At 42.5% G+C, this 56,629-nt stretch carries 60 protein-coding genes and 1 pseudogene (1 of these 61 cut by a window edge); 16 read left to right on the top strand and 45 right to left on the bottom strand.

All coding sequences use genetic code 11. The annotated features are described in order from the left end of the window. Window positions 1–166, top strand: partial view of an ABC transporter permease subunit gene (locus LQ216_RS18540; RefSeq protein ID WP_230130946.1) — the 3' portion only. It extends 326 nt beyond the left edge of the window; 166 of the gene's 492 nt are visible here — the last part of the coding sequence; its start codon lies beyond the left edge, outside the window; the stop codon is at window positions 164–166. A gap of 71 nt (window positions 167–237) precedes the next feature. Here the strand turns inward: LQ216_RS18540 and LQ216_RS18535 are convergent, their stop codons facing one another. Continuing rightward, window positions 238–1,983 (bottom strand): metallophosphoesterase, encoded by a 1,746-nt coding sequence (locus LQ216_RS18535; protein ID WP_230130944.1) that lies wholly within the window; start codon window positions 1,981–1,983, stop codon window positions 238–240. Window positions 1,984–2,272: 289 nt separating this feature from the next. On the opposite strand from LQ216_RS18535, the gene LQ216_RS18530 reads away from it, so the two are divergent. Beyond that, entirely contained in the window at window positions 2,273–2,908 is a 636-nt protein-coding gene (locus LQ216_RS18530; RefSeq protein WP_230130942.1) for a pyridoxamine 5'-phosphate oxidase family protein, read from the top strand. 52 nt (window positions 2,909–2,960) lie between these two features. Here LQ216_RS18530 and map read toward each other — a convergent pair whose 3' ends face one another. Beyond that, window positions 2,961–3,707 (bottom strand): type I methionyl aminopeptidase, encoded by a 747-nt coding sequence (gene map / locus LQ216_RS18525; protein ID WP_230130940.1) that lies wholly within the window; start codon window positions 3,705–3,707, stop codon window positions 2,961–2,963. 298 nt (window positions 3,708–4,005) lie between these two features. Between map and LQ216_RS18520 the strand changes: the two genes are divergently transcribed. After that, window positions 4,006–5,166, top strand: coding sequence for a S1C family serine protease (locus tag LQ216_RS18520; protein WP_230130938.1), 1,161 nt, complete (start codon window positions 4,006–4,008; stop codon window positions 5,164–5,166). Window positions 5,167–5,302: 136 nt separating this feature from the next. On the opposite strand, the gene LQ216_RS18515 is transcribed toward LQ216_RS18520, so the two are convergent. After that, window positions 5,303–6,133: a DNA-formamidopyrimidine glycosylase family protein gene (locus LQ216_RS18515; RefSeq protein ID WP_230130936.1), complete on the bottom strand. Its 831-nt coding sequence runs from the start codon at window positions 6,131–6,133 to the stop codon at window positions 5,303–5,305. 185 nt (window positions 6,134–6,318) lie between these two features. Between LQ216_RS18515 and LQ216_RS18510 the strand changes: the two genes are divergently transcribed. After that, on the top strand, window positions 6,319–6,879 hold the full coding sequence (locus LQ216_RS18510) for a hypothetical protein (RefSeq protein ID WP_230130935.1): 561 nt from the start codon (window positions 6,319–6,321) through the stop codon (window positions 6,877–6,879). Between the two features lie 29 nt (window positions 6,880–6,908). On the opposite strand, the gene LQ216_RS18505 is transcribed toward LQ216_RS18510, so the two are convergent. Continuing rightward, complete coding sequence (locus LQ216_RS18505; protein ID WP_230130933.1) at window positions 6,909–7,760, bottom strand: metallophosphoesterase; 852 nt, start codon at window positions 7,758–7,760, stop codon at window positions 6,909–6,911. Between the two features lie 131 nt (window positions 7,761–7,891). Between LQ216_RS18505 and LQ216_RS18500 the strand changes: the two genes are divergently transcribed. Then, the gene (locus LQ216_RS18500) at window positions 7,892–9,046 is read left to right on the top strand and encodes a glycosyltransferase (protein WP_230130932.1); all 1,155 of its coding nucleotides are present in this window, start codon (window positions 7,892–7,894) and stop codon (window positions 9,044–9,046) included. Window positions 9,047–9,075: 29 nt separating this feature from the next. On the opposite strand, the gene LQ216_RS18495 is transcribed toward LQ216_RS18500, so the two are convergent. The 3 genes from LQ216_RS18495 to glsA all read right to left on the bottom strand — a co-directional run bounded on the left by LQ216_RS18495 (window position 9,076) and on the right by glsA (window position 10,883). After that, window positions 9,076–9,558: a C40 family peptidase gene (locus tag LQ216_RS18495; protein WP_230130930.1), complete on the bottom strand. Its 483-nt coding sequence runs from the start codon at window positions 9,556–9,558 to the stop codon at window positions 9,076–9,078. Between the two features lie 168 nt (window positions 9,559–9,726). After that, window positions 9,727–9,885, bottom strand: coding sequence for a hypothetical protein (locus LQ216_RS18490; RefSeq protein ID WP_230130928.1), 159 nt, complete (start codon window positions 9,883–9,885; stop codon window positions 9,727–9,729). A gap of 62 nt (window positions 9,886–9,947) precedes the next feature. Beyond that, on the bottom strand, window positions 9,948–10,883 hold the full coding sequence (gene glsA, locus LQ216_RS18485) for a glutaminase A (protein ID WP_230130926.1): 936 nt from the start codon (window positions 10,881–10,883) through the stop codon (window positions 9,948–9,950). A 175-nt stretch (window positions 10,884–11,058) separates the two neighbouring features. Here glsA and LQ216_RS18480 point away from each other — a divergent pair, with 175 nt between their 5' ends. Further along, on the top strand, window positions 11,059–11,742 hold the full coding sequence (locus LQ216_RS18480) for a DUF421 domain-containing protein (RefSeq protein ID WP_230130924.1): 684 nt from the start codon (window positions 11,059–11,061) through the stop codon (window positions 11,740–11,742). Between the two features lie 204 nt (window positions 11,743–11,946). On the opposite strand, the gene LQ216_RS18475 is transcribed toward LQ216_RS18480, so the two are convergent. The 4 genes from LQ216_RS18475 to LQ216_RS18460 all read right to left on the bottom strand — a co-directional run bounded on the left by LQ216_RS18475 (window position 11,947) and on the right by LQ216_RS18460 (window position 14,521). Next, on the bottom strand, window positions 11,947–12,186 hold the full coding sequence (locus tag LQ216_RS18475; protein ID WP_230130921.1) for a hypothetical protein: 240 nt from the start codon (window positions 12,184–12,186) through the stop codon (window positions 11,947–11,949). A gap of 248 nt (window positions 12,187–12,434) precedes the next feature. Beyond that, window positions 12,435–12,650, bottom strand: a complete 216-nt coding sequence (locus tag LQ216_RS18470) for a hypothetical protein (protein WP_230130919.1) — start codon at window positions 12,648–12,650, stop codon at window positions 12,435–12,437. A gap of 175 nt (window positions 12,651–12,825) precedes the next feature. Continuing rightward, window positions 12,826–13,167, bottom strand: coding sequence for a hypothetical protein (locus tag LQ216_RS18465; protein WP_230130917.1), 342 nt, complete (start codon window positions 13,165–13,167; stop codon window positions 12,826–12,828). 172 nt (window positions 13,168–13,339) lie between these two features. Next, entirely contained in the window at window positions 13,340–14,521 is a 1,182-nt protein-coding gene (locus LQ216_RS18460; RefSeq protein ID WP_230130915.1) for an iron-containing alcohol dehydrogenase, read from the bottom strand. A 356-nt stretch (window positions 14,522–14,877) separates the two neighbouring features. Between LQ216_RS18460 and LQ216_RS18455 the strand changes: the two genes are divergently transcribed. Further along, complete coding sequence (locus LQ216_RS18455) at window positions 14,878–15,504, top strand: LysE family transporter (RefSeq protein WP_230130913.1); 627 nt, start codon at window positions 14,878–14,880, stop codon at window positions 15,502–15,504. Between the two features lie 5 nt (window positions 15,505–15,509). On the opposite strand, the gene LQ216_RS18450 is transcribed toward LQ216_RS18455, so the two are convergent. The 3 genes from LQ216_RS18450 to LQ216_RS18440 form a co-directional block, all read right to left on the bottom strand. Next, the gene (locus tag LQ216_RS18450; protein WP_230130911.1) at window positions 15,510–16,847 is read right to left on the bottom strand and encodes an amino acid permease; all 1,338 of its coding nucleotides are present in this window, start codon (window positions 16,845–16,847) and stop codon (window positions 15,510–15,512) included. Between the two features lie 174 nt (window positions 16,848–17,021). Continuing rightward, window positions 17,022–18,320, bottom strand: a complete 1,299-nt coding sequence (locus LQ216_RS18445) for a globin-coupled sensor protein (RefSeq protein ID WP_230130909.1) — start codon at window positions 18,318–18,320, stop codon at window positions 17,022–17,024. A 110-nt stretch (window positions 18,321–18,430) separates the two neighbouring features. Continuing rightward, on the bottom strand, window positions 18,431–18,928 hold the full coding sequence (locus tag LQ216_RS18440) for a metallophosphoesterase family protein (protein WP_230130907.1): 498 nt from the start codon (window positions 18,926–18,928) through the stop codon (window positions 18,431–18,433). A gap of 136 nt (window positions 18,929–19,064) precedes the next feature. Here LQ216_RS18440 and LQ216_RS18435 point away from each other — a divergent pair, with 136 nt between their 5' ends. Beyond that, entirely contained in the window at window positions 19,065–20,138 is a 1,074-nt protein-coding gene (locus LQ216_RS18435) for a DUF3900 domain-containing protein (protein WP_230130905.1), read from the top strand. Here the strand turns inward: LQ216_RS18435 and LQ216_RS18430 are convergent. The 6 genes from LQ216_RS18430 to LQ216_RS18405 all read right to left on the bottom strand — a co-directional run bounded on the left by LQ216_RS18430 (window position 20,135) and on the right by LQ216_RS18405 (window position 23,083). Continuing rightward, complete coding sequence (locus LQ216_RS18430) at window positions 20,135–20,275, bottom strand: hypothetical protein (RefSeq protein WP_230130903.1); 141 nt, start codon at window positions 20,273–20,275, stop codon at window positions 20,135–20,137. The two genes, LQ216_RS18435 and LQ216_RS18430, sit on opposite strands and share 4 nt — an antisense overlap. 185 nt (window positions 20,276–20,460) lie before the next feature. Continuing rightward, on the bottom strand, window positions 20,461–20,631 hold the full coding sequence (locus tag LQ216_RS18425) for a hypothetical protein (protein ID WP_230130902.1): 171 nt from the start codon (window positions 20,629–20,631) through the stop codon (window positions 20,461–20,463). Between the two features lie 50 nt (window positions 20,632–20,681). After that, window positions 20,682–21,476 carry a type II toxin-antitoxin system SpoIISA family toxin gene (locus LQ216_RS18420; RefSeq protein WP_230130900.1) on the bottom strand — a complete coding sequence of 265 codons (795 nt, stop codon included), beginning with the start codon at window positions 21,474–21,476 and terminating at the stop codon, window positions 20,682–20,684. Window positions 21,477–21,820: 344 nt separating this feature from the next. Continuing rightward, on the bottom strand, window positions 21,821–21,994 hold the full coding sequence (locus LQ216_RS18415) for a hypothetical protein (protein WP_230130898.1): 174 nt from the start codon (window positions 21,992–21,994) through the stop codon (window positions 21,821–21,823). Window positions 21,995–22,240: 246 nt separating this feature from the next. Further along, on the bottom strand, window positions 22,241–22,648 hold the full coding sequence (locus LQ216_RS18410) for an N-acetyltransferase (protein ID WP_230130896.1): 408 nt from the start codon (window positions 22,646–22,648) through the stop codon (window positions 22,241–22,243). Between the two features lie 147 nt (window positions 22,649–22,795). After that, window positions 22,796–23,083 (bottom strand): DUF3219 family protein, encoded by a 288-nt coding sequence (locus LQ216_RS18405; RefSeq protein WP_230130894.1) that lies wholly within the window; start codon window positions 23,081–23,083, stop codon window positions 22,796–22,798. 216 nt (window positions 23,084–23,299) lie between these two features. Between LQ216_RS18405 and LQ216_RS18400 the strand changes: the two genes are divergently transcribed. After that, a complete protein-coding gene (locus LQ216_RS18400) occupies window positions 23,300–24,496 on the top strand; it encodes a TolB domain-containing protein (RefSeq protein ID WP_230130893.1) in 1,197 nt (398 codons plus the stop codon). Window positions 24,497–24,502: 6 nt separating this feature from the next. Here the strand turns inward: LQ216_RS18400 and LQ216_RS18395 are convergent, their stop codons facing one another. Then, window positions 24,503–25,120, bottom strand: coding sequence for a VC0807 family protein (locus LQ216_RS18395; RefSeq protein ID WP_230130891.1), 618 nt, complete (start codon window positions 25,118–25,120; stop codon window positions 24,503–24,505). A 203-nt stretch (window positions 25,121–25,323) separates the two neighbouring features. Here LQ216_RS18395 and LQ216_RS18390 point away from each other — a divergent pair, with 203 nt between their 5' ends. Further along, entirely contained in the window at window positions 25,324–27,240 is a 1,917-nt protein-coding gene (locus LQ216_RS18390) for an AMP-binding protein (protein ID WP_230130968.1), read from the top strand. Window positions 27,241–27,669: 429 nt separating this feature from the next. On the opposite strand, the pseudogene LQ216_RS18385 reads toward LQ216_RS18390, so the two are convergent. Then, window positions 27,670–28,200 (bottom strand): annotated as a pseudogene (locus LQ216_RS18385) (hypothetical protein); the annotation flags it as partial. A gap of 12 nt (window positions 28,201–28,212) precedes the next feature. Continuing rightward, entirely contained in the window at window positions 28,213–28,344 is a 132-nt protein-coding gene (locus LQ216_RS20555) for a hypothetical protein (RefSeq protein WP_354959337.1), read from the bottom strand. Between the two features lie 77 nt (window positions 28,345–28,421). Between LQ216_RS20555 and LQ216_RS18380 the strand changes: the two genes are divergently transcribed. Further along, complete coding sequence (locus LQ216_RS18380; RefSeq protein WP_230130890.1) at window positions 28,422–28,883, top strand: DinB family protein; 462 nt, start codon at window positions 28,422–28,424, stop codon at window positions 28,881–28,883. 113 nt (window positions 28,884–28,996) lie between these two features. On the opposite strand, the gene nadE is transcribed toward LQ216_RS18380, so the two are convergent. The 13 genes from nadE to LQ216_RS18315 all read right to left on the bottom strand — a co-directional run bounded on the left by nadE (window position 28,997) and on the right by LQ216_RS18315 (window position 42,394). Continuing rightward, window positions 28,997–29,827 (bottom strand): ammonia-dependent NAD(+) synthetase, encoded by an 831-nt coding sequence (gene nadE / locus LQ216_RS18375; RefSeq protein WP_230130888.1) that lies wholly within the window; start codon window positions 29,825–29,827, stop codon window positions 28,997–28,999. A gap of 33 nt (window positions 29,828–29,860) precedes the next feature. Beyond that, a complete protein-coding gene (locus tag LQ216_RS18370) occupies window positions 29,861–31,333 on the bottom strand; it encodes a nicotinate phosphoribosyltransferase (RefSeq protein WP_230130887.1) in 1,473 nt (490 codons plus the stop codon). 17 nt (window positions 31,334–31,350) lie between these two features. After that, the gene (locus LQ216_RS18365; protein ID WP_230130885.1) at window positions 31,351–32,256 is read right to left on the bottom strand and encodes a hypothetical protein; all 906 of its coding nucleotides are present in this window, start codon (window positions 32,254–32,256) and stop codon (window positions 31,351–31,353) included. Between the two features lie 17 nt (window positions 32,257–32,273). Then, window positions 32,274–33,038, bottom strand: a complete 765-nt coding sequence (locus tag LQ216_RS18360) for an NUDIX domain-containing protein (protein WP_230130966.1) — start codon at window positions 33,036–33,038, stop codon at window positions 32,274–32,276. A gap of 282 nt (window positions 33,039–33,320) precedes the next feature. After that, the gene (locus LQ216_RS18355) at window positions 33,321–34,850 is read right to left on the bottom strand and encodes an acyl-CoA carboxylase subunit beta (protein WP_230130883.1); all 1,530 of its coding nucleotides are present in this window, start codon (window positions 34,848–34,850) and stop codon (window positions 33,321–33,323) included. A gap of 26 nt (window positions 34,851–34,876) precedes the next feature. Next, on the bottom strand, window positions 34,877–35,659 hold the full coding sequence (locus tag LQ216_RS18350; RefSeq protein WP_230130882.1) for an enoyl-CoA hydratase: 783 nt from the start codon (window positions 35,657–35,659) through the stop codon (window positions 34,877–34,879). A gap of 22 nt (window positions 35,660–35,681) precedes the next feature. Beyond that, complete coding sequence (locus LQ216_RS18345) at window positions 35,682–36,587, bottom strand: hydroxymethylglutaryl-CoA lyase (RefSeq protein WP_230130880.1); 906 nt, start codon at window positions 36,585–36,587, stop codon at window positions 35,682–35,684. 19 nt (window positions 36,588–36,606) lie between these two features. Beyond that, a complete protein-coding gene (locus LQ216_RS18340) occupies window positions 36,607–36,819 on the bottom strand; it encodes an acetyl-CoA carboxylase biotin carboxyl carrier protein subunit (RefSeq protein WP_230130878.1) in 213 nt (70 codons plus the stop codon). 17 nt (window positions 36,820–36,836) lie between these two features. Further along, complete coding sequence (locus LQ216_RS18335) at window positions 36,837–38,195, bottom strand: acetyl-CoA carboxylase biotin carboxylase subunit (protein ID WP_230130876.1); 1,359 nt, start codon at window positions 38,193–38,195, stop codon at window positions 36,837–36,839. After that, a complete protein-coding gene (locus LQ216_RS18330; protein WP_230130874.1) occupies window positions 38,188–39,855 on the bottom strand; it encodes an AMP-binding protein in 1,668 nt (555 codons plus the stop codon). Before LQ216_RS18330 ends, LQ216_RS18335 begins: the two co-directional genes overlap by 8 nt. 165 nt (window positions 39,856–40,020) lie before the next feature. Beyond that, complete coding sequence (locus tag LQ216_RS18325) at window positions 40,021–41,163, bottom strand: acyl-CoA dehydrogenase (RefSeq protein ID WP_230130872.1); 1,143 nt, start codon at window positions 41,161–41,163, stop codon at window positions 40,021–40,023. 73 nt (window positions 41,164–41,236) lie between these two features. Further along, a complete protein-coding gene (locus LQ216_RS18320) occupies window positions 41,237–41,854 on the bottom strand; it encodes a TetR/AcrR family transcriptional regulator (protein ID WP_230130964.1) in 618 nt (205 codons plus the stop codon). A 105-nt stretch (window positions 41,855–41,959) separates the two neighbouring features. After that, window positions 41,960–42,394: a PH domain-containing protein gene (locus LQ216_RS18315; RefSeq protein WP_230130871.1), complete on the bottom strand. Its 435-nt coding sequence runs from the start codon at window positions 42,392–42,394 to the stop codon at window positions 41,960–41,962. A 135-nt stretch (window positions 42,395–42,529) separates the two neighbouring features. On the opposite strand from LQ216_RS18315, the gene LQ216_RS18310 reads away from it, so the two are divergent. Next, window positions 42,530–42,886 carry a DUF4440 domain-containing protein gene (locus LQ216_RS18310; RefSeq protein WP_230130869.1) on the top strand — a complete coding sequence of 119 codons (357 nt, stop codon included), beginning with the start codon at window positions 42,530–42,532 and terminating at the stop codon, window positions 42,884–42,886. Between the two features lie 57 nt (window positions 42,887–42,943). Here LQ216_RS18310 and LQ216_RS18305 read toward each other — a convergent pair whose 3' ends face one another. The 6 genes from LQ216_RS18305 to LQ216_RS18280 all read right to left on the bottom strand — a co-directional run bounded on the left by LQ216_RS18305 (window position 42,944) and on the right by LQ216_RS18280 (window position 51,580). Next, on the bottom strand, window positions 42,944–43,714 hold the full coding sequence (locus LQ216_RS18305) for a hypothetical protein (protein ID WP_230130867.1): 771 nt from the start codon (window positions 43,712–43,714) through the stop codon (window positions 42,944–42,946). A 5-nt stretch (window positions 43,715–43,719) separates the two neighbouring features. Further along, window positions 43,720–44,775: a cytochrome d ubiquinol oxidase subunit II gene (locus LQ216_RS18300; RefSeq protein WP_230130865.1), complete on the bottom strand. Its 1,056-nt coding sequence runs from the start codon at window positions 44,773–44,775 to the stop codon at window positions 43,720–43,722. Window positions 44,776–44,790: 15 nt separating this feature from the next. Further along, the gene (locus tag LQ216_RS18295) at window positions 44,791–46,146 is read right to left on the bottom strand and encodes a cytochrome ubiquinol oxidase subunit I (RefSeq protein ID WP_230130863.1); all 1,356 of its coding nucleotides are present in this window, start codon (window positions 46,144–46,146) and stop codon (window positions 44,791–44,793) included. A 239-nt stretch (window positions 46,147–46,385) separates the two neighbouring features. Further along, window positions 46,386–48,833 (bottom strand): DNA topoisomerase IV subunit A, encoded by a 2,448-nt coding sequence (parC, locus tag LQ216_RS18290; protein WP_230130861.1) that lies wholly within the window; start codon window positions 48,831–48,833, stop codon window positions 46,386–46,388. Window positions 48,834–48,836: 3 nt separating this feature from the next. Next, on the bottom strand, window positions 48,837–50,849 hold the full coding sequence (gene parE / locus LQ216_RS18285) for a DNA topoisomerase IV subunit B (RefSeq protein WP_230130962.1): 2,013 nt from the start codon (window positions 50,847–50,849) through the stop codon (window positions 48,837–48,839). 317 nt (window positions 50,850–51,166) lie between these two features. Next, window positions 51,167–51,580 carry a CoA-binding protein gene (locus tag LQ216_RS18280; RefSeq protein ID WP_230130860.1) on the bottom strand — a complete coding sequence of 138 codons (414 nt, stop codon included), beginning with the start codon at window positions 51,578–51,580 and terminating at the stop codon, window positions 51,167–51,169. A gap of 363 nt (window positions 51,581–51,943) precedes the next feature. On the opposite strand from LQ216_RS18280, the gene plsY reads away from it, so the two are divergent. The 3 genes from plsY to LQ216_RS18265 all read left to right on the top strand — a co-directional run bounded on the left by plsY (window position 51,944) and on the right by LQ216_RS18265 (window position 54,264). Continuing rightward, complete coding sequence (plsY, locus tag LQ216_RS18275) at window positions 51,944–52,537, top strand: glycerol-3-phosphate 1-O-acyltransferase PlsY (RefSeq protein WP_230130859.1); 594 nt, start codon at window positions 51,944–51,946, stop codon at window positions 52,535–52,537. Between the two features lie 542 nt (window positions 52,538–53,079). Beyond that, window positions 53,080–54,093 carry a S66 peptidase family protein gene (locus LQ216_RS18270; protein WP_230130857.1) on the top strand — a complete coding sequence of 338 codons (1,014 nt, stop codon included), beginning with the start codon at window positions 53,080–53,082 and terminating at the stop codon, window positions 54,091–54,093. A gap of 21 nt (window positions 54,094–54,114) precedes the next feature. Beyond that, the gene (locus LQ216_RS18265; protein WP_230130856.1) at window positions 54,115–54,264 is read left to right on the top strand and encodes a YycC family protein; all 150 of its coding nucleotides are present in this window, start codon (window positions 54,115–54,117) and stop codon (window positions 54,262–54,264) included. Window positions 54,265–54,323: 59 nt separating this feature from the next. On the opposite strand, the gene LQ216_RS18260 is transcribed toward LQ216_RS18265, so the two are convergent. Next, window positions 54,324–54,656 (bottom strand): helix-turn-helix transcriptional regulator, encoded by a 333-nt coding sequence (locus tag LQ216_RS18260; protein WP_230130855.1) that lies wholly within the window; start codon window positions 54,654–54,656, stop codon window positions 54,324–54,326. A 204-nt stretch (window positions 54,657–54,860) separates the two neighbouring features. On the opposite strand from LQ216_RS18260, the gene LQ216_RS18255 reads away from it, so the two are divergent. Continuing rightward, window positions 54,861–55,151, top strand: a complete 291-nt coding sequence (locus LQ216_RS18255) for a HesB/YadR/YfhF family protein (RefSeq protein ID WP_230130854.1) — start codon at window positions 54,861–54,863, stop codon at window positions 55,149–55,151. Window positions 55,152–55,445: 294 nt separating this feature from the next. Here LQ216_RS18255 and LQ216_RS18250 read toward each other — a convergent pair whose 3' ends face one another. After that, window positions 55,446–55,595: a hypothetical protein gene (locus LQ216_RS18250; protein ID WP_230130853.1), complete on the bottom strand. Its 150-nt coding sequence runs from the start codon at window positions 55,593–55,595 to the stop codon at window positions 55,446–55,448. Between the two features lie 96 nt (window positions 55,596–55,691). Beyond that, window positions 55,692–56,465 (bottom strand): Cof-type HAD-IIB family hydrolase, encoded by a 774-nt coding sequence (locus tag LQ216_RS18245; RefSeq protein WP_230130852.1) that lies wholly within the window; start codon window positions 56,463–56,465, stop codon window positions 55,692–55,694. Window positions 56,466–56,629 lie beyond the last annotated feature (164 nt).

The raw sequence follows: 56,629 nt of genomic DNA, 5'->3' as shown, positions 1-56,629 counted from the left end.
CAACGAATGGTCGGGCTTGATAGGTTTTTCCTATCAATTTTTACGGGCGTACCCATGGATTCCGTTGACGCCTATCATTTTCTTCGCTTTGACAAGCATTGCTTTAGTGTTGATTTTGGAATCGATCAAGAAAGCCCAGGCGATACAAAGCCAGATGATCAAGTGATTCCCTTCCCTATTTGCAAAAACCCCCGCTTCCGTTTGGAGCGGGGATGTCTTCTTATTAAAGACCATGTTTCATTGTTGAAGCTTAATTTCCTTTTTAGTGTTTGCTGGTATTTTCACTTTCACTTCCAGCTGCTGTTTGCTTCCATACAGCTTGTTTTGTGTAATTTCACCAAATGATGCCTTGTAGTTTCCGGGTTTCATATAGAACTGGAGATATAAAGTAATGTCTTTGTTTAACCGGTTCGTTACAACAGCGGTTTGTGTGGCTTGAGTGCCATCATTCGGCTGAGTAAACTGGTTTTCAAACGAGACAATACCTTCTGAAGTCACGCCATTCTTATATACTGGAATGGACCGATCCGGCCCTTCATATACGTAAGAGTTAAAATTGTTGCCTCTTTTTTCCTTTTGGAACACTCGGTAGCCTACCCATGGTTTGGCCGATAATTCAATGGAGGCCGTCGTGGAATAAAGGATACCTTCCTGCTTTGTTATATTATCAACATGCGTGTGTCCATGCAGGGAAATATTCACGTTATTCCTTTCCATGATGTCGATTAATTCATGGGCACCTTCTCCATGCCATTGTTGATCATATTCTACGCTCAGTTTTTCACCCTTAAGCAAGGTTGTCAATTTTTGCGGATTATGCTGGGCATCATACTCTTTCCAATAGTTCTGAACTTCCGGATCAGAGGATGGCCATATGTCACGGTCGCGCCAGAGCGGGTTATGGTGTGAGAAAAGGCCTTTTACTTGTCCACCCTGGGCTGTTTGTTTATTTTTTACGAGATCATCTTTAATCCAGTCCAGTTGTTCGTCACGTAATTGGCCTCCCCAGGTCGGAACAGATACCGATCCATGTCCCTGGCGATCGAATTTGTGCCAGTCAAACGAGTTATACCCAATCATATGGGCATATGGACCATAATCAAACGAAAAATATTGCGGGCCAAAGTACTGTTCCCAATATTTTGCACCGTCCGCCAGTGTCGCATCTTGTGCATAAAAATCATGATTGCCCGGTACAAGATAGACTGGCACATCAAATTTCTTCAATACCCGATACGTTTCTTCGTACTCATACATATATTCCTGCGGGTTCATTTGACCAAACATTAAGTCACCTGTCATCACTACAAAATCAGGCTTTAACAGATTCACCTGTTTAATCGTTTTTTGGAGATACAGCCATCGTTTTGACTCGTCTGGATTCCACATTCCTGCTTCTATTATGTTTGCGGGATCCGAAATGTTTCGTGGTGAGCCCACATGTATATCAGTCAGATGCATGAACGTAAAATCCTTTTTAAATTCATTCACGATTTTAACGGAGTTCGGTTCATCATCTTTTACACGTGCTCCGTCAGCCGTATAACTGATCTCTAAATCGTATAAATTTTCTGCGGTACTATCAGGAATCGCAACGGTTAAATTGTAAATAGAACTGCTATTCTTCCAATATGAATCCCCTTTTTCGACCTTTGTAACAGGGAGCGAGTAAACGGCTTCCACGCCTGAATTCTGCGTTTCATTGAGTTTTACCTCCCACCCGGCAGGATCCTTTCCTTTTGTGTCCACTTGCAAGGTTAATTGTGTCCCTTTTTTCTTGATGGCCGGTGTCCCCATCAATGGATAGATAATATGGTTTATTTTCGGTTCCAACTCAATATTCGGATTATGATCAAGATAATGACTGGTGTTGCCGATTCCTCCATCCTGCTTATCTGCACTTGAAATTGCTTGAGTCTGCATGCCGGGAAAAGCGAATGATAATATAGTTGCTGCTAATAATAGCCTTGGTTTCCAGTTCATCTGTCAAACTCCTCTCAATTTGTCGAATCTATCATAACAATGTATTGTAAATCGCTTATTACAATCTCATTAAAAGATTGCTAACGTACGCCTACATTTCGTTTCTCCATCTGTTAATAGATTTTCACGGACAATAATATATTCTATCGAGGTTCTTTTCAAAATAATAACTATGCAGAAAAACCAGGTGGATAAACGTTATTTTTCAGCATAGTTATAAAGCACAAGCCAATTATTTCTAAAAAAAATTTTGTGTTTTTAATTTTTAAGGTATGATTTTCCTAAGGAGATGGTTTGTTTGAAGTTTATAAATGAAGTGAAATCCGAAGAAGAATTGCGTTCCTTATTAGGCAATCCCGGCGTACTAGCAAAGAATAAGGTGATAGATTATCTAGATGAGAATTGTATCGAGTTTCTCCGCAAATCTCCTTTTCTCATCGTGTCATCTGCTAATTCTTCCGGGCGTTGCGATAGTTCACCACGGGGAGATGCCCCCGGTTTTATCCATGTAATCGATCAAAAACATTTCGTCATCCCTGAAAGACCAGGGAATCGTCGTCTGGATTCCATCCTGAATGTATTGGAAAACCCTCAGGTCGGCGTGCTTTTTCTCATCCCCGGCTTGGATGAGACGTTAAGAATAAACGGAAGCGCAACAGTGATTCGTGATGAACACATCCTTGAGAATATGAAAGCAAACGGAAAAACTCCCTTACTTGGGATTGCAATTGAGGTCGAGGAATGCTTCATACATTGCGGCAAGGCGTTTGAACGCTCTGGATTATGGAACCAAGACACATGGATTGAGAAAGCTGCCCTCCCGTCTGCTGCAAAAATGCTGGCAGCTCATGCTAAATTGCCCGACATGACAGAAAAAGAAGTGGCAACATCTTTAGATGAGTCTTATCGTAAAAGACTTTATTAATTAACATATAGAATTAAAAATAGCACGCTTCGCAGCATGCTATTTTTTCTTATCATTGTTCGGTTATAATCAAAGGTCCGTCTTTTGTGATGACAACGGTATGCTCATATTGGGCAGACAGTTTGCCGTCCACGGTCCGTGCTGTCCAGCCGTTATCATCCATCTTGGAATGCCAGGTTCCGACATTCACCATCGGTTCGATCGTAATGACCATTCCTTCTTTAAGGCGCAGCCCTTTACCCTCCTTGCCATAATGCAGGACTGTCGGTTCTTCATGCATCGTTTTCCCGATGCCATGGCCAGTGAAATCACGTACAACCGAGTAATTCTCACCTTCTACATAGGATTGAATCGCATGGCCAATGTCCCCAAGTCGGTTTCCGGGCTGAGCCTGCTCAATCCCTTTGTAAAGGGAATTTTTCGTTACTTCCAGCAGGTGTTTCGCTTCTTCTGACACTTCCCCCACTGCATAACTCCATGCTGAGTCTGCAAGACCGCCATTCAGATTGACGACCATATCGATGGTAACGATATCTCCTTCCTTCAGAGGCTTGTCGGAAGGAAAACCATGGCAGATCTCATCATTGACCGAGGCGCATGTCGCATATTTATAGCCATGAAAGCCTTTCTGTTCAGGTGTAGCACCATGCTTAGTCAGGTATTCTTCCACAAAGTTATCTATTTCTTTTGACGTGATTCCCGGTTTAATCATTTTGGCAATTTCTCTATGGCAGGCAGCAAGTAGCTTTCCCGCTTCATGCATCAATTGAATTTCACGTTCGCTTTTTATCGATATCATAACTAATCCTCTTTCTTTATCTCATAATCGTTGAAAAAACAGATAATCCAATTCTAGACCTTTTGTTTCATATTATGCAAGAAAAAGGCCCGGTATATTAGCGGGTCAATAAATCGATTGCTTCATCCTGGTCCGTCACTGGATTGTGACAGACAATGTTTTCACAAATATAGAAGGAAAATTATCGTCTTATCACGTTTATTCAAAAAAGTTTGGGTTATTTAAAGACTAAACGTTCCATAATGAATAAGGTCTTCATTCGAAAACAGAAGGCTCAAAGAAAGGACTGAGTGAATGTATGAGTGAATATAATCGGGATGATCGCAACAAAAGAAAAAGCGGCAATAAAAAAATAATAACGGCCGCATTTATAGGTGCGGTCATTGGTGCCTTGATTATTTTCTTGGGTATGTCGCTTTTTGGTGAGGAAACGAATCAGCAGGCCACTGACAAGACGGCGGGGACGAACGCCAGTGCTGAAGCAGGAAATAACGGAACCCCTTCAGTCACAGGCGCCGTTGCACAAAGTATGGAAACGGTCGTGAGTGTCTTCAATTACAGAGGCGGCGATATTTGGGAAGGCTCCGAACGTACCCAGGCCGGGTCTGGTTCAGGGGTCATTTATAAAAAGGAAAACGATAAAGCTTATGTCGTTACAAACCACCATGTCATTGCCGGAGCCAGTCAGATTGAAATCAGTTTGAGCAATCAAGAAAAAATGCCCGCAAAGCTGATGGGGTCTGATCCTTTATTGGATCTTGCCGTGCTGGAAGTGGATGCCGAGAAAATTGATAGCGTCATTACAATGGGGAAATCAGATGACCTGAAACCTGGGGAGACGGTAATCGCGATCGGAAATCCGCTTGGTTTTTTACAGGGGACCGTGACGACCGGCGTGGTCAGTGCCGCTGAACGCACGATGCCAGTGGATGTTGATGAAAATGGAAGCGTCGATTGGGAATCCGAAGTGATCCAAACCGATGCGTCGATCAATCCGGGTAATAGCGGCGGAGCCCTTATTGATTTACAAGGAGAACTGATCGGCATTAATTCGTCCAAAATCGCCCTCGAAGCTGTCGAAGGAATCGGGTTTGCCATACCGGTTGATCTTGCAAAGCCAATCCTTCGGGACCTTGAAGAGCATGGCGAGGTACGTCGTCCCCAGATTGGTATTTTCCCGATTTCGCTTTCAGAAATTCCCTCCCAATATTATGAACAGACTTTGAAATTGCCTGGAAATGTTAAAAGCGGAGTCGTGATCAGAGAAGCAGAACCTTCTTCACCGGCCGGCCAGGCCGGTTTAAGGCAGTTTGATGTGATAACCCGGTTAGATGATCAAGATATTAACAATGCCAGTCAACTCCGAAAGTATCTTTATACCGAAAAGGAAATCGGTGATGAAGTGGAAGTCACCTACTACCGGGGCAGAGAAAAAAGAACGGCAACGCTTCAATTATAGGCAAACAATTATTATTCACCATAAATATGGAGGATCACAACAAGAGCTGGCCTCACTTTGCTAGCTCTTTAATTAATTTACAATATATCATATTCTTGAAACTCACTTATCAGCAACGACACTTGATGGGTTATCCTCAAACGACAAAAATCAATATCTTTACTCCTGGCAACCCGGGCAAATATGACCTTCTTGAGGAGATGAGTACCTCTTCGACAACGGTACCACATCTTTTACATGGCTGGTTTTCGCAGGCATAAACAAGAAAATGGTTATTGTATTGTCCCGTCTTTGTGTCGTCCGCATAAAGAGGATAATCCATATAGCTTCCTATTTCAATGGCCCTTGTTAATACTAGCCTAATCGCATCATAAAGCGCTTGTGTCTGCTCCCCGGTTAGTTCGTTCGCTTTTTTGGTTGGCCGCAGCTTTGCCTGATAACAAATTTCATCTGAATAACAGCTTCCGATGCCGGCTATGAATTTTGGATCAACCAGGATTGATTTGAGCGTTCCTCTTTTGAGACTGATCCGTTCCTGGAAGTCCTCATAGCAAAATGCCAGATCAAATGGTTCAGGCCCTAATCCTTCAAGCTTCCCGTTTAGTTCTTCAGCCATCAGTAAGTGGAGATAGCCAAGCCTTAGGCCTACAAAAAATAACTTCCTTTCTCCAAATGACAGAATTACTTGCTTGGCAGGTTTAGGGTAGACCTGGTCATCCCCTAAAAACAACCAGCCTCCTATCATCACATGCAGCAGCAAATATTTCCCTGAGCTCAATTCAATAATCAAATACTTTGCCCTTCTTCTTATTCCTGTAATTCGAATCCCGAGCAGTTCGGAGGTGAACCGGGGAACAGGCATATTAATCGACTTTTCACTGTTTATTTGGACCGAAGTAATTTGCTTACCATTTAATTGTTCGCTCAACACCATTCGGTAGCGTTCGATTTCCGGAAGTTCAGCCATGTGTGAAGCCCCTTTAGAATCCTTTTATCTTATTATTGGATCTCCACAATTTATTTATGTGTTCATGGTCCTTCGATGATTAATCTTTCAGGTAACAATTCACAGTCATAATTAGCTCGTAATAGGCTGAAATTATAATCGTTGCCTTTAACAACCTTGATCATTTTACAAAAGGACGTTGACATATGAAAGGGTATTTATTATCACTTTGGAATTTGTTGGATCCATTGTATTTTAGCTGCACTCGGCTTAGTTATCTTCCAGAGAGAGATTCTTTTCAAAATATTTTCAGGGTACGCCTTACCTACTATAAAGGAAAGGATGTCTCTCTTTCAGATGGCACCCATATAAAAAAGAATGATACCTTGGTCAAAATTCATTTACACAATGCTAGATTGCTGAATGAATTAAAGCATATAAACAGTGAATTAAAAAAAGCAAAAATCATTTATCAAAGTGTCCAAAGGTCGTTGCCCGAAATTGAATCGTTTATACGTAACCACGAGTCTTCGAGTCAAATTAAAGGGATCGTGGGAATCACCACTTTAAATAAAGTCTGTGATCGATTGGGGTTTGAAGTGGTTGATATTTCCCACCCTGTATACAAAAGGGTCAAATTGATTACTTTCTTACCGATCATGTGGCTGTCTCCTACTAAGCCAAGCATCAGGAATATGATAAAACAAAGCTCTCCCAGCTATTTGTTTATGTCTAAGGATACATTAACAAAATTATATAAAAGTTAAACAAAAAAGGACCGTTACGGATAACAGTCCTACATCGCATATTGTGATCTACTCTCAGCAGCCCGCAACGACAATTGATGCAGCGTTATTTCAGGTCTGCTTCCTACCCGGATATTTACTCCGGTTTGACCCAATCCTTCATTAATATAAAAAGGCTTTTCATCATGGATGTGCATGCCTTTAATCATATTCATTCGGACAAGCTTCCCCATTTTCACAAGGTGATATGCCTTTGGATAACATATTTGGCCGCCATGGAAGTGGCCCGCCATCAAGTAATCAAAATGATATTGCTTCATGTCCAGTACGAGGTTTGGATCATGGGTTAGGACCAGGTTCGTCCCTTGTCTTATCCCTTTATACGCAGCCGAAAGATCGCTTCGCCCAGTACTGAAATCATCTACGCCAATGATATTAACCGGTATGCCTTGGACGTCAATGATGCTGTTCTCGTTTTTCATTACATTAAAATTGTATTGTTCAAGCGTTTCTTGCAGTACTTGTAAATCGTCCTTCTTGAGCACGTAATCGTGATTGCCAAAAACCGCATATTTTCCGTATTTAACATCCAATTGGTTTAGTGTCTCTAGATAAGGCATAAGCCTTGGAATTGAACGTTTACGGTCGAGGAAATCTCCGGTAATTGCAATCAAGTCAATCTTTTCATCTTTTACTTTCTCATAAAGCTCAATAGGGGAAATTGAGATGTTTTCCAGATGCAGATCGGAAAGCTGAAGGATATTTAAAATGGGGGCATGTTCGTTTGTTTGATGGTGGTTTATTTGAATGCGGTTAATGATGATATCCTTTGTGTTTTTATAGGCTCTATTAATTAAATAATAAAGTGCTATCAATAAAACTGCGGATAAAAAAAGGATCATGTACAAAACACCTCCAGCTACAATTATACATAAAAAAAGCCCTTAATCCTTCCGGTAATTGATGGAACGAATGCCACTCCCAGAACAGGAAAAGATAACGGTATAAAGCAGTCATACTTGGAGCTGTCGCCATGAAAGAAAAGACCGTAAAGAAATCCATCTTATTTTTACCATTTTTGCAAATCCCTTCAGGGCACCATCAAGTTGCCAAAGCCTTAATGGAGGGGATTCAGCAAAATCGTCCGGATATTCAATGTGAAAAGCTGGACATTCTTTCATTCAGCTATGGAAAAATAGAGTCGATGGTATCAAATACGTACATCAAATGGATTCACGCCTTTCCGGCGCTGTATAGCCTGATTTACCGGAATTCGGTCTATAAAAACCTGGAAGAAAACAAGCGCTATAGACTATATGAATTTCTTTTTTTGCCTTTTATGAGGAGATTGTTGAAGGAGAAGCAGCCTGATCTCATCATTTGTACTCACGCGCTGCCATCTTATATGTTAAATCATTTAAAGGAAAAGGAAGGGCTAACGATTCCGGTTATCAATGCCTATACCGACTATTTCATTCATCGTTTCTGGGGTGTTCAGAATATCGACTACCATTTCGTTACCTCGCTTCAGATGAAAGAATATTTAAAACAGAAAGGAATCCATGATGATCGGATTTTTATAACAGGCATCCCAATTCATCATAAAATCAGCAAGCTTAATAAGCCTGGTAATTGGCTGGAGCGAGCAATTCCTTTAAACATTTTGATTACGGGAGGGAACCTCGGGGCTGGAACGATAGAAGAATTAGTGAATAAAATAAAGAAGGATAGTACGATTCATTTTTATGTACTCTGCGGCACCAATGAAAGATTGTATAGCAACCTGAAAAGCTTGGATAAAAACAACGTCACTCCCTTAAAATATATCGAATCCAAAGAAGAAATAAATGATCTCTATGATCAGATGGATGCCATTATTACAAAACCGGGCGGGGTGACGATAAGCGAATGCCTTTCTAAACGAAAACCCATCCTTATTTATCATGCTCTGCCCGGACAAGAGGAAATCAATTTGGAAACGCTAGAGCAATTAGGAGTCATTTTTCATTTAAAACAGTGGAAGGATGATGAGTTTTCATTAAATGACTGGCTAGCCAGCTTTTTTCAAGACAGCGTTCGCCTTGATGATTATCAAAGCCGTATCTCCACATATCATCAGCAACTTACCACAGAAGCACCTTCAAAAATCGTTTTGGATTTATTGGAAAGTAAAAAGGAGCGGACCTAAAGTCGGCTCCTTTACACTATACATTTACGTTATTTCAAAACCCGCTTAGCTCCGGCATACCTGTCCTTCCAATACTTTAATGACATCGAATTCACCTTAACGCCCGTTGAAGTAGCGCCAATAAATTGGCCATTGCCCACATAAATCCCTACAAAAGAAACCTGATTCCCGCCTGTTTTATAAAAAACTAAATCTCCTTGTTGCAGGGACTTTTGGCTAACGGCTACCCCTTTTTTAAATTGGTCCTTTGAAGTTCGTGGCAAAGTAACTTTTGCTGAATTTTTGAAAACATACTGGGTAAATCCTGAAGCATCGAAGCCTTTTGGAGTTGTTCCTCCCCATTTATACGGCTTGCCTTTTAAGCTGTTTGCGTAGGTAACAACTTTCTGACCGGATGATGAAGTTGCTGCTGAGGCTTTGTCTGTCAGTGGTGAGAATAATAATGCGAATGCCAAGGTAATGACTGCTGCAATGATGACAAACCATTTTGAAATCCTTAATGAAACACCCATGAATACTCCCCCTACAATTGTTTGAATTTTTTCTTACATAATTTAAACGTTTAATAACCGGGGAAAGTTACATGAATTTAATAAGTTTCCATCACCAAAAACAGCTAATTTTCGCAGTCTGAATATGCCTATAAACCAGAAAAAAAGAAGGCTTTTAGCCTCCTGGACTTATTCTTGAATCTGGGGATTTCTTAACAAATACTCTCTTCCTTGATCAGATAAAAAATCATAGGAAGATGACAAGACAGACCAGCAGTCAAGACAATATTGGTTTTCCGGTGACGCATACTCGATTTCCTTGGTTCGCTTGCAAATCGAACAGATCATGGGCATTCTCCTTCTTCTATTATATAGTAGTTTGCCCTTGGATCGCTTATTTAAACAACTATTCATGTGTTAAACATACTTAAAGAATACTTTTTCGCCATCATTTCCAATATTCTTACTCCGGCGACACTATTTCCCTTTTCGTCGAGTGCCGCACCGTAAATCCCGATGCCGCACTTGCCTGGTACAGCACCCATGATTCCTCCGGATACCCCGCTTTTTGCAGGGATTCCTACATTGATCGCAAACTCGCCTGAGGCGTTATACATTCCACAGGTAACCATGAACGTTTTACAAATGCGCGCAATATCCCCGGGGATAATTTGCTTATCCGTTAATACGGCTTTTCCATTCATGGCCAGAACACAGCCTATTCGCGCCAAGTCATTGCTGTCCATTTCAATCGCGCATTGCTTGGTATACAAATCGATCAGTTGTTCTACATTCTCATTAATGACGTTATGCTGTTTTAAAAAGTAACATAGGGAACGATTCAAGTCGGCTGTCTTGTATTCAGAACGGGCTACCTCTTCATTAAAATGGATGCCGGGATTCTGGGTTAAGTCCCGGATAAATTGTAAAATCCGCTCGAACCGCTCGTTCACGCTCCCTCCTTTAATCATATGCGTCACAGTTAAAGCACCGGCATTGATCATCGGGTTTAATGGCTTGGAAGGCTTATTTGTCTCCAGCTTGGCAATCGAATTAAACGGATCTCCGGTGGGTTCCTTTCCCACATAGGAAAATACATAATCTTCGCCCCTATCCATTAAAGCAAGGGCAAGGGTCAGCACCTTGGATATGCTTTGCAGGGTCAATTTATCACTCGTATCGCCTGCACAATAGCCGCTCCCGTCCGGATAATAAATCGCCACCGATAGGTCGTTTGCCTTCGCTTTTTTAAGAGCCGGTATATAATCGGCGACTTTTCCTTCTTTTGTGTAGGTTTTTGCTTCATCAACAAGCTGCTGCAATTCGTCATTGGACTTACATCCCATTTCACTCATCCTTTGTCTAATGATAGTCAGAAGACTGCCCTATTTTATTATGTACTTACCTTTTCCTTTAGAGAGGATTTGCAAACATCTTCAGTAACTCCCTCCCAATAGATGGTTAAATATCTACTTTTTGTTGAATAATAGCAAAAGAATATGCTGAATCGTGAGGAGTAATATGGAATCTATATTAACAACGTCATTACGGACTTTAATCGGCTTCTTCTTATTGCTTATCCTGACACGAATTCTCGGTAAGAAGCAGATAAGCCAGCTGACCTTTTTTACGTACATAACAGGAATTGCGCTGGGAAGTATCGCAGGAGATATGGTTGTCCACAGGGATATAAAAATAATTGATGGTGTTACCGGCCTTACCCTCTGGGCTGTTTTAACTCTCATTATGGAATATGTAAGCCTCAAATCAGCGAAAGCAAGAGTGCTTTTGGATGGTGAGCCTTCGATTATCATAAAAAAAGGTAAGATCGTCGAAAAAGCCATGTCAGCCAATAAATTAAATATGGACGATCTGACCATGCTTCTTCGGCTAAAGGATGTTTTTTCTGTAGCCGAAGTCGATTATGCTATTCTTGAGCCGAACGGGCAGCTAAGCGTGCTGAAAAAGGAAGAGCATGTGCCTACCATTCGAAAAGATTTTAATATACAAACGACTCCCCGCCTGTATCTCCCGACCGAGCTTGTCGTCGATGGCAAAGCTATTCCGAGGAACCTGGCAGAACTAAACAAAAGTGAGGCCTGGCTGATTGATCAGCTGCAAATAAAGGGCATTGATTCGATGGATGAAATTTTGTACGCAGAATTGCAATCAGACGGCACGATCCATATCGATAAAAAAGAATAGGCAAAAAGAAAAAGACATTCAAATTTTTTTGAATGTCTTTTTGCTTGGCAGATAAGAAAGTATGAACTCTCTTATCTGCATAAAGCAGAACACAGGCTAATTGTGCCGCGTCCTTATGTCTTCGCCTGTGTGACCCACATCCTGTGGGCCTAACTACGCCTCTGACTTCCCCTTCAGGCTCGTCAATCGGAAAGTTTTCTTTACTTATTCTTCTTCTGGATCAGTAAGAATTTTTATCGTTTTTAACCCGATATTCAATTTATAATTCAAGTCCCAGTTGCTTGCCAGGATCTCTATTTCGTTTTCCTGTGTAATAAACCTCATGACGACGTCACTGTCGATATCCATGACTGCGTACGAATTTGCTTTATTGCAATAAATATCATACGACTTATGACCAACTAATGTCCAGCCATGTATTAATTCATGACTCTTTGTTTCCATAAACAGCACCTCAATTCAATCCTTTACTCCATTTATCGGATTGAACTCTCATGTTTTTAAGCTTTATCATTCCATGTAACTGTATTCATTTTAGTAGTTAATCAAGATGAGAGTAAAGAAAAGCGTAACTATCATCAACAATAGTGTATATGAATGATCATTTAATAACTGTTTAAGGTTAAGCATTTCGGGAGCCTCCTACCTGTTTATAGTAATAGGTATGCAGGCCTCCCATAGATTATGTTTACTTAAAGTTTGTTTTCTATCGTTTCAATAATATCGTCTATCGTATCTGAAACATCATTTGTGCGTCTGGCAATTGAAATACTGAACTCAAGTAACTCTTTGTATGTGGCGATAGGGATAACAGTGTTTGTTTTTTCATATTCATTAAGCTGCAGGCCAATGTTCTGTAGAATCATCAATACTTCTTCCATAGAACCTTTTTCTATTTTATACATCATATTTCCCCCTAACACTGTATTACTATATTTATCGGGGTTTTCAGAAAATAATGCAATGGAAATTTTTACCCAACATCTCATTTTCCCTTTAAAATGATGTCGTTTCCCGTATAAATCCGTATATCAATCCTTCTAATTGTCGAAACAATAGGAACGTTTTCTGCTGAAAACATGACTAATCTCTTCCGCGTATCTCGGTAATTTCCCCTCTTCGATAGGAAATTTCTACTTTATCTCCAATTTGGTAATCAAGATACTTATCACAATCCAAAATCAGTATCCTATCATTACTGAATTTCATGGCACAGGTCGGACTGCTGCCGCTGGCATTTACTTCCGCGACTTCATTCGAGGTGATGCCTCGCACCTTGCCGGATCCGTTCGGTGAGTAATATTTTTCGACGACTTCCGCTTCCCGCATGACCGCGCCTGAGCTCCCTAGCCATAAGATTAACAACCCGATTAAAACTGCCAGTAAAATGAGCAGCATGAAGATTTTTCTTTTTATTAAGTCCATTGGCTTCTCCTCTTTAATCGTTTCATATCTTGTAATGTATGAGTGTAATGATAGTTTTATGACGAGATGATTGAATCACAGCTTCCATTCAAGTCTCTCAGTAGTACTTTATTCACCTGAAAAACTAGTTATAAACCTTGAGTGCCCCTCCTTTTTACAGAGGGGCAAAATCTTAACTAGGCTGGGCGACCTTGCCGGCAAATGCCGAGCGATAGATCGCTCTAATATCTTCTTCTCTTAATTCCTGGGGACTTCTAGCCAATAGCCGTTTTTGCTTAACGCCATCCTCTGTCAGTTTTTCAAGAGCTTCTTCCGGAATCCCGAATTCTCCTAATGTACCGGGTATCCCGACATCTTCAACCATTCTTTTCAGCTCTTCAACACATCTAATGCTCGCTTCTTCCTCAGACACGTTGCTGGCATTGCCGCCTAATGCATTCAGAATATCAGCCATCTTTTTCGTGCAGCTGTTTCGGATGTATCCCATCACATAAGGCAAAAGGACCGCGTTTGAATCACCGTGAGCGATATGGAATTGTCCGCCTAGCGGATAAGCAAGCGCATGAACACCAGCAACTCCTGCATTAAAGAAAGCAAGTCCCGCCATGTAACTCCCCTCGCTCATATCGATGCGGGCCTGCTGATCATTACCATCCTTGACCGCTTTTCGAAGCGAACGGCTGATCAGACGGATAGCCTGAAGTGATAGCCCTTCCGTCGTCGGACTAGCGTTCACCGATACATAAGCTTCGATGGCATGCGTCAAAGCATCGATCCCTGTCGCCGCTGTTACCTTTGGCGGAACGGAAACCGTAAGCTCTGGATCGACAATCGCCGCGTCAGCGAGTAAATAATCATGGGCAATGACATCCTTTGTGCTTTCCAATGAGAGCACAGAAATGTTCGTCACTTCCGATCCCGTGCCTGCCGTTGTTGGAATCAGAATCTTTGGAAGCCCTTTTTGATTGATTTGTTTCGTACCAGATAAGTTTAAATAATCAGCGACTTTGCCATCATGGACGGCCAATACCGCGGCAAGCTTTGCTAGATCAAGCGCGCTTCCTCCCCCGAGGCCAATCACTAATTCAATTTGCTGCTGTTTCATATAAGCAACCAATTTTTCTCCAACCTCGAGCGGTGGCTCGGGTACGACTTCCGTATATACACCCACCTCGTAACCCGCTTCTTCGAGCGGTATTTTGACCCTGTCCGTCAATCCAAACGTTTCAAGCGCCGGGTCAGTGATTAACAAAATTTTAGCAGCTTCATATTTCTTCACGACCGGAACGAGCTTCTGCAAGGAACCCCATCCCACATAGCTTAACGGATTGAAAACTAACGTGTTAACTGGCATTACCATTCCTCCCATTATCTCTAACAATATCTACTTTTGCCTGAAAGACTTTTTCCCTATTATCTATTTCGATTAAACTTCAAGATAACCTGTTATGTAAAAGACTGAAAAAGACGCCTGGCAATAGCCGGGCGTCTTTGATGCGTTTTGAGGCGAAGGACCGTTTGGCCACATCCAAACGAAGCTTGTCCGTCGGCTTACACAAATTAGCTCATCGCTACGTAAATATAGCATGGACTAAAGCGAATTACAACCATTTAATCTCATAGACGATTGTCCAAATTTTTGTAGTACGGCCCATGATTTCTGAATAAGATGGTACGAGACTGCCCGAACATAATAAATGAGGTGAAAAGATGAGCGCATTAATCGGTTATATTTTTTTAGGATTATCACTCGCTGCTCCAATCGGTCCCATCAATGCAGCCCAGCTTGACCAAGGAATTAAGAATGGATTTTGGAATGCTTGGATACTAGGCCTTGGAGCTGCATTGGCTGATGCCATATATATGGCGCTCGTTTACCTGGGGGTAGTTCATTTTCTGGAAACGCCCTTCATGAAAACATTCCTCTGGCTGTTTGGCTTCTTCGTGCTCACTTATACCGGCATTGAAAGCATGATCCGCGCCGGGAAAATATCAGAAAATGAAATGAGAAATAAAGAGTCGTTGTCCAAATCATTTTTCTCGGGTTTTTTTATGTCGATATCGAACCCGCTCACGATTCTTTTTTGGCTTGGGATCTTCGGGTCCGTGATGGCCAATGCGTCTGCAAAATATGACTTTAATCATTTGTTGCTCATTTGCTCGGCCATTTTTCTTGGGATTGTCATCTGGGATATATCAATGGCATTCATGGCTAGCATAGCAAGGAAGTATTTAACTCCTTCTCTTCTTAAAATGATATCATTGCTTTCCGGCTTATCGCTCGTAGGGTTTGGCTTGTATTTCGGCATTCAGGCGGCAAAGGTTTTCCTCTCCTGATTTCTTCATGTTTTACTCGTTTTCCATCTTCGACTCATAATTAACGTTGCAGCCGCAATGACAACAAGAAACCCGATGGAAATGAATAAGCCGGGTCTGCTTGTTTTTTCAAGAAGCGTTCCCGATATAGCCAGCAAGATAAACAGAATACAAATCAGCCCTTTGATGTTGTCTGCTAGTGTTAATTTCATCAGTTTTTTAAAAGAAAATAAGATAAGCGTCCATGTATATAAAAGCATTAAACCCGCAGCCGTGGTAATATGTTCATAAATTTTTTCCGGCAACAGCAAGGACATGATAATGGAAAACGCAAGGCCGCCTGCTGTCACTCCAAGTGCAGGTAGCGAGACCTTAAATTTTCCTTTTTTGGCGAAAACTTTTGGCGCATCCCCGCTTTTGGACAGCGTTACAAGCAGATTCGTTACCGCAAATAAGGAAGCTGCCATCGTCGAAAAGCCGGCAATGATCAAGATTGCGTTAAACGCATGCGGTACGAACGATAAATGATAATCAGCAAGCGCGATAACAAATGGACTTTCTTTCGTATTGAACCTGGTCCAGGGAACTAACAGGACGGCGAGCCCGACCGCCAAGAGATAGATGGTTGCCAGCAGCGAAAGCATCACCTTTCCAGCCTTTGGCCCGTCTTTCGGATCCTTTAACTCATTCGCCATCATGCCCATGATTTCAATTCCGCCAAAGGTATAAAAAGCAAAAATTAAAGCAGACCAAAGCCCTGTCATTCCGTTAGGAAAAAATGATTGATAATCCAATGACAAATTGGGCTTTTTTCCATGGTACCCAAATATTCCAAACAAGGCCAAAGCGGCAATTACGATAAACATGAGAATACCGAGAACTTTAATGACCGCCATCACATTTTCTACCTTTTCAAAACCATTTGTGCCGATGAATACGACAATCAAGCCCAGCACGGCATAAACCGTTGCCAGCATCCATAAGGGCAGATGCGGAAACCAGAAACGGGTAAATAATCCTAATGCGGTAAGCTGGCTACCCGTGATTAATATCTCGGCAGACCAGTACATCCAGCCGTTGCTAAACCCCGCCCATCTGCCAAACGCATGATTGGCATATGCGCAAAAAGAACCCTTTTCTGGATGTTCCGCAGTCAGTCGGGCAAGTGCATCAAACACTACATAAGTGGAAAATGCGGCAATTATGAAGGCGATAAGAATCGAAGGGCCGGCTGTTTTAATTCCGATTCCCGTACCAAGGAAGAAACCTGTTCCGATGATGCAACCGACTCCTAGGAGTGATAGCTGCCACCACTTTAAATTCCCTTTTTCAGACCCGGAGGCCTGATCTTTTCCGGATGCCATTTCATTTTCTCCCCCTAAATCACCATTTTCCCTTAGTGTTAGGAGAAGTGAAGCCGAATATGTATATGTAAGATGTCTGAATTTTATCGAGGTATCGGGTTATGATATTCACTGTATATCTCTAAAAAACTGATAATCAAAAACCGGCAAAAATGCCGGCTATTAAAGTTTTAACTATAGCGTCATAGTCATTTTCGTTAATTCATCAGACGAAATGGCAACCTGTTCAATGGCACCACTGATTCCTTCGAGAATTTCTCTTAATTGATTTACTTCGCCGGAAATACTTACATTTTGTTCCTTTACACCGCCCATTGAATCGACTATTTCAGAGAAAAAATCGCTCGTCTTCCTTGTTTCGATCGCACTTTGTTTTACGTCTTCATTCACTTGAGTGATCGATGAATGGACGGCACTGGAATAACTACTGATTCCGCCGATCAGTTTTGATACTTCGGATACAGAATCTTTTGTGTTCTCGGCAAGCTTACGAACTTCCCCGGCAACGACCGCAAAGCCTTTTCCATGCTCCCCTGCCCTTGCAGCTTCAATCGCAGCATTTAAAGCGAGTAAATTCGTTTGATCGGCAATCGAGGTAACCATGGCCACGATGGAATCAATTTGCTTCGAGGTATCCGTTAACTGTTCCATATCCTCAGAAATCTTCTCCATGTTCTGCTGTGTATCCTTCATGACTTCTTCAATCTTCTTCAGCCTCATTGAGCCGTCCCTTGATTTGGTTTCAGCGTTTCGGGCTGCCTCTGATCCTTTTTCTGTGAACGAGTGGATTTCATTTATTTTCGCGACAATTTCTTGTGTGCCTGCGCTTGTCTGTTCACTGATTGCCGCAAGATCTTCCGCATTCCGGTTCACATTCTGCCTAAGTTCTTCTTTTTCATTTTCACCGATTTGCCTGATTCGCTCGTTTTCCTGCTCATAAGCCTCTAAGACGAGTTGCTGTTCCAGGCTCAATATTTTGGTAACGGCCAGTACCGCTTCCTGGTATTCTTTAATCTCCCGATATGTTGGTGTTATCGCTTCGATCAAGCTGTTTAACAAGTCCTGAAAAGCAGCCAAATACCATTTGGGCTGTAACCCTATCCTTACGTGGACATGGGCAATGATGTTTCTTTGTTTAATAAATCCATCATTTATTTGCCCGCTGAACATCTCATAGATATGCTTATGCAGGGTGGTTTTTAACCGACTGACCGTGCTGTTGTCGTTAATGATATTCATTAACGAAGGTTCGTGTTCAAGATTTTTATAGAAGTTTGCCACTAACACTTCCAGATGTTCCTTCACCAAAGGCTGGAGGGAACGGATGATACATAAATCTCGGTTTGTCAAGCCAATCATTTTAATTTGGGTTAGTACATCCGGGTGATCCTGTAATTGCATATGTACCTTATTGCTGAACTGGTCGTACTTTTTTTCCTCGATGTTTTTGCTTCTCGTTAACAGGCTTTTCATACCAGCATCATTCCCCTAAAAGTTTTTCTAGATGTAGGTTCAACCTATATCCATTTTTTAATTATAGTAAAATAACTTACAGAGATTATATCGGCTTCCGAAATAATTTTTTAACCTTTATTATTATAAAAAACATGTTCAGCATGGATGGTATCTGTAATGTGCAGCAGCCCATAAGAAAAAGCAGGTTGGCGTCTTTTATCCGTCGGCGAGCCAGGATTGAATAAGAGAACCCCGTCCATTTCTTTCTTCACTGGTATATGGGAATGGCCGAAAATGATCATGTCCACATGATCGTCTTTAAAAGCAGCATGGGCTCTTTTTTCGGTCGTTCCCTTCTGACCATGGCCATGGACGACGCCGATCCGTTTACAGTTTAGCTGTAAAATCATTTTCTCTCCAAATTTTTCTTTTATATCGGTCCCATCAACATTCCCGCTGACTCCTGCAACCGTTGCATATTGTAATAGTTGCTCGTACACATCCAGGGTTTGCCAATCTCCGGCATGGATGATCAAGTCGACACCCTTAAGTCCTTCAATCAGGCTGGCCGGGAGATTTTTTGCCATTTTTGGCATATGGGTATCAGAAATAATTACGATTTTCATCGTCTCCCTCCTCCATTGTCTTTCTAAGGATTCTACCCTGATTGAGGGAAAGAAATCATATAGGAAAATTCATTTGACGATTACGATTCCCTTTTCTATACTGATTGAAGTTACTTTATAGAAATAGGTGGATTTTATGGATTTTTCGATCACATTTTTATCCTTTTATGTCATTCATGTCGACGGCAAAGGAGAACAAGCCGACAAACGGTTTAAGCATTTCCAAACCCTTGATACTGGAGATTACGAAAGCAGTCCTTTAAAGGAATTCCTTGATGGGGAACTTATGAAAATTTCAAAGCGCAAAGTGGACCGCCATCCTAAAGCCGAGCAGGTCCCTACCAAAATCGGCCATTTTATTGTCGAAGAAGGCCATGAGCTTGATTCCAATCCTAATTATAATCTTTTCAATCGGGTCAGGCTTGCGGAAACAAAGGAAGCCTTCCATGAAGAAAGTGAACAGTTCGTCCGCTCCTATCTTGATACGAGTGCTGTCCGCGGCGGTGTCTTTTTGGTTGCTGCGGCTAAGCTGACAAAGTATTTTGATGAGCCGTTCGTCTTTATCATGAAATGTGACTTTGAACCAAAAGTCGCCTCGATATCCGATGAATCTTCACTGATCCGGAATGTTGAAATGGCGATTACCACAAAAAATATGAAATCGATCCAATACCCATACATGCCCGAAGAAGGCATGGTCGAAGAAGGTGAACTGAAAATCCACCAGGCCTCCCATGCCCGCTACTTTGAGGACTTTCTGAAATTCGTCGAATACGGCGAATCGATGCCTGAAATTATGAAAGCCCAGGTCATGAACATGGTTCAGGAGCATGTGTATGAAACCTTTGAAGATAACAGCGAGGAACTGAAGCAGTTTGAAGAAGACTTGGAAATCTGGGAGGCGAGCGAAAAGCGTGAAATTCGGGAGCGTTTGGATACGAATCAGGTAGTCGAAGCAGTCGCCCAGATTGTAGAACATACGCCTGAAGCTCAGTTAAAGATGAAGCTCGGTGAAACCGAAATCAAAGGACTGCTTGGTAGCTTTGGCGATACTATTCATCTAGGCAAAATTAACGGCAAATACATTCTCCTCGTTGAAGCTGACTCAATTACCTTTGAAAAAGGAGTTTCGCCGATTGAATTTCATAAGCCGGACGATTTACAGGGGGTTATGGAGAAGATTCGTAAGAAAGGGATGGACGATAGTTAGACCAGTCTATCCTTTATGGCTTTTAGGATTTTTAAAGCATGTTGATTTTCTTTGCTCATTTTCGTCTCACCCTTGTATACGGTAATTTTCTTGTTATCTTTTTCGTTCTTGTTTTTATCATTTCTCTTCCAAAACATAACGATCTCCCACCTAAGCCGTTTTTTGTATTATATGCAAAAGTCTATGGGAGAATACAAAGAAAACTCGCCGATTGGCGAGCGGTAGGGCGAAGATAAGGCATCGTTGCACTTGTGCAGGAGGGAAAGTTTAATACTTTCCTTTCTGCAAACAAAAGACAAAGTGGAATGAATCACTTTGTCTTTTATTGATTGGATATATAGGTGAGTGCTTTTTTGTTTAGTTCATGTACTTTTTTCGACAGTTTACTCGTTGATTTTTCAGAGAGATGCGTAACCCTTTGGCCGGAAGAAGAGTTACTCTTTGCTGAAGACTCTGACCTTCTGCTTGTACTTCTATTGCTTTTTATCGTCATAAAACTCCCTCCTGTTCCAGTGTTTTGTATATACCCATTATAACACTAAATTACCTATATGAATCGAATAGATAAACTAAATTTGCAATATGGACCCCATCCACCTCTAATAACGTCCCTTTATCATTTTTCAGAATGATGATTATATTTCTATTTTCTAAATAAATGGGGATGATCATGCTGTCGTTTTCGACCATTGAGATGATTTCAGAGTTGTAAACTGCGTCAATATACTCATCTATATTTTTATAATTAATGTCGAAATTATTGATACGGTCGATCTTGATCAATTCCGCTTTAATCTTATCCTTTATTTCGCTTTCATTTTCATGAAAAAATGTTGGGAATTCCCGGATTTGAACCTTTAATCCAAACTCGTCACTATATTGCTCTAAATAGGTTTCTAAACCCTTCGCATATTCTTGATGATCTGCCGGTATTTGCACATCTTTAAAGTATTGATCGGATTGTTGGATTAGAATGGACATATATCCTACTTTTGAAACCATGCTTTTTTGGATTTTATCGTTTTTCTTAATCATTTCTTCAAGAAATTCGCTGCCATTTTGAAACTCGGTCCTCCAGATTTTTAAGATGCTCGGCGTCATTAAAACCGATAAATCAATAAAGACGGTAACCGCGGTTACTGTCACAATAAATAGCCAATCATTTAAGTCTACCCTGTCAAAAATGATTCCCAATCCAAGCGCCAAAATAAAAATGACATACAAGGTTTTCCGTAAAAGCTTCAGATAAATCCCATAATTCAATGGTTTTATGATCGCAAACAACCAGGTGAAAACTACAAAGACTATTAAAACCCCAAAATATGTATTTAGAAACATAGCCATCCCCTCAAATATCTCATTGCTCTAAGCTGTCAAGAATCGCTTCATTCTTGTAAATGAGTTTATTTTGCTTTTTGTCATAATAATAGACTTTTACTACTTTTTCTAAATCAATGGGGTCGCTAGTTAAGACACCGAATAGCGATCTTCCAAAGGTACCATATTTGAGTTATAAACTGGCTCGTCTTCATTGAAGTCACTATCATACGATTCATGATCTATTGATACCGTGCGACCACCTGATGTAAACGCAACAATTATTGCTAATATAATCAGCGTTATTCTTATTCTTCTTAATTCAGAATTAGCATTCTCAACCATTTGTTCACCTCACGACTTTTTCATTTCTTCAACATCGAAAAACTTCGTATCATGGACCCAGCAAACATGACTCCGGCACCGCCTAATATCATGACGAGAAAAGTCGTCTTTTCTATAAAGTCTAAAGGATACAGTACACTACCTATAATCAAAAACGCTCCTACCACTGATAAAATCCAACCGAGTTTTTTCATGCCACCCCTACCTTCATACATATTTTGTTTCTGTCTTTATTAGCCCTATTTTTGAGCATCTATCTCTTAATTTTAGCATGATTCAACAAGCGATGGTGGATAAAATGGACATACTAAAAAAGCGAAAGGCCCTCATCCATTGCCTTTCGCTTCAATCGACACGTTGTAGCTATCTTCGTTACTAGCAGCAAAATTAATCAACACTTTCAAAAGGTGGAGGATAGACAACCTTCCCTTTAATATCCTTCAAGATCCATCCTTTAGCTCGCAAACCATGAAAACCTCATTCGGCACAGGGAAAGAGGATTCTATTCCTTTCTCTATCGAGGAGATGAAACCGAATTTCGGATAAAAGGTTGGATGTCCCAATACAGCGACATGTTCAAAACCCATCTCTCCAGAAACCTCCAAACCCCTTTTAACCAAAGTGGACCCAATTCCTTGATTCTGGTATTCCGGCTTAACAGCCATCGGCGCCAGCCCAAGCGTCGGAACCTTTTCCATGCCCAGATCGATATAAATAATGCTAAAAAGGATGTGGCCAATCAGTTCTCCACTTTCCGTTTCAGCCACCAGCGAAAGTCCAGAAATAAATTCTTCAGAATTGCGGATCGCCGAAATTAATTTGGCTTCATTTTCCTGGCCGAATGCCAAATCGTTTACTTCTTTTATGGAAGCAAAATATTCACATGCTCCACCCTTATGTTAACGTTCATTTGTTTCACCTTCTAAGTTTGTTTCAGGAAAAAAGGGACTTCAGGTGAGGCGTTGGGCCCCTTTTCTCTATCCGTTTTAAGCGACTTAATTCTTCTCAACAAGCACAAGATGGAAGTCGCCAACCTGGTTTTCTTTATAAAGGTCGGTTACCGATGTGTAATAATTTAAGATGGTCCCCTCGAATGCTAGCTCTTTTTCCGGCACTTTCACATCGAATGTGCCTTTATACAGCAATGTGGTGATATCGTGATATTCACTGCTCTTCACTTTAAATTCAAAGCTGATTTGGCGTGCCCCTGTTTTTTCAGCAACTTCTTCCTGATAGTTAGTTACTTTAATTACTGTCTCATCTAACATTACTTCGTTAACCAAATCTCATCTCTCCTAAGCGAGCTTCTATTTATAAAACGAAGAAGCTGTCGATTTGTCCTTATAAGTGATATTTCACGATTCAACATTCATTATAGTCCACAACATAAGAAAGTGATAATTTAGTGCCTCTTTCACAATTTTACCATAATAGCATTTACATGTTTCAGACAAGTATACGAAATATTAACACAAAAGCCATTTTAATAGGAGTCAACAATGAAAAAAATAATTACAGTCATTCTTTTCGCTTTCTTCCTTCAACCTTTGGCAGCTCAAGCAGATGACGTTGTCCAAGCCGCCTTTATAAGGGAAGGCAATCTTTGGACTAAAGTACTTTCGCGTGAACAACAAATTACAACTCAAGGAAAGATTGAGTATCCACCGCAATGGTCGCACGACGGAAAATGGGTACTGTATCAGAATATGGTATCGGACGACCATAATGAATTATGGGTCTATAACATGGAAAGCAAGAAGCACAAAAGAATCTTTGCACAAGGCTGGAACCCCAAGTGGTCGCCTACCGAAAATATCATTGCTTTTAACCACGGTGGAGGATTAAGTATGTCTGATTTAAAAGGATTCCGGAATGTTGCCACCGGTGTCGACAGTTATGAGTGGCAGCCGGATGGAAAAGGATTGATTATTTCTTCTGCCGCTAATTTGCGACCTGATGGCTGGACAAATCCAGTTCTGTTTAAAATACCTGTTCACCAGGATTTAAAAATGCCAGTGAAAGAAATTTTTGTCATCCCTAAAACATTGGCAAAAGGAGATAACGAAATAATCTCGATTAATGCAGGCGATTTCGCCTTTTCACCAGACCAGAAATGGATTTCATTCATCGTTTCTCCGACTGCTTCATGGTCGATGGACAGCAATATGCTCTGTGTTCTCTCAAGCGCTGGAAAAGACTTTACGGTTCTCGATGAAGTGATTACCCATGTGACACCTCCTAAATGGGCACATACCAAAAACACACTGGCTTATATAGCTGGTGGAGGCAGAATAGTCTTTGGCTTTAAAAATAAGAAGCTGAACACAGCCGATTTCCCGGCCTTTACAAAAGCGGAGCTGACACCCGCCGGATTTGCCGACTTCGGTTTTACCTGGGTCGATGATCAGCAGTTTGTCGTTTCACGGGTGAAAGAAGCCGAATGGTCCAATGAGCCTCAAGAGCGCCCGTCACCTTCGCTTTATAAAGTGTCCTTATCCGGCGAAGCGCAAAAGAAAATCACCGACCCGCCTAAAGGATTTGGTGATGAAAAGCCTGTCTTTACTTCTCAGGTACTCACTTGGCTTCGGATAAGCAACGACTTTTCTAAAAGTGATCTATGGATAGCAGACCAGGAAGGGAATGGGGCCAAAGCATGGATAAAAAACGTAAGCAGCTATTCCCTTTTTCATAAATAGCGCAGCTTACCTCACTGTACGGGTTTCATTAAACGATTTAGCGATATAGATAAAACCGAATACACTTATCAATGTAAAGATCCAGCTAAGGATCTGCCGATAAATAATTCCATGATCAAACGCCTCTACCCCATATCTTTGAATTAAAAATACCCTGATCATTGAAAAAACAACTTCTTTGAAGGCAAATAGCAAAGTAATGCCTTGAAAGACCTGAAAAATATGCTTTTGATAAAAAATATCCTTCGTGATCGACCGGTCGTTCCCCCGCATCTCAACAAGATCCAAAGATAAAAGCATGGCGGCCGGTCGGTTTATTAGGATGGTTGTCATATAAAAACCGGCCATGCCAATGGAGAAAAAAACATTATTCCAAAGCAGCTGCATCGCAGAGCCTGCCAGAAAATCCATAAGCGTACCAATAATGAGGGTACTAATGATAAATATCCCCGTGAAATTTACTTTTCTGATTTCATAAAAACGGTAAATGCTATAGAGAATTCCCGGTATGGAGGATACCAGCATCGAGTTATAATCCCCGATATATGCTCTGCCCACGTTCCAAATAAGCAGCGGAAATACCAAATAAAACAAGAGATCCAATAAAAAAATATACTTTTTCATTTCTCCCCCTTACCTTCTTTCTCTAAACTCAAAAATTAAATAGGCTTATCCTATCTGTATGTCTTCCGTCTCTTTTCATTCTATTTCCCTTTATAATATAATAAAATTGTCTTAATCTTAAAAAACTTCTTACATTATATTAGTATCGGGGAGGTCTTTCATTGTCAGGTCAAAAAGCCGTTTGGTTTCCTAAAGAAGAATATATGAAAGAAACGAGAATGTATAAATGGATGACAAAGCTTGGATTTTCCGATTACGATTCTTTTTATGACAAATCCATTGAGGATATATCCTGGTTTTGGAACGAAGCAGTAAAAGAACTCGATATATCATGGAACCGGCCTTTCGAAAAAACGATTGATTTATCTAAAGGCTTGAAATATCCGGAATGGTTTGTCGGCGGAAAGATGAATATCGTCGAGAATGCAGTCGATAAATGGGGTACCAATGAGAAAACTAAACACCTTAACGCGATCATCTGGGAAGGCGATGACGGAAAGCAGACCGTTTTCACGTTTGAACAGCTAAGCCGTGAAGTTTCCAAAGCAGCTTTCGGCCTTACTTCGATCGGAATCAAAAAAGGGGATGTCGTAACACTTTACTTGCCGATGATTCCAGAAACCGTCATCTCCTTACTAGCCATCGCCAAAATCGGCGCGATCTTTTCGCCTGCCTTTTCCGGTTATGGAGCCGAGGCGGTCGCAACCCGCATCAATGCAGCCGGATCAAAAGTATTAATAACGGCTGATGGTTATTATCGCCGCGGCAAAATGATTATGATGAAAGAAGAGGCAGATCGTGCAGCTGCCATGTCTCCTACTATCGAAAAGGTCATCGTGGTCGAACGAACGGGACAAGATGTGCCATGGGATGTAAAACGTGATATGAAGTGGACTGATTTGACAAAAAGCGAAAGCACTTACAAAAGCGCCGATACAAATGCAAACGATCCATTCATGCTGATATATACATCAGGGACCACCGGCAAACCGAAAGGAGCCGTCCATACACATGCAGGTTTCCCTTTGAAGGCTGCCTTTGATGCAGGGATTTGTATGGATGTTAAGCAAGGCGATACCTTTTTCTGGTTTACCGATATGGGCTGGATGATGGGGCCTTTCCTTGTTTTTGGGGGGCTTGTCAATGGTGCGTCCATTCTATTATATGAAGGTACGCCTGACTTTCCCGAGCCTGATCGCCTCTGGCAGCTTGTGAGCAAACATTCCGTAACCCAGCTGGGGATTTCCCCTACCTTGATTCGCAGCTTAATGAAGCACGGCACCGACTGGGTGGATAAGCACGATTTTCCTTCACTTAGAACGATTGGTTCCACCGGAGAACCGTGGAATCCAGATCCTTGGACTTGGCTGTTTGAAAAAGTCGGAAAAAAACAAATCCCAATCATGAATTATTCCGGGGGAACGGAAATTTCCGGCGGGATTTTAGGTAACGTGTTATTGAAGCCGATATCACCCGTGACATTCAATTCCCCCATCCCCGGAATGGACGTCCATGTCTATGATGAGAACGCCTCCCCGGTCATCAATCAGGTTGGCGAACTGGTAATCTTACAGCCCTGGGTCGGCATGACAAACGGGTTTTGGAATGAAAACAAACGCTATGAAAGCACATATTGGAACAGATGGGAAGACACGTGGCTACACGGTGACTGGGTTGTTCAGAATGATGATGGATTTTGGACGATCACAGGACGTTCGGATGATATTTTGAATATTGCCGGAAAACGACTAGGCCCAGCTGAATTGGAATCCGCACTTGTGGAGCATGAATCAGTCGTTGAAGCGGCAACAATCGGCGTGCCGGATGAGGTAAAAGGCGAAGCCGCTGTTTGCTTCGCAGTCCTCAGGACGGGTGTAAAAGTAGATGAATCGCTTGTACAGGAGCTTTACCAGCTGGTCGTCAAGCATCTCGGCAAGTCCCTGCAGCCAAAGGAAATCCACATCGTTTCCGAGCTGCCGAAAACGAGAAACGGAAAGGTGATGCGCCGCGTCATTAAATCAGCGTATTTGAATCGGCCTGCCGGTGATTTAACTTCATTAGAAAATCCGGATGCACTTGAGGCCATCAAATGGCTTAACAAAGGAACGGTCGCCCCGTAGCGAATGCTTTCGTCAATCTTTCATTAGCGTAAATGATACTTATTAAAGTCGTTGCCCCTATGAAACTATCGAATTGGGATAGGATTTCTTTTCTCTCAAAAACATACCTAATAAGCGGATATGGAAATGATGTCGAAAAAAGCAATGCCGCTCCTGCATCGCCGTGTCGCTATTTTTCCTCAGATGGGTTATGTCACCTTCCGAAACAACTGCTTCTTCAGCTACAAAGGTCTCAAGTTATTGAACACAATTTAATATGTTTGCTGAACATTACGCAAAAATCTTGCGTACAGCAGAGAGCTATAATGAAAAACTGGAAAAGGCCCAGAACGCAGACGAAGAAATAGCCATTTTCAATCAGTAAATGAACCAAAAGAAAAACAGTGGATTGATCCCCACTGTTTTTCTTTTTAGATGTAGCGACTCTTCTTACTTAGTGACTAGTTTTAAATCATCAATTTCCATTCGCTTGGTTGTTTCAAGCGGGAGAATCTCTCCACAAGTAAAATCTATTTTTCTGTGGAATAATGGTCCATCATAAACATAGGTATGGTACTCCCCTGCCTCTCCCATCGGGCACACATCTTCCTTTTGGATATCAGCAATAAAACGTTCATCCAGTTCCCGACCCAGCCATGACAAAGATAATTTATCATCCCGAATCCGAATCACAGTTGCCTTATAACTCGATTCAACAAACATCTTCAAACCAGGCAATGCCTCGTTTTCCTGCATCCATAATGGGTAAACGGCGGCTAGTCCTATTTCCTCGCAGACCTTTTCGCCCCAATCGCGATGTTCTTGTAGATATAAGTCGCCAAATGCCGCCGCATCCAATCCGTATTTATTCTTTAAATGAATAAGAGCGTTTTTCACATCTTCCGTATATGTCTTGAAGGTACAGTGGATAAATTCGACCGGAATGCCGAGCGCCTCGCCCTGAAGTTTGATCGATTCCGCTTTTTCTCCATGTCAAGTCCTTCCGTCGATATCTTCTGGCAAAGTCGTAAACAAGCATTTTACGGAATCACCCTGTTCTATTAATCTATGCAGCGCCATGCACCCGTCCTTACCTCCGCTCCACGATATCGCGATGTTCTCCATAACTTTTTCCTCCTTGGACCAATTCCTCTTACTATTACGGTAAAATAAATACAAATAAAAAAAAGCAGGTGATTACTTTGTATGTAAAAGAAATGCTGCATCAGCTATCGGTCGCTGTGAATTCATCGATACAAATGCTTGAACAAACACCGGATGAATTGCTGGAATGGAAACCTGATGAAGTTAGAAGAACAATCAGGGAAATGTTTGTTCATCTCGCCACCCTTTGTAAGGCTGACTATTATATTATGAGTGGCTATTCCCAGAAAGAAATGGAAGAGTATTACCTTCAGGCAAATCCGGTTTCAAAACAAGAAATCAAGGAATATATGACGGATAGCTTTACCTTTTTTAGCGATAAAGCGCTGAGTTTTACTGAAAGCCAATTAAGTGAAAAACAAGCTTCTTACTGGGGCACCGTTTATACCCGGTACGAATGGCTGCTTGAGATATTATCCCACTTTTATCATCACCGGGGACAAATTCATGCTTTTTTGACCGTGAATGGCTGCAGCCTTGACGTAAAGCTGTTTGAATAAGAAAAGCGCAAGCGTCCTGTAAGAGGAACATCGACTAAGACCTGCCACATCGTGTGGCAGGTCTTAGTCGATGCCAGCCCATCCTGGGCAAGTCCGAGCGGCAGGCTTCCCTTCTATTTCCACCAATCCTCAAATACATCGATTGCCGGATTGCGTTTATGTTCCGTCTTTAAATACCAGCCTTCAATTTTATCAGCCGCTTCTTTCCTTACTTCTTTTCCTTCTAAATAATCATCGATATCATTGTAAGAAACACCTAATGCCACTTCATCTGGGATCAGCGGCTTATCGTCTTCCAAATCGGCTGTAGGGATTTTATTGTACAGTTTTTCGGGTGCGCCGACAAACTTAAGAATGGCTCTGCCTTGTCTTTTATTTAAGCGGTATAATGGCACGAGATCTGCCGCACCGTCGCCATGTTTCGTGAAAAACCCAGTGATGGCTTCCGCCGCGTGATCTGTTCCCAAGACGACGCCATGGTACATCCCTGCCAGGTCATATTGAACTTTCATCCGTTCCCTTGCTTTTATATTGCCTTTCAGGAAATTGGACAACTCTTCGCCTGTAGCCTGCTCAACCGCTTCTACGCTCGCATCGACGGCCGGTTTGATGTTGACCGTTAAATTCCGGCTTGGTTTAATGAATTGTAACGCTTCCTGTCGATCGGCTTCGTCTTTCTGTACACCATATGGAAGGCTGACAGCGATAAATTGATATTCATTATTGCCAGTTTCTTCGATCAGTTCATTGACTGCGGTTTGAGCGATATAGCCGCCTAACGTAGAATCCTGGCCTCCTGAAATTCCCAATACCAGGCTCTTTAAGAAAGTATGCTTTTTCAAGTAATCCTTTAAAAAATCAACACTTCTTCTAAACTCTGATTCCGGATCAATCGTCGGCTGCACGAGCAATTTATCAATAATTTGCTTTTGTAATGGACGCATTTGCTACTACTCCCTCTCTTCCCTTTTCTTGTATTATACCTGATTCTTCATGGCCTCAACTTTTTGTCTGACTTCCTCAATGTTCCGCATTTTATTCTCCCAGCACTTTTCGCTGAGGTCGACTGGATATTCTTCTGGGTTAAGCGCACGCTTGTATTCAGCCCATAACAAGTTCAAATTGTTCTCCGTATTCTGGCGAATCTCATTCATGGACGGCGGATTGTATACCAAATCTCCGTTTTTAAAAATGTTCTCCTGCAGATCGACCGCTTTAAAATCGGTAACGAACTTGCTTAAAAAGGTATGCACCGGATGGAACATTTTCAGTTTTTTCTCCTCGTTCGGATTTTCATCCTCCATCGCAATATAATCTCCCTCCGAATGCTTGTTCACCGTATTGATAATGCGATAGACCTTTTTTTTTCCTGGGGTCGTGACTTTCTCCGGATTCGATGAAATCTTGATTGTATCTACCATATTCCCTTTTTCATCTTCTATCGAAACCAATTTATAGACGGCGCCGAGAGCCGGTTGATCATAGGCGGTAATTAGCTTTGTACCAATGCCCCAAATATCAATTTTTGCCCCCTGGGACTTCAGGTTGATGATCGTATATTCATCCAAGTCGTTGGAAGCGATGATCTTCGTTTCCGTAAACCCGGCCTCATCCAGCATCCTTCTTGCTTCCTTGGATAAATACGAAAGATCCCCGCTATCAAGTCGGATGCCTTTAAAGTTGATTTTATCACCTAGCTCTAGTGCGACCCGGATGGCATTCGGTACTCCTGACCGCAGTGTATCGTATGTGTCGACAAGGAATACACAATCCTTATGTGTGCTCGCATACTTATGGAACGCTTTATATTCATCTTTATAGGCCTGAATCATCGAATGGGCATGAGTTCCCGAAACAGGAATGCCAAACAGCTTCCCCGCCCGCACATTGCTTGTGGAATCGAATCCGGCAATATAGGCGGCCCGGGCTCCCCAGATCGCCGCATCCATTTCTTGGGCGCGTCGGGAACCAAATTCAAGTGCCGAGTCGTTGCCGATGACCTGTTTAATCCGTGATGCTTTCGTGGCCACGAGCGTTTGATAGTTGACGATGTTAAGCAGCGCCGTTTCAACTAACTGAGCTTCGCCAAGCGGCGCTTCGACCCGAAGAATCGGCTCATTGGCAAAGACCAGTTCCCCTTCCTTCATACAGCGGATATTGCCGCTGAAGCGAAGCTCGCTTAAATATTGCAAAAAATCCGGATCATATCCTAAATCATTCCGCAGATAAGCCAGATCGGTATCCGAAAAACGGAAATTCTGAATATAATGGATGACTTTTTCAAGTCCAGCGAAAATCGCATAGCCGCTCTTAAACGGCAGCTTTCTGAAAAACAACTCAAAAACGGCTGTGCGGGTATGTATGTTGTCCTGCCAATACGTTTCGGCCATGTTTATTTGGTATAAATCCGTATGAAGTCCGTAACTGTCATCTACATATTTAGAATACATGTTTGTCCTCCTAATGATCACAATGAGAAATCGCTTGATCTTACAATGTTCACATCATAATGCTTTTCTAAAAGACTAAATTCTTCTTCTGTCACTCTTTCAAATCCAAGTATCGGGGACATGCAATCCTCTAATAGAAATATCCTTGAAGTGATCTCCTTGTTGTCATTGTAATGCTCTGTTATTTGTTTAATGGATTCTAATACACAATGAGATTTTGCCTCTCCGGCCACGACAATCTTGTCATATGTTTTCAAAGACTCCAAAAATTCGATGTTATAATAGTTGTCCCGATCATACTCCGGCTTGATAATGCCATACATTTCGCTCAATGGGTCCAGACCTTTTACGATCTTTTGTATTTCGGAATTTCTCACAACGGAATGGAAGTGGATCATGTTTGAAAATTGCCCTTCCAATGCCGCGCCATTCGTTCCTTGGATACAATGATAAGCCCATATGCACAACTGCTTTTTTCCGGATTTCTCTAAATTCGTGACATACTCCAGGCTTTCAGCGTAATTTTTTACCGGTTTCCACTTGCCTGCTTCTACATCCCTTGCCGTTATTATCGTTAACGGTTCAGGATGTTTACCGTTTTCGTCTAGCCACCAGGATGGATGGAATATTTGCTGTGGCTGGTGGGTATCAATGGATACCGCTATCGAAGTAATCTTATCGATATGGTTATAAAGGAAGCGTGTTACATTTTCGACATCTTTATGCGAATTGGGGACAGACAGCTCACCCTTTTCCATAAAATCGTTTTGAATGTCGATGCCTAAGAATAATACCCTTTCTGTATCATTTGTAGAAGGTGAAATAGCTTCGATGCTTGCGTGAGCTAACAAATCGTTTAATTTTTTTGTATTTGGGCCTCCGATTTCCTGCAGGTTAACAATGGTTTCAAAGCTGGTTTTCATAGTAGTAATCCCCCAATTCAATGATAAATGGAATCTAACACTTCCTGTTTATTAAACCAGTAAAGCTGGGAAGGCCGGAAAGAATTCCGGTTTGTTTTTTTCGGTCGCCCCTTCTCATCTGTTGCCTTTTCTAAAAAGGGGAATTTAGGTGCTTTTGCAAAGAAAATCGAGTCGGAACTAATCTTGGAATCTTTTCCTACCGTCAAAAGAACCCTTTGCAGTTCGGACAAGGTAAATTCTTCGGGCAGAAAGTTTCGGGCAATCGTCGTCTGGACCATTTCTTTTTTGATGATCTCATAAGCTTCGCGAATGATCTTATCGTGATCAAAGGCTAACTCTAACGAAAATACTTCATTCATATCAAACAGGGATACATCTGCAGCGTCGTCGTTAGCTCTGCGCTTTTCGAGATATTGCTCAGGAACAATTGCATAAAACGCATTGGAAATGATCCAACCCCGTTTATCTCTTCCTGGAGTATCATAAACCCCAAAATGTTGGACATGAAAACCGGTTATCCCCGTTTCTTCTAGCAATTCTCTTTTGGCAGCTTCACAGGCTGTCTCATTATGCTGGACAAACCCTCCCGGTAACGCCCATTTATCGCCCTCATAATTCGGATTGCCTTCGTTGTCTTTAGCAGCGCGCTTGATTAACATGATTTTCAAAGTCATTTCCGGCGGGACCTTTTCAGCTGGCTTAAAGGATTCGATCGTGAAGATCGCAATATCTGTGGTGTACCCATCAGGTGTTCTATATTTGGAGGAATCATAGCGTGGCATAGATTCATCATCTAGTTTTTTGCTCACGACAACACCCGCTTTCTGACGTGGCCTAGAGTAATTAGTAACGTTATAATTACTAATTATCCTATACCCAACTATGGTTATTTTCAACAGATTTACCTTTCGTCATTCATTGGGAAAGTAATCCACTATAATGGATTATTGTTAGACTAGTATATTTATTGCCTTCGATTGAATAATAGAAAAAATCCCCTGTAAGAAAACAGAGGATTTCACCATTACATTCTTACTAAAATAGTGCCTACATAATTCGACTTATTATACCGGATAAACCCCGTGTTTGCGTGTTGTAAAAGTTTGCTGCTTAGAGATGTATGCTTCGAACCGGCTGATTAGTTCGTTACGGAGATCGTTCGGCTGGACAATATGATCAACGACCATTTCCGAAGCGAGACGGTAAATATCAATATCCTTTTTGTACTCTTCGCGCTTTATCTCTATAAAAGCAGTGCGCTCTTCAGGAGGCAGCTCCTTGATTTTATTAGCGTATACGGCATTGACCGCGGCTTCCGGGCCCATCACCGCAATCGACGCGGTCGGCAGTGCAAGACAGCAATCGGGTTCGAATGCTGGACCGGCCATCGCATAAAGACCCGCGCCATATGCTTTTCGGACGATAACTGAAATTTTTGGAACAGTCGCTTCACTCATCGCCGATATCATCTTTGCCCCGTGACGGATAATACCAGCTTGCTCCACTTTTGTGCCGATCATGAAGCCTGGAATATCAGCCAAAAATAAAAGCGGGATATTGAAAGCATCACAAAGGGTGATGAATTTTGCCGCTTTGTCGGCAGAATCATGGAACAAAACGCCGCCTTTGACACGCGGCTGATTGGCGATGACCCCGATTGTTTTGCCGTTTAGCCGGGCCAGCCCTGTTACTAATTCCGGTGCGAACAATTTCTTGATTTCACAAAACGACCCTTCGTCTATGATCCTAACAATGAAGTCGTGCATATTAAATGGTGCGTTTTGGTTGGCCGGAAGCAAGTCCTCCAGCGTTTTTTTGAATTCCTCAGGAAGCTGCGGCTCCTTTTCTGCCGGCTTCTCCGAGAAATTAGCTGGAAAGTATGCGAGATAACGGCGGGCATATTCGATGGCTTCCTGTTCTGAATGAACGAGGACATCGCCGCATCCCGATACGGAACAATGCATTCTTGCCCCGCCCATTTCTTCTTCCGTCACCTTTTCACCGATAACCATTTCTGCCATCCGTGGTGACCCAAGATACATCGACGCGTTTCCTTCGACCATGACAACGATGTCACAAAAAGCAGGGATGTAAGCACCCCCTGCAGCAGATGGTCCAAAAAGGAGACAAACCTGCGGTACTTTTCCGGACAGCTTCACCTGATTATAAAAAATCCTGCCGGCTCCCCTCCTACCAGGAAACATTTCCACCTGGTCGGTAATGCGCGCCCCGGCTGAATCAACTAAATAAAGCATCGGGACCTCAAGTTTCTCGGCCGTTTCCTGAATACGAATAATTTTCTCAACTGTTCTCGCTCCCCAGGATCCCGCTTTTACCGTGGAATCGTTCGCCATTACACAAACGGTTTGGCCATTAATTTTACCAATCCCTGTGACGACGCCGTCTGCAGGTAAGCCGTCACTCATGCAATTGGCGAAAAAAGCATCTTCCACCTCAATGCCTTCATCGAATAGCAGCTCCAATCTTGCCCGGACGAACAGCTTTCCTTTTTCTTGATTCTTTTCGTGATATTTTTCCAAACCGCCCTTATGTATCGTATCAACGGTTTCATTGAGTTTTTCTTTTAATGACATGTTGCTTTATTCCTCCTTTCAGTCGCTCATTCCCCCGTAAAAACCGGCTTTCTTTTTTCTTTGAAAGCGTTGAGTCCTTCGAGCCTGTCGCTTGTATGAAGAGTCTCGCGATAACAAATTTCTTCAATCTTCAAGCCTGTTGCAAGATCAGTCTCGATCCCCTGATTGATTGCCTTTTTTGCGGCCTGCAAGGCAATCGGCGCGTTGCGGGCTATTTCATTCGCCATGGAGATTGCTTCATTGAGCAATTGGTCATTGTCAGCTACCTTACAGATTAGACCTATACGCTCTGCTTCAAAAGCATCGATTCTTCTAGCTGTAAAAATTAACTCTTTCGCTTTGGCGGTGCCAATGATTCGTGGCAGCCTTTGCGTTCCGCCAGCCCCGGGAATGATGCCGAGGGACGTTTCTGTTAGCCCCATTTTCGCAGTCTCGACCGCAATCCGGATGTCACAGGCAAGAGCAAGCTCAAGGCCACCGCCGAATGCCGACCCATTAATCGCCGCAATCACAGGCTGCGGCAGTATTTCAATGCCAGAAATCGTATCACCGATCAGCTTGACGGTCTGTGTCACTTCCGTCTCATTCATGCCGGCCCGCTCCTTTAAATCAGCACCGGCACAAAATGCCTTATCGCCTGCACCGGTCAATATGACACATCTCACCGCAGGGTCGGATTGCAGTTCTTTCAAAACGTCACTCAAATCATTCAACAGCGTCAAAGACAAAGCATTTGCCGCTTCCAGCCGATTCATTGTGATAATCGCGATGGCCGGGATATCTCTGTTAAGATTAATAATGGAAGACATAAGAAACACTCCTAAAAAGGGGTTAATTTAACTGGTTGGAATAGACGGCCATCTGATGGCTTGGCAGCTGTTTGTTAAGTTTTTTCTGCATGAGCAGCGCTGCTTCCATCAGTAGTTCCTGATCGACTCCTGTGGAAATCCCCATTTTCTCAAGCATATGGACAAGATCATCGGTCGCCACGTTTCCGCTTGCACCAGGGGCATACGGACAGCCCCCAAGACCGCCAAGTGCTGAATCAAATGTCGAAATTCCATAATCCAATGCTTTCAGGATATTCGCCATGGCCATACCCCGGGTATCATGGAAATGAAGGGCAATCCTGTTTCGATCATATCTCTTTACTGCAAGCTCGAGAAACGTTTCCACCTGCCTTGGGTTAGCGACGCCAATTGTATCACCGAGTGAGAGCTCGCCGATTCCCATATCCAACAGCCTGTCACAAACCATGAAAACCTGGTCAAAAGAAACTTTGCCCTCATATGGACAGCCAAACACGGTTGAAACATAGCCCCTGACGTTTCTTCTCGCATCATGGGCTGAACGGACTGTTTCCTGAAGGACGGGAAAAGTAGCTTCGATTGATTTATTAATGTTCTTGATGTTATGGGTTTCACTGGCTGACATAAATACAGAAATCTCATCAATGTCCGCTGTCAGCGCAGCTTCAAGCCCTTTCATGTTTGGGACAAGGGCGCCATATGTAATCCCCGGATTTTTTTTTATTCCCTTCGCGACCTCAGCGGCATCACTCAGTTGGGGGATCCATTTCGGATTGACGAATGACGTAATTTCAATGTATGACAAACCTGTTTGAGACAAAGTGTCAATCCAAGCGATCTTGCTTTCTGTCGGAACAATTTCCTTTTCATTTTGTAAGCCGTCCCTTGGACCGACTTCCTTGATGATTATTTGATCAGGCCACTTCATCGAATCCCTCCGTCAGTTTTTACTCGATAATCGCTAAAACATCGCCTTCGTTCACAAAATCAGTTTCATTCACATTTATTTCTTTGACCGTCCCTGCCATTTCTGCTGATATCGGGATTTCCATTTTCATTGATTCCAGAATGATGACATCCTGTCCCTCCGTAACATTTTCACCAACGGACACTGCGATTTTCCATACGCTGCCTGCCATGCTTGCTTTCACTTCTGCCATAATGATTACCTCCTGAGCTACGACGTTGGTAGTTGCGGTTGATTGTAGAGCTTTTCGATAAAATCAGTTGTTGTTTCTCCTTGCTTGAATTCTTTGTAAGAAACGATTTCGTTCAGCATTGGGACATTCGTTTTAATTCCCTCGACTTTATAAACAGCAAGGGCTGTCTGCAATCTATCAATTGCTTCCAGTCTAGTAGATCCTTTGACGACCAATTTAGCTATCATCGGATCATAAAATGGGGTAACCTCGGAACTTTCATTTATCGCCAATTCATGACGAATCCCTTTACCCTTCGGCAGGTTTAACGCGGTGATCTTACCTGGTGACGGGTAAAAGGTCAACGGATCTTCTGCGTAAATCCGGGCTTCGATCGCATGACCATTCCGAATAATCTCATCCTGCTTCAAAGAAAGATTTTCCCCGAAGGCAATCCTGATTTGCCGTTCAACCAGGTCAAGTCCGGTAATTTCTTCGGTTATCGGATGTTCAACCTGAAGCCGGGTGTTCATTTCCAGGAAGAAAAAGTTTTTATCCTTATCTACTAAAAACTCTATCGTTCCGGCATTGCTGTAGCCGATCGCTCCTGCAGCCTTAACGGCGGCTTCTCCCATTTTCTGCCTAGTTGCTTCATCGAGGAAAGGCGAAGGGGCCTCCTCGATTACCTTTTGGTGCCGCCGTTGAATCGAGCATTCCCGCTCCCATAAATAAACGGCATCACCATGGTTATCAGCGAGAATCTGAATTTCGATATGCCTTGGTTTTTCAATCAGCTTCTCAATGAACATATCCCCGTTTCCAAAAAACATTTGCGCCCGCTTCTGGTTCCCTTCAAAGGCTTTTAGAAGCTCTTCATTGTTATTGACAGCCTGCATGCCGATACCGCCGCCGCCCGCTGATGCTTTCAACATAATCGGGTAGCCGATTCTTTCAGCCTCAAGCAACGCTTCTTCTTTATCAGCCAATGGGCGGGAAAGTCCGGGCACTAACGGCAAACCGGCTGCTTCCATTGTTTTTCTTGCTTCTACTTTGTTGCCCATTTTCCGAATTACCTTTGAATCCGGACCGATAAAAACAATCCCTTCGTTACTACAGCGATCGGCAAAGTCCGCATTTTCGCTTAAAAAGCCATACCCGGGATGGATCGCATCACAGCCTGATTCCTTGGCGATTTCGATGATTTTCTCCCCATTCAAATAACTTTCGTTCACCCTCGGTCCACCGAGAAGGTAATCTTCATCTGCCAGGGATACGAACGGGGAGTTTCTATCTGCTTCGGAGTAAACGGCAACTGTTGTTATCCCCATGAGTTTGCACGTTCGGATCACTCTAGCGGCGATCTCCCCACGGTTTGCAATAAGAATTTTGCTAAACACGCACATCCCTCCCTACCGCGCGAGTCTCGCTCAACAAATCAAGCGATTGTTCACGCAATTTATATTTTTGGATTTTGCCTGATGCTGTCATCGGATATTGGTCGGTAAATTGAATATAACGGGGGATTTTATGCCGCGATATCTTCCCGCTACAATATTCTCTGATTGTTTCCGCCGTTATGGTTTCTCCTTCTTTCGGAATGATCCAGGCCATGACTTCTTCTCCGTACTTTTGATCTGGTACCCCGATTACCTGTATGTCAAGGACGGCTGGATGCTGATAAAGAAACTCCTCGATTTCGCGGGGATAGATATTCTCACCACCCCGGATGATCATATCCTTCAGCCTTCCGGTCACCCTGCAGTAGCCGTTTTCATCCATGACCGCCAAATCGCCGGTATGCAGCCAGCCTTCCCCATCAATCGCTTCCTTCGTTGCCTCCGGGTTATGATAGTATCCTTTCATGACATGATAGCCTCTTGTGCACAATTCACCCTGGACGCCACGCGACACCTCATGAGATGTGCCCGGTTCTACGATCTTCACCTCGACGTTCGGCAGCGCCCGGCCCACGGAGGATACTCGCAATTCAAGCGGGTCGTTCGTGCGTGTTTGGGTGATCACAGGTGAGGACTCCGTCTGCCCGTAAGCAATCGTAATCTCCGAAGCACCCATTTTATGGGCGACATTTTTCATGACTTCGATTGGGCAGTTGGAGCCTGCCATGATCCCGGTTCTTAGGGAACTCAGATTATAAGAGTCAAAGTCTGGGAGATTCAGTTCCGCGATAAACATCGTCGGGACGCCATGAAGCGCGGTGCATTTCTCTGCTTCCACGGTCCGGAGCACTTTTTCCGGGTTGAATTCTTCAAGCGGGACCATTGTCGCTCCGACCGATACACAGGCCATATTGGCAAGCACGCAGCCGAAACAATGGAAAAAGGGTACCGGGATGCATAAACGGTCTGTTGATGTCAATTTCATACAGGCAGCAATGTTGTAGCCGTTATTGACAATATTGGAATGCGTCAGCATGACCCCTTTCGGAAAGCCTGTCGTGCCCGAGGTGTATTGCATATTGATGACATCATCGGGATCCATAGACTCCATCCGGGCATCGAGCATCTCTTCAGAGACGCTGTCTTTACCAGCCATGACATTATCCCAGGAAAAAGTACCGGGATATCGCTTCTTGCCAAGAACAATGACATTTTTTAGTTTCGGCAGTTTCTTAGATTGTAATTTCCCTGGCTCGCACGTTTTTAATTCGGGAATGATCTCATATAACGTCTCCATGTATGAATGGTCCTTAAATTTTTCCATCAAAATGATCGTTGAAGAATCAGATTGTTGTAACAGGTATTCCAATTCGGCGGCCCGATAATTGGTATTCACCGTAACGAGGACAGCCCCCATTTTGCCAGTGGAGTACTGGGTAATCAGCCATTCCGGTTGATTCGTGGCCCAGATGGAGATGTGGTCCCCTTTTTCGATTCCGAGTGACATGAATCCCCGGGCTGCTTCCCGGCAAACCATTTCAAATTCTTTATATGTGTAGCGCAATCCAAGGTCATGGTATACAACCGCTTCCTGTTCTCCCTCGTTCTTCGCTGTTTGTTCCAAAAGCTTCCCAACCGTAACATGCAATAATTCAGACATCTGACTCCTCCCATGAATTAGTTTAGGATGAATGCTCTACGACTGTCTTATGATTGATGGTGTGTTTCCGGACTTGCCCAGGATGGGCTGGCGTCGACGTAAGACATAACGATGTGGCAGGTGTTAGTCGACGTTCATTTCTTGAAATGCGCTTGCGCTTTTCAACTAGCAGCCTAATTGTCTGGCAATGACGATTCTCTGAATCTCTGAAGTCCCTTCACCGATTTCAAGTAATTTGGCATCTCGTAAATAACGCTCGACTTCATATTCACGCATATAGCCAGAGCCCCCATGAATCTGAATTGCCTGATTACATGACCGGAATGCCATTTCAGTGGCAAAAAGCTTGGCATAGGCTGATTCTTTTGTAAATGGCTTATTATTGTCCTTTAGCCAGGCGGCTTTATAGACCATATTCCTTGCCAACTCGATTTCCATCGCCATATCAGCCAGCTTGAATTGAATCGCTTGGAAATTGGATATCGGTTGACCGAACTGCTGCCGTTCTTTTGCAAAGCTAAGCGCACGGTCGAACGCCGCCTGGGCAAGTCCTACGGCCAATGCGGCAATTGAAATTCTGCCACCATCAAGCGTATACAAGAATTGCTTGAAGCCTTTTTGCGGATCTCCCAATAAATTCTCCTTCGGTACACGGACGTCCTCAAGAATAATTTCGCATGTATTGGAAGCGCGCACGCCCATCTTTTCATAATTGCAAGTAATCGTAAGGCCCGGCGTATCTGTAGGAACGATAAATGCGGAAATGATATTCTTGCCACGTTCGTCTTTTCCTGAGACAGCCGTCACCGTGATGGTCTCTGAGTAGCCGGCGTTAGTGATCCAGCATTTCTCGCCATTGATCACGTACTCATCACCAACGAGCACAGCTTGTGTCCGGGTTCCACCCGCGTCACTCCCGGCGTTCGGTTCGGTTAACCCAAACGCGGCAAGTGTTTCACCCTTTGCGAGCGGGACCAGATACTTCTGTTTCTGTTCCTCTGTTCCGAAATAGTAGATAGGACTCGCGCCAAGGGATACCGCTGCCGCATAGCTTAAACCGGTGCCGCCGCACGCCTTGCCGATCTCCTCGACCGCGATCGCGTAGGAAATTGTATCCCCGCCGGAACCGCCGTATTCTTCCGGGAACGGGATGCCCAGCAAGCCAAGTTCTCCGATTTTCTTGAACACATCTTCCGCGAATTGTGACTTTTCGTCTAGTTCAATCGCGATCGGCTTAATCTCCTTCTCTGCCAGCTCGCGCACCATTTCCTTGACCATTTGCTGTTCCTTAGAGAGTGCAAACTCCATATAACTCCTCCTCCATTCATGTTTTTCCGTTCGTAGACCGACTGGTTGGTCGGTTAATCGCTAATGTAAGCGTTTACTTTTTATCTAAAGCTAATCTGCTTTCCAAGAAATATTCCTTGAATATGCCGTCTTTCTTTGTCTGCTCTGTCAAAAGCGATTGCAGAATTAGGTCTACATAAATATCGGCGATTTCCTCGATCGTTTTTTCACCGTCTTTTTTGTACCATTTATAAGACCAGTTCACCATTCCTAAAATGGACATGCCGGTGATTTCGACAGGCAGTTCAGGCCGGAATTCTCCCTTTTCAATCCCTTCCCGGATTACGTCAAAAATGATTACTTTATAGGATTCTCGTTTTTCTTTGATGGCGTCAACATATTGGGGCTTTAAATAGATACTTTCCTGATAGAATACTGAAATGTGAGGTTTATAGAGATCAAACACTTTTACAAATGACTTAATGATCTTCTGCATTTTTTCTGAGGGGTTCATATCGGTTTCAATAATTTCCTGTGCCTTGGTTAATACATATGAGATGAAGTAGTCATGAATGACAAAAAGCAGTTCATCCTTCGACCCGAAGTGGTGGTAAAAACCGCCTTTTGACGTGCCGGTTTCCCTGACGATCTGATTAACCGTAACGCCATGAAACCCATGACGTTCAAAAAGATTGAGCGCTGTTTCAATAATGCGGTCCTTTAAATCCGTAAGGCATCACTCCTTATCACTCGCAAATATAAAAAAGCAGCTTTCAATCTGATTTTAACAAACATTTCTGAATTGTCAATTTGCATTTTAAAAGCCCTTGGTTTCCAATTCTATCGTTATATCATGATTGATTTCTTTAAGTGCTGAGGTGAATTGCTCTTTGTCCTTCGGTGAAATAATGACGGTATCGTCCATGTTATACTTGATTTCGATTCTGTCCAAAGATAATGCCGGACTTGATATCGGATTGTAGGTCCTGCGGATGCTATGGATCGTTTTAATATGTATCATTTTCTTTATAGGTCCGGAACTCACGTACAAGGTTTCCCCTTTAATCTCATAATAAGTCGTAAACCACAGCCAGGCAACTAAAGCAGCAGCCAGGACAGGTATGATGACATCTGCCAGATTGCCCTCTCCGGTACCTTTCAAAAAATGATAAATAGCAGTTCCTGTTCCCCAAAGGATCAGGCCCCATAAAACTACTGATATGAACGGTCCTTTTTTCGAGTAGTATCTCATCGTAACACTTCCTATCTAACATTTGTTTTCTTCTATTCTATTTTATAGATAAAAAGGAAAAAAGTGCAACAGCATAATCTATGATTCCGTCCGAAATATGCTATAATTTTTAGAATTATTATAGGGGGGATGACCATGGAAAGCCATTCATCATTAGAAGAGCATATTCGTCAGTTAGAGGAGCAATTGCTTACGGCTGAAGTTCGTACATCTATAGGTGAACTTGAGAGTCTGCTTTCAGACGATTTTCTTGAATTTACAAGCTCTGGACAAACAAAAAATAAACAGGATTGTCTCGATGGGTTGACTGTATTTGAAAGCACAAGGTCTGATTTTGAAATAAAGCCTTTGGCTTCAGATGTCGTGCTGATTACCTATCGTTTACATGATTTAACCAGAAAGCAACATACTTTGCGCAGTTCTATTTGGAAGGATATAGACGGAAGATGGAAAATGTGTTTTCATCAAGGAACTCCGGTCAAGTCTAAATGATGAATTGAGGTGCATAACAAAGGAGCTGATTCGCAACGAATGAATCAGCTCCTTACATTATTCCTTACTGTTCTTTTCTATGTGCGTTTTCGTCCTTGTTCCGACCAGCTCCCATTTCCCATCTTGGTACTCCCATTCTGAATAGACGTCTGCCAATGCATCCGCATGATAAGCGCCGCTGACACGTTGAGTACCCCTTAACCCTTTGCCGCTGTTCTTGGAGTCGAAAATTCTCAATAATGAATAGGGGTCGACCATGACTTCTGTCGGTTCGTTCAACTTGCCATTGGGTTGATATAAACCGATTCTTTCATAGTCCTTTTTCCGCTCACTGACGTCCAAGAAAAGAGTTTTCTGAAAAGGTATTGAAAGGTTAACTTTATAGTTATCTAAAAATTGCCCGTTTATTTCAACAGGTGGCGGTACCGTCAAATCAACTGCTTTCTCGCCGGTAAACGTATAAGCATAGCTGTTAATGATACCTCCGCTGGAACCCGTTGGAATGGTGATGAACACATCATCCACTCCATCACGATTAAAGTCGGCAAATTCAAGCTTCGGTTCATAGCCTGCATCCAGCGGAACTTCGATTTTTTTCCCTTTTGCCACTTTAACTACAAGTTTGATCTTTTTTAAAAAAAGGCTTTCGGATTCATAGAGAACCCCTTCTATAGATACGCTATCCAATTTACCATCACCGGTCACATCGTGCTTATTTGTCACAACTGTCTGTTCATCTGATTTTGAATTCTCCTGGGCAGCTGCTGAGTTATAACCAATTGACACACATAAAACAATCGTTAAAAGCTTGAGTAAATTGCCTGACATGCCATTTATCCCCCTCTCAACGGATTCTTGGACTCTTTAGATTTCGAACGGCTGTCTTTCATGAAAATGGACCAGAAGTAAATAAATCCTGGAAATAGAATCAGGAAACCGACAATGTAGGTGGCAAAAACAGCCCGGAACGAATTTGGATCAGTGAAGCCAGATTCGATTGTGACATGCGGATAGACCATATACGGCAAATGGGCCCGTCCATAGACAAAACTGGCAATCAAATATTGAATGGTGACCGCCACCACGGCTGCCCTTGGCAAGCCGCTGACAGCTTTTTTCGTAAAGAACGGCAGGTATAGCGCTACACCACCGATCAGGAAAAAACAGACAGAGGCAATTAAAAGCGGCAGGTCCTCCATCATTTTCACATAGATCCAGTTCGCTTCCTGTTCTAAAGTCACCATGATGATTAGAGCCATAATCATCGAAATCGGACCCGTTATTATCGCATCTCTGCGGTATACCTTGAAAGCCTCCAGCTCATCTGATGCATTTGAATAGTCGGAAAGAAGCAAGGAAGACAAAAATAATGTACTGCTGATCGCAAAGCCGATAAACGCATACGTGTTTGGACTGGTAAATACCTCACCTAAATTCAGTATTTCGTTGCCATCCGTGATTTCCACAAAGTCTCCGTGCGTGATGGGCAGCACGCTGATTAATAAACCGGGTATGATGATTCCCGCGATCCCGGATATATAAGTAAGGACCTTTCTATAGTCCGTTGCAGTATTGGAAAAAACGAGAAAAGCGCTGCGGAGTGCAAGCAGCAGCAAAATAGCACTTCCCGGAACTAACAGAATGGTGCCAAGCGTATAGGCTGCCCCCGGAAACATACTGTACACGGCAATCACCAACGCGACAATGAACGTGTTTGTAACCTCCCAGGTCGGTGATAAATAGCGATTGGCGATATTCGTTGCGCCTGTCTTCGTACGGTTAATGTATACCATCGACCAGAATCCAGCACCAAAATCCATCGTGGCCATAACCGAGTAAATAAAAACAAAACCCCAAAGAACCGTACTCGCGATTACTGCATCCGTCACGTCATCTCCCCCTTATCAATTAGAACCATATAAGTGAACCCCTTTTTCCTCCGCGCGGTGTATATCATCGATAACCGTATTCCGTTTAAAATAATAGAGAATCACAAATACGACCGCCGCCCCTAGAATGATATAGACAATGATAAATAACATAAATAATATCCCCAGATTAGGCGCGGATGTGACTGAATTCGCCGTCGATAATGTCCTGTAAATCGACCATGGCTGGCGGCCGGTGCACGCCAAAATCCACCCGCTTTCTATTGCAGCCACAGCAGCCGGGCCTGACAAAACGAATAACCATATCATCCATTTTGAAAAATCTTTTTTCAGCCATTTATCCCAGACAATTGCAGCGAATGCCAGCACAATTAACAGGGACCCGGTTATGAACATGATATTGAACATCGTATGGACAAAAAGCGGCGGCCATAACTCTTCCGGAAAGTCGTTCAAGCCTTGCACCTCTGTATCAAAACTGTTTCCGGCAAGAAAGCTTAGCATCCAAGGAATTTCAATTCCCCATTTGACCTCCTGTTCTTCTTTATCAGTAAAACCGAGTACGCTTAAAGGCGCATGGGTTTGTGTTTCAAATAATCCTTCGGCAGCCGCCAATTTTTCAGGCTGGGTGTGAAATATATTTTGAGTGGTAGCATGCCCGTTGAGAGCTGTCAGCAAGCTAAAGACCCCGCCGGTTATGACAGCGAGCATTAACGCTTTTTTATGAAAACCATACAGCATCGAACCTGCCCCTGCTTTGATCATTTTAAAGGCGGCAACAGCGGCGACCACAAACGCACCGGTCGTATAGGCGGATAAAGCAACATGACCCGCTGTTACGAGGAAGCTTTTATTAAAAAACGCTTTCCATGGTTCAACGTCGACGATTCTCCCATCTTCGACCCTAAAGCCTGCGGGAGTCCCCTGAAAGGCATGCACATTGGAAATAAGTACAGCAGAAGCAACCGCCCCAAATGCCACTAACGTCAAACTAATGATTCTCATCCACGGTGGAATCTTATCCGCTGCGTATACATAAATGGACATAAATAAGGCCTCTACAAAAAAGGCGTAAATCTCAATTTGGAACGGCAATGCCATAACCCGCCCGATAACCTCCATAAAACCGGGCCAAAGCAAAGACAGCTGTACTCCTGCAATAGTACCGGTTGGAATACCGACACCAAGCAAAACGGCAAACGTCTTTGTCCAGCGCTTAGCCATAACGGCATAGTGGAAATCCTTTGTCCTTTGGTACATCAATTCAGCGAGGAGCATCATGAGCGGCAATCCCACTCCAATCGTTGCAAAAATAATATGAAACCCCATCGTAGTCCCAAACATCGACCGGGCTATTACTAAATGATCCATCAAATCTTTCCTTCCGTCTGGTATAATTTTTTCTTAGTATTTCCAAGAGAAAAGAAATTATTGAAGGTATTTCCACTATTTATTAAAAATAGCGCAATGGTTCTAAGTGGTTTAAACCTTTGCCAGGTCTATGTGGTTTTGGTGTGTTGGAGTTGTTTATTTTTGGACAGATTAGAAGCTTGTAGGAAATCAAAAGAAAAAGGACCAAATCCAATGATTTGGTCCTAAAAAATAACTAATTATGATTCTTGAGTGTCGCTTTTTTCTTCGACGCTGATTTTCCAAATGCCCTTTGCGTTGCCGCTTTCGCTATCATCGAGGATGAACGATCCATTCGTATAACGGTCAGTAAATTTAAGAGAAGAAACATGAACGGTTTCGACCGCTCCCTTTTCTGATTCAATGAAAATGGAATCGGTCTTCACAGCCGTTTCAAAGCCGATGACCCGATGTGGGTTCGACTTTAACTCTCGCAATACGACAACACCACGTTTGGCGCGGCTTGCTTTTTCAAACTCGGTAAGCTTCATTTTCTTAATGGCTCCGCGCTGGGTCACAATCACGATGGCTTCCGCATTCTCCTTATTCAGGACCTTACCGCCTACGACATAATCGCCATCTTTTAAGTTAATGCCTTTGACACCGGCAGCACGGGCACCGACGATACTCACTTCCTCTTCATCGAACCACAGGGCGTATCCGTAGTTAGTTATAAGGAAGACTTCACTCTGTCCATCTGTCAAATGGACGTCCACAAGCTCATCGCCGCCTTTTAAGTTAAGCGCAACAAGTGACTTGGAATAGCGCTGTGCTTTGTATGCGGGCAGCTCGGTTTTCTTTGCCATTCCCTGTTTTGTGACAAACAGTAAATAGTTTGGCTGTGCAAAATCCTTGATAGGAATGGCTTTGACAATTTGCTCATCGCGTTCGATCGGGATGATGTTAGCAATATGCTGGCCCGTTTCCTTCCAGCGGATGTCCGGAAGCTGATGCACCGGGCAATATAAATAATTTCCTTTGTTGGTGAATAGTAAAATAACATCGGTTGTGTTGGTTTCTAACTTTTGCAGCAGGCGATCGCTGTCCTTCATGCCAAAATCAAGCCCGCCGGATGCCGCATAGGAACGGAGTGATGTGCGCTTGACATAGCCTTGATTCGTAACCGTCACCATCACATCTTCGCTTGCGATAAGCACTTCAAGATTAATCTTAATTTCCTCGATCTCGTCTTCAATTTTAGAGCGTCGTACATCGTTATACTCTTTTTTAATTTGCTTCAGCTCTTTTTTGATGACTCCCAGGAGAACCTTCTCGCTTTCAAGAATGGCTGTCAGCTCGGCAATCTTGTTTTTCAACTCCGCAGCTTCAGCCTGCAGAGCCGTAATATCGGTATTCGTTAAGCGGTAAAGCTGTAAAGAAACGATCGCTTCAGCCTGCGGCTCGGTAAAATCGAACTTCGCAATCAAGTTATCCTTGGCGTCCCGCTTATCATTGGATGAACGGATACTAGCTATGACCTCGTCCAAAATCGACAAGGCCTTCATCAGCCCGTCTACGATATGTGCGCGGTCATGCGCTTTTTGTAATTCATAGCGCGAACGGTTGGTGATGACCTCCTTACGGTGACCGATGTAAGCATCGAGCATCTTCGGAAGGCTCATCAACGTCGGCCGCTTTTTATAAATCGCGATCATGTTGAAATTGTAAGCCACCTGCAAATCGGTATTTTTATATAAATAATTCAATACACCGTTTGCGTCTGCTTCTTTTTTCAGTTCAATGACGATCCGCATGCCTGTCCGGTCTGTTTCATCACGAACTTCTGCAATGCCCTCCATCTTGCGGTCGATACGAAACTCGTCTATTTTTTTGACAAGATTGGCTTTGTTCACCTCAAAAGGGATTTCGGTAATGACGATTTGCTGCTTTCCGCCGCGGATTTCTTCCACTTCCGCTTTACCTCGGATGATGATTTTCCCTTTTCCGGTTTCATAAGCCTTTTTGATGCCTTCTATCCCCTGGATAATGCCGCCTGTCGGAAAATCGGGCCCTTTAATGACCGTCATCAATTCATCAACGGTCACATCCGGCTTTTCAATCCGCATAATGGCCGCATCAATCACTTCTCCTAATTGATGCGGAGGAATATCGGTCGCGTAACCCGCAGAAATACCGGTAGAGCCATTAACAAGCAAATTCGGATACATCGCCGGAAGAACAACTGGTTCGTTTGAAGTATCATCAAAGTTTGGCACAAGATTGACCGTTCTTTTATCGATATCTCGCAGTAATTCCGATGCAATCGCGGAAAGCCTTGCTTCGGTATAACGCATAGCAGCCGGCGGATCCCCGTCGATGCTTCCGTTATTGCCGTGCATTTGAATCATGACATTCCGTAGCTTCCAGTCCTGGCTCATCCGTACCATCGCTTCATACACGGAAGAATCTCCATGCGGGTGATAGTTACCAATGACATTCCCTACTGTTTTTGCAGCTTTTCGGTATCCTTTATCGTTTGTGTTTCCTTCCACATGCATCGCGTATAAAATACGTCTTTGCACGGGCTTCAGACCGTCCCGGGCATCGGGAAGGGCACGATCCTGGATAATATATTTACTATAGCGGCCAAAGCGGTCGCCAATTACCTCTTCTAAAGGCAAATCATGAAATTTCTCACTTGCAGACATAAATTATTTGACCTCCTGTGCAACCGACATATTTTCATTATCTAAAATATTCGATTCTTCTTCGAGACCAAATTCAACATTGGATTCGATCCATTTACGGCGCGGTTCAACCTTGTCTCCCATCAGCGTTGTCACACGTCTTTCCGCGCGGGCACCGTCATCAATTTTGACGCGGATCAGTGTTCTTGTCTCAGGATTCATCGTTGTTTCCCAAAGCTGGTCTGCATTCATTTCTCCCAAACCTTTATAGCGCTGGATCATATAACCTTTGCCTACCTTTTCCAGTGCATCTTTTAGCTCATCGTCACTCCAGGAATACTCAATGACTTCTTTTTTTCCAGCGCCTTTGCTCACCTTATATAAAGGAGGAAGGGCAATATACACTTTCCCAGCATCAAACAGTGGTTTCATGTAGCGATAAAAGAAAGTGAGCAATAATACCTGAATATGGGCACCATCCGTATCCGCATCGGTCATGATAATGACTTTATCGTAATTCATGTCCTCTACGTTAAATTCGGGACCGACTCCTGCGCCGATGGCATGGATGATCGTATTGATTTCTTCATTTTTAAAAATATCCTGAAGCTTTGCTTTTTCCGTATTGATTACCTTACCACGCAATGGAAGCACGGCCTGGAAGCGACGGTCGCGTCCCTGCTTGGCCGACCCACCCGCGGAATCACCTTCCACAAGGTACAATTCATTTTTCTGCGGATTCCGCGATTGCGCCGGTGTCAATTTACCGGATAGAATGGCATCGGATTTCTTCCGTTTTTTGCCGCCTCTCGCATCCTCACGGGCTCTTCTTGCCGCTTCGCGAGCCTGGAATGCTTTGATCGATTTTTTGACTAAAAGTGCTCCCGTCTCGGGATTTTCTTCAAAAAAATAAGCAAGATGCTCTGAGACGATGGAATCAACGGCAGACCGTGCCTCACTTGTCCCAAGCTTGCTTTTCGTCTGACCTTCGAATTGGAGGAATTCCTCCGGGATCCTCACCGATATTATCGCGGACAAGCCTTCACGAATGTCGGATCCTTCCAGGTTTTTATCCTTTTCCTTTAAAAGGCCAGCTTTTCTCGCATAATCGTTAAACGCGCGAGTCATCGCTGTCTTCGCACCGACCTCATGCGTGCCGCCATCCTTTGTTCTCACATTATTGACAAAGCTTAGCACATTCTCCGAATATCCATCGTTGAATTGAAAAGCTAGGTCGACTTCCATGTCATTTTGCTGCCCTTCAAAGCTGACAACGGTATGAAGCGAATCTTTTTCTTCATTCAAATACTGCACAAATGCTTCGATGCCATTTTCAAAATGAAAGACATCATGCTCTTCGTGCCGCTCATCTATTAATTCAATCTTCATTCCTTTTAGGAGGAATGCCGACTCTCTTAACCTTTCACTTACTGTTACATAATTGTAGGTCGTCGTCGAAAAAATCGATGGATCCGGTTTGAAGTGAATCTTCGTGCCGGACTGATTGGTTTTCCCGAGCTTTTCCAGTGTTGTGACCGGCTTCCCGCCATCCTGGAATCTTTGCTCATAGACAAAACCGTCCCTTTTAATCGTCACAACGAGCCACTCTGAGAGGGCATTAACGACAGAAGCACCAACACCGTGCAAGCCTCCGCTCGTTTTATAGCCGCCCTGGCCAAACTTACCGCCGGCATGGAGGATGGTCAGAATTACTTCTGGGGTTGGCTTACCAAGCTTATGCATTCCGGTCGGCATCCCCCGGCCTTTGTCTGTTACACTGATGCTATCATCTTTATGAATTTTGACGATTATATGATCACCGTGACCGGCCAAAGCTTCGTCAACCGAGTTATCAACAATTTCATAAACAAGATGATGCAGTCCCCGGGCATCGGTGCTACCAATATACATCCCCGGACGTTTTCTTACGGCTTCAAGTCCCTCAAGTACTTGAATCGCATCATCGTTGTAATCAAATGAATTAATGTTTCTTGCCACAGAAATTCCCCTTTCCTTGCAACACAATTTCCGGGCCATATCATACTGCATGAAATGACTCTCATCTTTAAGTAGGTACTAACCCTTTATAACATAACTATAAATGATTTGTACAAAAAGAACAAATGTTCGTTCCTCGGCTTTTAGCTTTATGTATGAATCGCCCAGTTAAAGCCTTTTAGTGTATATGACTAATTGTAGCGATATTTTTTTATTTGGCAAATCGTTTTTAAAAATTTAGCTAAAAGCGTATACCCCTTTGTGTTTCCGGCTCTTTTCAGTTGCATTCTGCTTACATTTGGTATATTTCTGTCAAATAAAGAAAACTCGCCGATTGGCGAGCCTTTTTAGGTTTCCTATTTAGTCATTGCGTGTTCTACTTTAATACAGCGGTCCATGACGACCGTATATCCTTTGTCTTTGAGAAACTGGTAGGCTTCTTCGTTGGCCACGCCAAGCTGCCCCCAGAAAATATCGGAATCGATCTCGTCGAATTCCTTTGCGATCTCCGGCAAATATTCAGAACGTCTGAACACGTTGACGATATCGACATGCCCTTCAATTTCCTTCAAGGACGATACTGCCTTCACACCAAGGACTTCGTCTACAGAAGGGTTGACCGGTATGATTTCATAGCCGTTATCCTGCATCGCTTTGGCAATCATGTAAGACGTTCGTTCAGGATTATCGGAAAGACCGACAACGGCGATCCGTTTTGCTTTTTTCAAAATAGCGCCAATTTCTTCACGGCTTGGATTTTCTATAACCATAAGTAACATCTCCCTGTTATTATTTTTCCAGCAACGACCTCTTGACTTCCATATTAGCAAATCATTCAACATGCATGCTAAATAACTGCTTATTTTATATACATACCCTATTCATGGAAATAAAATCGAAAAAAAGAAATAACGTTTTAGTACAACAGTTCTTTTTTATTCACTTCTAAGTTCCGGTGATGAAGATGAAAAATCCCCTAAGATCTTTTGCTGTCTCAAAAAAATGAGAGAAAGGGAATGGTTTTTTCTCATTTACGTGATAAAATAAGGTAGCATTTCTTCAGGCAGCACTCATTCTTTTAATTTCAACTGAAATTTTCAGATTACATAACTTATTAAGAAAGGGCAATTATTATGATTATGACGGTTATAACCATCCTGCTGGCGTATTTGATCGGCTCGATCCCTTCAGGATTAATTATTGGCAAGCTTTTTTACAATACAGATATCCGCGAGCATGGCAGCAAAAACCTTGGTGGTACCAACACATTCCGCACGCTGGGCATTAAAGCGGGCTTAGTCGTAACAGCGATGGATATCCTTAAAGGGACGCTGGCGACGTTACTGCCGCTCATGTTAGGAACGGAAGCTGATGTCCATCTACTGTTAGCGGGTGTAGTGGCAGTGGTCGGACATATGTACCCGGTCTTTGCCGGCTTCAAGGGCGGAAAGGCGGTTGCCACATCAGGCGGAATCTTGCTGGCGTATACGCCGTTCTTATTCTTGCTGGTCGTCATCATCTTCTTTATTTCATTATATCTAACAAAATATGTATCTTTATCTTCTATGATTGTCGCTGTAGTCGCTGTGATCTACACATTAATAACCACCCCTAAGGATCCACTGATTATTGTGATTTCTATACTGGCAATCTTCATCTTTTACAGACATAGGGCAAATATTAGGCGAATAATCGACAAGACCGAACCGAAAATAAAGTGGTTATAAGAAAAACCGGGCTCTCGTTGATCCCGGTTTTTCCTTACTCCTTATTCAAAACAAATTTTTTATGGCCGAATTTGTCTTCCCTAATATCAAGTGTCGCATCATTAAAATAAGGTTCGTCGCGCTTATGGATCAGGACATTAATATCCCTAATTGAAACAACCTGATCTTCTTGGAGTGGCTTCTCTTCCAGAGAAAGCTTTAGCTGAGGGCCGCCTCAGCCAATGCCCATCGAGACGCGCAAATACAGGGTTTCTTCCTTTTTTTTCTCATCTTCAATGATCGAATGAATTTTATCATATGCCACGGCTGTCATATCAAACATTAGGCTGCCCCTCCTTTGTCATTATTTTAGGATTGAAACTTCATGAACTCTTAACCTTCTATATAAAATAACAATCCCCGAATTTGAATGCAAATAAACCGGCCTGGAAAAGGAGCAGCAGCTGGTCATATTTATTACGTATTCTTCACGACCTTCTTTTTTAGTCATTTAACTTTAGTTTTGAGAGATGTAAACTTAATTAAATTAAGGGGGAATCTCAATGATTAACTATCCGATTTTAAAACAAGGGGCAACAATCGGGGTGACGGCACCTTCTTCAGGTGTCCCGGAAGAATTACACGACATGTTTAAACTCGCATGCAGGCGCATGGAAAAAGAAGGATATTGCGTCATTTGCGGTGAGACGGTTTGGACCCAAGACAAGGCAAAGTCTGCTCCCGCTGCAAAGCGTGCCGAAGAATTTAATGAAATGGCGCAGGATGATAATATAGATATCATTATCCCTCCATGGGGCGGGCAGCTGTTAATCGAAATGATCGAACACGTGAACTTTGATAACATCAATAAAAAATGGATTCTCGGTTATTCTGACACAAGTGTTCTGTTACTGGCCATCACACTGAAAACTGGTTTGGCAACGGCTCATGGAACAAATTTGGTTGATCTCAGGGGTGAATTTTCCGATAATACAACGGCCAAGTGGGAAACTGTCCTTACCACAACAATCGGGGAATCAGTCATCCAACATTCTTCAGAGAAATATCAAAAGGAATGGCAACACGATAATCCATCACCATATGTGTTTAACTTGACCGAGACAACTTTTTGGAAAACCGTTTCGGGGAAAAGTGAAAAGATTAAAGGCCGCTTACTTGGCGGATGCATTGACGTAATCAGACATTTAATCGGCACACCCTATGGAAACGTAAAACAATTCAGAGAACAGGTTATTAATAGGGAACCGATTTTATGGTATTTAGAGAATTGTGATCTATCTACCACTGATTTGCGCAGATCACTCGTCCAAATGAAATTAGCAGGCTGGTTTGACGGGTGTTCAGGCATTATGTTCGGCCGCAGTGAAGCCAATATCCCTGAAGGTAACTACACCGCGGAAGATGTGTATAAAGACCTTTCGGATGAGCTTCAAATACCTATTATCTATGATATCGATTGTGGCCATTTACCTCCACAAATTACGTTTATCAACGGTGCTTATGCAGAGGTAGAAATTGAAGCTGGAAAAGGAACTGTTCTACAACGTTTTAAATAATATTCTTTTAAGGAGAAACAAATGCGCCCTTTACAAATATCACCGGAAACGGCCCAAAAACTATCAAAATCTTTAAACATGCCGCTCGAACAAATCATGCATATGCCTCAGCATATCTTGCTCGCGAGGCTTGCCGAGATTCAAAAAAACGAAGAGACGAACCCTGAATAAAACGAAAAGCTACCATGTCGATAATAAATGGTAGCTTTCGTTTTCCAATCCCACACTTCTCATCTTCTATATTCGATTATATTTTGGATGATGACTTGGAAATCCTTCCATTGGTTCACATAAGCCTCTAATTCTTGAAAGCCCAATTTTGTTATGTAGTAATATTTCCTGCGGGGCCCCTCAAAGGAATCCTTCCAATAACTTTTCACCAATTCTTTTTCTTCGAGTTTCTTCAATGCCGGATATAACGTTCCTTCTTTTAACTGAAGGTAATCATTGCTTACTTGCCTCAACAATTCTGTCAACTCATACCCATACATATCTTTTTCCTTGAGAAGTGATAATAAAATCATCTCAGTCGTTCCTTTTAGAAGCTCAGTTTTCCGCAACATAGCCTCCTTCTCTATATCTTATTAAATTATAGTGATTTATGTCACAATATCTTAATAATGAATAGTTTATCATTTAGGTATGGATCTATATCAATAACAATTCAACAGGATGTTTGTAATTCCTGCTAGCTCCAAACTGGTTCATTCGTTTCTTTTTATGTTATCCTCTATACTATAGCATCACTTATGAAGGAGGAGATTTTCATGAATCTAACTATTTCCGATGAAGCAGTAACGTGGTATGCAGATGAGATGAATTTGCATACCGGGGATCATCTTCGGTTCTATGCCCGATATGGTGGTTCCAGCAAAGTCCAAAGCGGCTTCTCTTTAGGAATCAACAATGAGGCTCCCTTTAATCCTGCTACAACCATAGAAAAAAACGGCATCACTTTTTATATTGAAGAAGACGATCTGTGGTTTTTTGATGGACATGATCTTTCCGTGTCTCTAAATGAAAAATACGGTGAACCTGATTTTCAATTTGATAAATAAGAGCCTTGCCCTGGCTGACGCTTATGCGTCAGCCTTTTTTATGCCTTTTTAGTCCGTTACTCTCTAACCTAGATCGGATCACGATGTAGTGGCGGAATAAAGATAGAGTAGCTAAGTGATCACTATATCGCTATTTGACATAGCTCGACTTGAAGAAACCTTTATACCTAAGTAGTGCCAATGATGCTAACAAGCAACAAAAAGAGGATCCAAAATGGACACCCCTAATAAAACCAAATTATTCTATTAGACTTCATTTCTTTATAACAGTATTTACGATTATTAGCATTGAAATCAAATTAAAAAAAAGCTTCCGCCATCTATCACTTCCATTTCCTTATACGCTAGTGCAGGGGCACGGAATTCCTTCTTTGAACGGGGACTCGAAATACCCTCTTCGGCGGCATTTTCCCATGAGACCATGATTGTATGACCCGATTCCATTGAGTTTCCCATAGGTAAGTACAATTAGAATGTGTTAACTTGATGCATTGAGAGTCGGTATTAAGTTCTTATAAAAAAGAACTCCTTTGTTTCTGTTTAAATTATCCCATATTTTTTTAATGCAAACTCAATACCGTCTTCACTGGATTTTTTAGTTACGAAATCAGCAACATTTTTTAATTTTTCATTTCCATTCCCCATTGCTACACCAAGTCCTACTAATTCCAACATGTCTATGTCATTCTCTCCATCGCCAAACGCAATAGCTTCCGATTTATCAATGTTAAAATATTGTAAAACTTCTTTGATGGCTAAAGATTTAGATACCTCTTCTTGTAATATATTCAACACAAAAGGATGCCATCTTTTAAATATTAGATGAGGAAATTTATGAATGTATTTCTCAACCGTTTCATCATTTGCAAACAGACACATTAAAAATACTTCTTGATTATGAATCAGCTGATTTATTGCAGGATAATCATTCAATGACAAAGTTTCCTTCAACGCTTTTAGTATGTTAGTATCTTTTACACCGTTCATGCTAAAATCTTCGGTGTAGAATGAAAGAGCGTGATTCTCTGTGTATGCAAAATCAACCACTTCTTGTATTATGTTTTGATCCATCGGTACTTTATAAATTACCTTTTGATTGTGCTTCACATACGCTCCGTTTGCTGTGATGAAGGTATCTATCCTCAATTCCCCTATTTCTTTGCACATGGATAACGGTCTTCCTGTTGCAGCTACAACCTTTAATCCTCTGCTTTTCAATGCTTTAATTGCTTCTTTAGTTTTATTTGAAATACTACCATCCTCATGATGTGTAATAGTTCCATCAATATCGAAAAAAACGATTTTGTAATCCATAAAAAATCCCCTTTATATCATCAACTCTTGCACCCGTTCGTAATATAAGGTTAGCCAGATATTTCTGGTTGACCTTTTTATTTATGGTCTTAATATTACGGTAGTCGGGGTAGAACGTCGCACCCGTGGGTTAAATCCCGTCAACTAAACTGTTCACCCCCTAC

The organism is Bacillus sp. CECT 9360, from assembly GCF_918741275.1.
In the GTDB taxonomy this organism is placed as follows: Bacteria; Bacillota; Bacilli; order Bacillales; family DSM-1321; genus Peribacillus.
Note: the sequence above shows the minus strand (reverse complement) of the source record. Positions and strands in the feature narration are given on the sequence as shown.

What these genes read in the sequence shown, in the direction of transcription:
- LQ216_RS18255 (WP_230130854.1), top strand. Translation starts at nt 54,861, where the DNA reads ATGAATCTAACTATTTCCGATGAAGCAGTAACGTGGTATGCAGATGAG.
- LQ216_RS18465 (WP_230130917.1), bottom strand. Translation starts at nt 13,167, where the DNA reads ATGGACTTAATAAAAAGAAAAATCTTCATGCTGCTCATTTTACTGGCA.
- LQ216_RS18500 (WP_230130932.1), top strand. Translation starts at nt 7,892, where the DNA reads ATGAAAGAAAAGACCGTAAAGAAATCCATCTTATTTTTACCATTTTTG.
- LQ216_RS18505 (WP_230130933.1), bottom strand. Translation starts at nt 7,760, where the DNA reads ATGATCCTTTTTTTATCCGCAGTTTTATTGATAGCACTTTATTATTTA.
- LQ216_RS18460 (WP_230130915.1), bottom strand. Translation starts at nt 14,521, where the DNA reads ATGCCAGTTAACACGTTAGTTTTCAATCCGTTAAGCTATGTGGGATGG.
- LQ216_RS18450 (WP_230130911.1), bottom strand. Translation starts at nt 16,847, where the DNA reads ATGGCATCCGGAAAAGATCAGGCCTCCGGGTCTGAAAAAGGGAATTTA.
- LQ216_RS18420 (WP_230130900.1), bottom strand. Translation starts at nt 21,476, where the DNA reads ATGTTTCTAAATACATATTTTGGGGTTTTAATAGTCTTTGTAGTTTTC.
- LQ216_RS18395 (WP_230130891.1), bottom strand. Translation starts at nt 25,120, where the DNA reads ATGAAAAAGTATATTTTTTTATTGGATCTCTTGTTTTATTTGGTATTT.
- LQ216_RS18490 (WP_230130928.1), bottom strand. Translation starts at nt 9,885, where the DNA reads ATGATCTGTTCGATTTGCAAGCGAACCAAGGAAATCGAGTATGCGTCA.
- LQ216_RS18440 (WP_230130907.1), bottom strand. Translation starts at nt 18,928, where the DNA reads ATGAAAATCGTAATTATTTCTGATACCCATATGCCAAAAATGGCAAAA.
- LQ216_RS18280 (WP_230130860.1), bottom strand. Translation starts at nt 51,580, where the DNA reads ATGGTTATAGAAAATCCAAGCCGTGAAGAAATTGGCGCTATTTTGAAA.
- LQ216_RS18355 (WP_230130883.1), bottom strand. Translation starts at nt 34,850, where the DNA reads ATGTCATTAAAAGAAAAACTCAATGAAACCGTTGATACGATACATAAG.
- LQ216_RS18315 (WP_230130871.1), bottom strand. Translation starts at nt 42,394, where the DNA reads ATGAGATACTACTCGAAAAAAGGACCGTTCATATCAGTAGTTTTATGG.
- LQ216_RS18455 (WP_230130913.1), top strand. Translation starts at nt 14,878, where the DNA reads ATGAGCGCATTAATCGGTTATATTTTTTTAGGATTATCACTCGCTGCT.
- LQ216_RS18425 (WP_230130902.1), bottom strand. Translation starts at nt 20,631, where the DNA reads ATGACGATAAAAAGCAATAGAAGTACAAGCAGAAGGTCAGAGTCTTCA.
- LQ216_RS18295 (WP_230130863.1), bottom strand. Translation starts at nt 46,146, where the DNA reads ATGGATCATTTAGTAATAGCCCGGTCGATGTTTGGGACTACGATGGGG.
- LQ216_RS18325 (WP_230130872.1), bottom strand. Translation starts at nt 41,163, where the DNA reads ATGGAGTTTGCACTCTCTAAGGAACAGCAAATGGTCAAGGAAATGGTG.
- LQ216_RS18445 (WP_230130909.1), bottom strand. Translation starts at nt 18,320, where the DNA reads ATGAAAAGCCTGTTAACGAGAAGCAAAAACATCGAGGAAAAAAAGTAC.
- LQ216_RS18535 (WP_230130944.1), bottom strand. Translation starts at nt 1,983, where the DNA reads ATGAACTGGAAACCAAGGCTATTATTAGCAGCAACTATATTATCATTC.
- nadE (WP_230130888.1), bottom strand. Translation starts at nt 29,827, where the DNA reads ATGCGTCCATTACAAAAGCAAATTATTGATAAATTGCTCGTGCAGCCG.
- LQ216_RS18260 (WP_230130855.1), bottom strand. Translation starts at nt 54,656, where the DNA reads ATGTTGCGGAAAACTGAGCTTCTAAAAGGAACGACTGAGATGATTTTA.
- LQ216_RS18370 (WP_230130887.1), bottom strand. Translation starts at nt 31,333, where the DNA reads ATGTATTCTAAATATGTAGATGACAGTTACGGACTTCATACGGATTTA.
- LQ216_RS18340 (WP_230130878.1), bottom strand. Translation starts at nt 36,819, where the DNA reads ATGGCAGAAGTGAAAGCAAGCATGGCAGGCAGCGTATGGAAAATCGCA.
- plsY (WP_230130859.1), top strand. Translation starts at nt 51,944, where the DNA reads ATGATTATGACGGTTATAACCATCCTGCTGGCGTATTTGATCGGCTCG.
- LQ216_RS18435 (WP_230130905.1), top strand. Translation starts at nt 19,065, where the DNA reads ATGGATTTTTCGATCACATTTTTATCCTTTTATGTCATTCATGTCGAC.
- LQ216_RS18515 (WP_230130936.1), bottom strand. Translation starts at nt 6,133, where the DNA reads ATGGCTGAACTTCCGGAAATCGAACGCTACCGAATGGTGTTGAGCGAA.
- LQ216_RS18400 (WP_230130893.1), top strand. Translation starts at nt 23,300, where the DNA reads ATGAAAAAAATAATTACAGTCATTCTTTTCGCTTTCTTCCTTCAACCT.
- parE (WP_230130962.1), bottom strand. Translation starts at nt 50,849, where the DNA reads ATGGCCCGGAAATTGTGTTGCAAGGAAAGGGGAATTTCTGTGGCAAGA.
- LQ216_RS18430 (WP_230130903.1), bottom strand. Translation starts at nt 20,275, where the DNA reads ATGTTTTGGAAGAGAAATGATAAAAACAAGAACGAAAAAGATAACAAG.
- LQ216_RS18365 (WP_230130885.1), bottom strand. Translation starts at nt 32,256, where the DNA reads ATGAAAACCAGCTTTGAAACCATTGTTAACCTGCAGGAAATCGGAGGC.
- LQ216_RS18415 (WP_230130898.1), bottom strand. Translation starts at nt 21,994, where the DNA reads ATGAAAAAACTCGGTTGGATTTTATCAGTGGTAGGAGCGTTTTTGATT.
- LQ216_RS18510 (WP_230130935.1), top strand. Translation starts at nt 6,319, where the DNA reads ATGAAAGGGTATTTATTATCACTTTGGAATTTGTTGGATCCATTGTAT.
- LQ216_RS18250 (WP_230130853.1), bottom strand. Translation starts at nt 55,595, where the DNA reads ATGGAATCGGGTCATACAATCATGGTCTCATGGGAAAATGCCGCCGAA.
- glsA (WP_230130926.1), bottom strand. Translation starts at nt 10,883, where the DNA reads ATGGGATGTAAGTCCAATGACGAATTGCAGCAGCTTGTTGATGAAGCA.
- LQ216_RS18330 (WP_230130874.1), bottom strand. Translation starts at nt 39,855, where the DNA reads ATGTCTGAATTATTGCATGTTACGGTTGGGAAGCTTTTGGAACAAACA.
- LQ216_RS18495 (WP_230130930.1), bottom strand. Translation starts at nt 9,558, where the DNA reads ATGGGTGTTTCATTAAGGATTTCAAAATGGTTTGTCATCATTGCAGCA.
- LQ216_RS18305 (WP_230130867.1), bottom strand. Translation starts at nt 43,714, where the DNA reads ATGTCAGGCAATTTACTCAAGCTTTTAACGATTGTTTTATGTGTGTCA.
- LQ216_RS18530 (WP_230130942.1), top strand. Translation starts at nt 2,273, where the DNA reads ATGGTTTGTTTGAAGTTTATAAATGAAGTGAAATCCGAAGAAGAATTG.
- LQ216_RS20555 (WP_354959337.1), bottom strand. Translation starts at nt 28,344, where the DNA reads ATGGAGAACATCGCGATATCGTGGAGCGGAGGTAAGGACGGGTGCATG.
- LQ216_RS18360 (WP_230130966.1), bottom strand. Translation starts at nt 33,038, where the DNA reads ATGCCACGCTATGATTCCTCCAAATATAGAACACCTGATGGGTACACC.
- LQ216_RS18350 (WP_230130882.1), bottom strand. Translation starts at nt 35,659, where the DNA reads ATGTCTTCCATTATTAATCTTAACAGAGATATCCCGGCCATCGCGATT.
- parC (WP_230130861.1), bottom strand. Translation starts at nt 48,833, where the DNA reads ATGTCTGCAAGTGAGAAATTTCATGATTTGCCTTTAGAAGAGGTAATT.
- LQ216_RS18345 (WP_230130880.1), bottom strand. Translation starts at nt 36,587, where the DNA reads ATGAAGTGGCCTGATCAAATAATCATCAAGGAAGTCGGTCCAAGGGAC.
- LQ216_RS18265 (WP_230130856.1), top strand. Translation starts at nt 54,115, where the DNA reads ATGCGCCCTTTACAAATATCACCGGAAACGGCCCAAAAACTATCAAAA.
- LQ216_RS18390 (WP_230130968.1), top strand. Translation starts at nt 25,324, where the DNA reads ATGAAAGAAACGAGAATGTATAAATGGATGACAAAGCTTGGATTTTCC.
- LQ216_RS18245 (WP_230130852.1), bottom strand. Translation starts at nt 56,465, where the DNA reads ATGGATTACAAAATCGTTTTTTTCGATATTGATGGAACTATTACACAT.
- LQ216_RS18270 (WP_230130857.1), top strand. Translation starts at nt 53,080, where the DNA reads ATGATTAACTATCCGATTTTAAAACAAGGGGCAACAATCGGGGTGACG.
- map (WP_230130940.1), bottom strand. Translation starts at nt 3,707, where the DNA reads ATGATATCGATAAAAAGCGAACGTGAAATTCAATTGATGCATGAAGCG.
- LQ216_RS18480 (WP_230130924.1), top strand. Translation starts at nt 11,059, where the DNA reads ATGGAATCTATATTAACAACGTCATTACGGACTTTAATCGGCTTCTTC.
- LQ216_RS18470 (WP_230130919.1), bottom strand. Translation starts at nt 12,650, where the DNA reads ATGATGTATAAAATAGAAAAAGGTTCTATGGAAGAAGTATTGATGATT.
- LQ216_RS18475 (WP_230130921.1), bottom strand. Translation starts at nt 12,186, where the DNA reads ATGGAAACAAAGAGTCATGAATTAATACATGGCTGGACATTAGTTGGT.
- LQ216_RS18520 (WP_230130938.1), top strand. Translation starts at nt 4,006, where the DNA reads ATGAGTGAATATAATCGGGATGATCGCAACAAAAGAAAAAGCGGCAAT.
- LQ216_RS18310 (WP_230130869.1), top strand. Translation starts at nt 42,530, where the DNA reads ATGGAAAGCCATTCATCATTAGAAGAGCATATTCGTCAGTTAGAGGAG.